General features: G+C 43.1%; 52 protein-coding genes, 4 tRNA genes and 1 riboswitch (2 of these 57 only partly in view). Of the genes, 12 read left to right on the top strand and 44 right to left on the bottom strand.

Going from position 1 to position 57,671, the window contains the following annotated elements; all coding sequences use genetic code 11:
• From P0G38_RS05625 to rpsA, 9 genes are all read right to left on the bottom strand, one after another.
• A protein-coding gene (locus P0G38_RS05625; protein ID WP_005229354.1) for a hypothetical protein crosses the window boundary here: on the bottom strand, nt 1–1,033 show its 5' portion. Its footprint begins 17 nt before the window's first position; 1,033 of the gene's 1,050 nt are visible here — the first part of the coding sequence; the start codon lies at nt 1,031–1,033; its stop codon lies beyond the left edge, outside the window.
• Between the two features lie 163 nt (nt 1,034–1,196).
• On the bottom strand, nt 1,197–2,450 hold the full coding sequence (ilvA, locus tag P0G38_RS05620; RefSeq protein WP_275854350.1) for a threonine ammonia-lyase IlvA: 1,254 nt from the start codon (nt 2,448–2,450) through the stop codon (nt 1,197–1,199).
• An 11-nt stretch (nt 2,451–2,461) separates the two neighbouring features.
• Nucleotides 2,462–3,451 (bottom strand): ketol-acid reductoisomerase, encoded by a 990-nt coding sequence (gene ilvC / locus P0G38_RS05615; RefSeq protein ID WP_275854348.1) that lies wholly within the window; start codon nt 3,449–3,451, stop codon nt 2,462–2,464.
• Nucleotides 3,452–3,501: 50 nt separating this feature from the next.
• Entirely contained in the window at nt 3,502–3,978 is a 477-nt protein-coding gene (ilvN, locus tag P0G38_RS05610; RefSeq protein ID WP_005229349.1) for an acetolactate synthase small subunit, read from the bottom strand.
• Between the two features lie 4 nt (nt 3,979–3,982).
• Entirely contained in the window at nt 3,983–5,683 is a 1,701-nt protein-coding gene (ilvB, locus tag P0G38_RS05605) for a biosynthetic-type acetolactate synthase large subunit (protein ID WP_275854344.1), read from the bottom strand.
• 2 nt (nt 5,684–5,685) lie between these two features.
• The gene (gene ilvD, locus P0G38_RS05600; protein WP_015510070.1) at nt 5,686–7,374 is read right to left on the bottom strand and encodes a dihydroxy-acid dehydratase; all 1,689 of its coding nucleotides are present in this window, start codon (nt 7,372–7,374) and stop codon (nt 5,686–5,688) included.
• A gap of 567 nt (nt 7,375–7,941) precedes the next feature.
• On the bottom strand, nt 7,942–8,217 hold the full coding sequence (locus tag P0G38_RS05595) for an HU family DNA-binding protein (protein WP_003126821.1): 276 nt from the start codon (nt 8,215–8,217) through the stop codon (nt 7,942–7,944).
• Between the two features lie 234 nt (nt 8,218–8,451).
• Complete coding sequence (gene der, locus P0G38_RS05590) at nt 8,452–9,762, bottom strand: ribosome biogenesis GTPase Der (protein WP_005231911.1); 1,311 nt, start codon at nt 9,760–9,762, stop codon at nt 8,452–8,454.
• Between the two features lie 163 nt (nt 9,763–9,925).
• The gene (gene rpsA, locus P0G38_RS05585) at nt 9,926–11,140 is read right to left on the bottom strand and encodes a 30S ribosomal protein S1 (RefSeq protein WP_087627771.1); all 1,215 of its coding nucleotides are present in this window, start codon (nt 11,138–11,140) and stop codon (nt 9,926–9,928) included.
• Between the two features lie 292 nt (nt 11,141–11,432).
• Here rpsA and P0G38_RS05580 point away from each other — a divergent pair, with 292 nt between their 5' ends.
• Nucleotides 11,433–12,869: an IS1182 family transposase gene (locus P0G38_RS05580; protein ID WP_275854126.1), complete on the top strand. Its 1,437-nt coding sequence runs from the start codon at nt 11,433–11,435 to the stop codon at nt 12,867–12,869.
• A gap of 44 nt (nt 12,870–12,913) precedes the next feature.
• Here the strand turns inward: P0G38_RS05580 and cmk are convergent, their stop codons facing one another.
• The 4 genes from cmk to P0G38_RS05560 form a co-directional block, all read right to left on the bottom strand.
• Nucleotides 12,914–13,585 (bottom strand): (d)CMP kinase, encoded by a 672-nt coding sequence (gene cmk / locus P0G38_RS05575; RefSeq protein WP_010749236.1) that lies wholly within the window; start codon nt 13,583–13,585, stop codon nt 12,914–12,916.
• Nucleotides 13,586–13,690: 105 nt separating this feature from the next.
• The gene (locus P0G38_RS05570; protein ID WP_275854329.1) at nt 13,691–14,308 is read right to left on the bottom strand and encodes a LysM peptidoglycan-binding domain-containing protein; all 618 of its coding nucleotides are present in this window, start codon (nt 14,306–14,308) and stop codon (nt 13,691–13,693) included.
• A gap of 72 nt (nt 14,309–14,380) precedes the next feature.
• Nucleotides 14,381–15,763, bottom strand: a complete 1,383-nt coding sequence (locus P0G38_RS05565; RefSeq protein WP_275854327.1) for a RecQ family ATP-dependent DNA helicase — start codon at nt 15,761–15,763, stop codon at nt 14,381–14,383.
• Nucleotides 15,757–16,752, bottom strand: coding sequence for a helix-turn-helix domain-containing protein (locus P0G38_RS05560; RefSeq protein ID WP_275854324.1), 996 nt, complete (start codon nt 16,750–16,752; stop codon nt 15,757–15,759). Before P0G38_RS05560 ends, P0G38_RS05565 begins: the two co-directional genes overlap by 7 nt.
• Before the next feature lie 26 nt (nt 16,753–16,778).
• On the opposite strand from P0G38_RS05560, the gene P0G38_RS05555 reads away from it, so the two are divergent.
• Nucleotides 16,779–16,994, top strand: coding sequence for a ferredoxin (locus tag P0G38_RS05555; protein ID WP_005237096.1), 216 nt, complete (start codon nt 16,779–16,781; stop codon nt 16,992–16,994).
• 57 nt (nt 16,995–17,051) lie between these two features.
• Here the strand turns inward: P0G38_RS05555 and P0G38_RS05550 are convergent, their stop codons facing one another.
• From P0G38_RS05550 to tuf, 14 genes are all read right to left on the bottom strand, one after another.
• Nucleotides 17,052–17,645 (bottom strand): ECF transporter S component, encoded by a 594-nt coding sequence (locus P0G38_RS05550; protein ID WP_016613081.1) that lies wholly within the window; start codon nt 17,643–17,645, stop codon nt 17,052–17,054.
• Nucleotides 17,646–17,795: 150 nt separating this feature from the next.
• A riboswitch (FMN riboswitch) is annotated at nt 17,796–17,920 on the bottom strand.
• Between the two features lie 79 nt (nt 17,921–17,999).
• A complete protein-coding gene (locus P0G38_RS05545; RefSeq protein ID WP_221692970.1) occupies nt 18,000–18,716 on the bottom strand; it encodes a pseudouridine synthase in 717 nt (238 codons plus the stop codon).
• A gap of 2 nt (nt 18,717–18,718) precedes the next feature.
• Complete coding sequence (gene scpB / locus P0G38_RS05540) at nt 18,719–19,303, bottom strand: SMC-Scp complex subunit ScpB (RefSeq protein WP_005229316.1); 585 nt, start codon at nt 19,301–19,303, stop codon at nt 18,719–18,721.
• Nucleotides 19,296–20,045, bottom strand: coding sequence for a segregation/condensation protein A (locus P0G38_RS05535; protein WP_005229314.1), 750 nt, complete (start codon nt 20,043–20,045; stop codon nt 19,296–19,298). Before P0G38_RS05535 ends, scpB begins: the two co-directional genes overlap by 8 nt.
• 14 nt (nt 20,046–20,059) lie before the next feature.
• On the bottom strand, nt 20,060–20,950 hold the full coding sequence (gene xerD / locus P0G38_RS05530; protein WP_015510075.1) for a site-specific tyrosine recombinase XerD: 891 nt from the start codon (nt 20,948–20,950) through the stop codon (nt 20,060–20,062).
• Nucleotides 20,951–21,183: 233 nt separating this feature from the next.
• A complete protein-coding gene (gene fur / locus P0G38_RS05525) occupies nt 21,184–21,633 on the bottom strand; it encodes a ferric iron uptake transcriptional regulator (protein WP_015510076.1) in 450 nt (149 codons plus the stop codon).
• Nucleotides 21,634–21,744: 111 nt separating this feature from the next.
• A complete protein-coding gene (locus tag P0G38_RS05520; protein WP_015510077.1) occupies nt 21,745–22,608 on the bottom strand; it encodes a CvfB family protein in 864 nt (287 codons plus the stop codon).
• A 34-nt stretch (nt 22,609–22,642) separates the two neighbouring features.
• Nucleotides 22,643–22,960, bottom strand: a complete 318-nt coding sequence (locus P0G38_RS05515) for an AzlD domain-containing protein (RefSeq protein WP_010749225.1) — start codon at nt 22,958–22,960, stop codon at nt 22,643–22,645.
• Entirely contained in the window at nt 22,953–23,660 is a 708-nt protein-coding gene (locus P0G38_RS05510; RefSeq protein ID WP_231435155.1) for an AzlC family ABC transporter permease, read from the bottom strand. Before P0G38_RS05510 ends, P0G38_RS05515 begins: the two co-directional genes overlap by 8 nt.
• A gap of 118 nt (nt 23,661–23,778) precedes the next feature.
• Nucleotides 23,779–25,674 carry a cell division site-positioning protein MapZ family protein gene (locus tag P0G38_RS05505; RefSeq protein WP_275854314.1) on the bottom strand — a complete coding sequence of 632 codons (1,896 nt, stop codon included), beginning with the start codon at nt 25,672–25,674 and terminating at the stop codon, nt 23,779–23,781.
• A gap of 308 nt (nt 25,675–25,982) precedes the next feature.
• Complete coding sequence (rpoD, locus tag P0G38_RS05500) at nt 25,983–27,089, bottom strand: RNA polymerase sigma factor RpoD (RefSeq protein WP_005229298.1); 1,107 nt, start codon at nt 27,087–27,089, stop codon at nt 25,983–25,985.
• Between the two features lie 23 nt (nt 27,090–27,112).
• Entirely contained in the window at nt 27,113–28,951 is a 1,839-nt protein-coding gene (gene dnaG / locus P0G38_RS05495) for a DNA primase (protein WP_015510081.1), read from the bottom strand.
• Nucleotides 28,952–29,109: 158 nt separating this feature from the next.
• Nucleotides 29,110–29,739 (bottom strand): lysozyme family protein, encoded by a 630-nt coding sequence (locus tag P0G38_RS05490; protein WP_005229291.1) that lies wholly within the window; start codon nt 29,737–29,739, stop codon nt 29,110–29,112.
• Between the two features lie 212 nt (nt 29,740–29,951).
• Entirely contained in the window at nt 29,952–31,139 is a 1,188-nt protein-coding gene (gene tuf, locus P0G38_RS05485; RefSeq protein ID WP_275854308.1) for an elongation factor Tu, read from the bottom strand.
• 246 nt (nt 31,140–31,385) lie between these two features.
• On the opposite strand from tuf, the gene P0G38_RS05480 reads away from it, so the two are divergent.
• Nucleotides 31,386–31,745 (top strand): YxeA family protein, encoded by a 360-nt coding sequence (locus tag P0G38_RS05480; RefSeq protein ID WP_060792344.1) that lies wholly within the window; start codon nt 31,386–31,388, stop codon nt 31,743–31,745.
• 195 nt (nt 31,746–31,940) lie between these two features.
• Here P0G38_RS05480 and P0G38_RS05475 read toward each other — a convergent pair whose 3' ends face one another.
• Entirely contained in the window at nt 31,941–32,945 is a 1,005-nt protein-coding gene (locus tag P0G38_RS05475; protein WP_005229284.1) for a nucleoid-associated protein, read from the bottom strand.
• Nucleotides 32,946–33,108: 163 nt separating this feature from the next.
• Here P0G38_RS05475 and P0G38_RS05470 point away from each other — a divergent pair, with 163 nt between their 5' ends.
• From P0G38_RS05470 to P0G38_RS05460, 3 genes are all read left to right on the top strand, one after another.
• Nucleotides 33,109–33,954, top strand: a complete 846-nt coding sequence (locus P0G38_RS05470; RefSeq protein ID WP_005229282.1) for an aldo/keto reductase — start codon at nt 33,109–33,111, stop codon at nt 33,952–33,954.
• Nucleotides 33,955–33,980: 26 nt separating this feature from the next.
• Nucleotides 33,981–34,262 carry a hypothetical protein gene (locus P0G38_RS05465; RefSeq protein WP_015510084.1) on the top strand — a complete coding sequence of 94 codons (282 nt, stop codon included), beginning with the start codon at nt 33,981–33,983 and terminating at the stop codon, nt 34,260–34,262.
• 114 nt (nt 34,263–34,376) lie between these two features.
• Nucleotides 34,377–35,096, top strand: a complete 720-nt coding sequence (locus P0G38_RS05460) for a hypothetical protein (RefSeq protein WP_010749217.1) — start codon at nt 34,377–34,379, stop codon at nt 35,094–35,096.
• A gap of 38 nt (nt 35,097–35,134) precedes the next feature.
• Here P0G38_RS05460 and P0G38_RS05455 read toward each other — a convergent pair whose 3' ends face one another.
• Nucleotides 35,135–37,609 carry a hydroxymethylglutaryl-CoA reductase, degradative gene (locus tag P0G38_RS05455; protein ID WP_275854301.1) on the bottom strand — a complete coding sequence of 825 codons (2,475 nt, stop codon included), beginning with the start codon at nt 37,607–37,609 and terminating at the stop codon, nt 35,135–35,137.
• A gap of 192 nt (nt 37,610–37,801) precedes the next feature.
• Between P0G38_RS05455 and P0G38_RS05450 the strand changes: the two genes are divergently transcribed.
• From P0G38_RS05450 to P0G38_RS05435, 4 genes are all read left to right on the top strand, one after another.
• Nucleotides 37,802–38,962: a hydroxymethylglutaryl-CoA synthase gene (locus tag P0G38_RS05450; protein WP_074536687.1), complete on the top strand. Its 1,161-nt coding sequence runs from the start codon at nt 37,802–37,804 to the stop codon at nt 38,960–38,962.
• Nucleotides 38,963–39,460: 498 nt separating this feature from the next.
• Nucleotides 39,461–40,438, top strand: a complete 978-nt coding sequence (locus P0G38_RS05445) for an ABC transporter substrate-binding protein (protein ID WP_010749214.1) — start codon at nt 39,461–39,463, stop codon at nt 40,436–40,438.
• A 29-nt stretch (nt 40,439–40,467) separates the two neighbouring features.
• Nucleotides 40,468–41,388 carry an ABC transporter permease gene (locus tag P0G38_RS05440; RefSeq protein WP_005229245.1) on the top strand — a complete coding sequence of 307 codons (921 nt, stop codon included), beginning with the start codon at nt 40,468–40,470 and terminating at the stop codon, nt 41,386–41,388.
• A complete protein-coding gene (locus tag P0G38_RS05435; RefSeq protein WP_015510090.1) occupies nt 41,388–42,194 on the top strand; it encodes an ABC transporter ATP-binding protein in 807 nt (268 codons plus the stop codon). The genes P0G38_RS05440 and P0G38_RS05435 overlap by 1 nt, the downstream gene beginning before the upstream one ends.
• A 74-nt stretch (nt 42,195–42,268) precedes the next feature.
• Here P0G38_RS05435 and P0G38_RS05430 read toward each other — a convergent pair whose 3' ends face one another.
• The 9 genes from P0G38_RS05430 to P0G38_RS05390 are packed head-to-tail and all read right to left on the bottom strand — an operon-like array spanning nt 42,269 to nt 50,798.
• Complete coding sequence (locus tag P0G38_RS05430; protein ID WP_005229243.1) at nt 42,269–42,913, bottom strand: V-type ATP synthase subunit D; 645 nt, start codon at nt 42,911–42,913, stop codon at nt 42,269–42,271.
• Complete coding sequence (locus P0G38_RS05425; RefSeq protein ID WP_005237151.1) at nt 42,913–44,301, bottom strand: V-type ATP synthase subunit B; 1,389 nt, start codon at nt 44,299–44,301, stop codon at nt 42,913–42,915. Before P0G38_RS05425 ends, P0G38_RS05430 begins: the two co-directional genes overlap by 1 nt.
• Nucleotides 44,301–46,076 (bottom strand): V-type ATP synthase subunit A, encoded by a 1,776-nt coding sequence (locus P0G38_RS05420; protein WP_275854290.1) that lies wholly within the window; start codon nt 46,074–46,076, stop codon nt 44,301–44,303. The genes P0G38_RS05425 and P0G38_RS05420 overlap by 1 nt, the downstream gene beginning before the upstream one ends.
• A 31-nt stretch (nt 46,077–46,107) precedes the next feature.
• Nucleotides 46,108–46,422: a V-type ATP synthase subunit F gene (locus P0G38_RS05415; RefSeq protein ID WP_016613063.1), complete on the bottom strand. Its 315-nt coding sequence runs from the start codon at nt 46,420–46,422 to the stop codon at nt 46,108–46,110.
• Nucleotides 46,415–47,416 carry a V-type ATP synthase subunit C gene (locus tag P0G38_RS05410; RefSeq protein WP_005229238.1) on the bottom strand — a complete coding sequence of 334 codons (1,002 nt, stop codon included), beginning with the start codon at nt 47,414–47,416 and terminating at the stop codon, nt 46,415–46,417. The genes P0G38_RS05415 and P0G38_RS05410 overlap by 8 nt, the downstream gene beginning before the upstream one ends.
• Before the next feature lie 14 nt (nt 47,417–47,430).
• Nucleotides 47,431–48,021: a V-type ATP synthase subunit E gene (locus P0G38_RS05405; RefSeq protein WP_275854286.1), complete on the bottom strand. Its 591-nt coding sequence runs from the start codon at nt 48,019–48,021 to the stop codon at nt 47,431–47,433.
• Nucleotides 48,022–48,037: 16 nt separating this feature from the next.
• A complete protein-coding gene (locus P0G38_RS05400) occupies nt 48,038–48,511 on the bottom strand; it encodes a V-type ATP synthase subunit K (protein ID WP_005229236.1) in 474 nt (157 codons plus the stop codon).
• A complete protein-coding gene (locus P0G38_RS05395) occupies nt 48,495–50,486 on the bottom strand; it encodes a V-type ATP synthase subunit I (protein WP_275854282.1) in 1,992 nt (663 codons plus the stop codon). Before P0G38_RS05395 ends, P0G38_RS05400 begins: the two co-directional genes overlap by 17 nt.
• Nucleotides 50,487–50,798 (bottom strand): hypothetical protein, encoded by a 312-nt coding sequence (locus P0G38_RS05390; RefSeq protein ID WP_015510092.1) that lies wholly within the window; start codon nt 50,796–50,798, stop codon nt 50,487–50,489.
• Between the two features lie 416 nt (nt 50,799–51,214).
• Here P0G38_RS05390 and P0G38_RS05385 point away from each other — a divergent pair, with 416 nt between their 5' ends.
• A complete protein-coding gene (locus P0G38_RS05385; protein ID WP_275854278.1) occupies nt 51,215–52,765 on the top strand; it encodes an IS1182 family transposase in 1,551 nt (516 codons plus the stop codon).
• A 191-nt stretch (nt 52,766–52,956) separates the two neighbouring features.
• Here P0G38_RS05385 and arcA read toward each other — a convergent pair whose 3' ends face one another.
• Nucleotides 52,957–54,174 (bottom strand): arginine deiminase, encoded by a 1,218-nt coding sequence (gene arcA / locus P0G38_RS05380; protein ID WP_010749205.1) that lies wholly within the window; start codon nt 54,172–54,174, stop codon nt 52,957–52,959.
• 432 nt (nt 54,175–54,606) lie between these two features.
• On the opposite strand from arcA, the gene P0G38_RS05375 reads away from it, so the two are divergent.
• Entirely contained in the window at nt 54,607–56,604 is a 1,998-nt protein-coding gene (locus tag P0G38_RS05375) for a beta-galactosidase (RefSeq protein WP_275854274.1), read from the top strand.
• 84 nt (nt 56,605–56,688) lie between these two features.
• Here P0G38_RS05375 and P0G38_RS05370 read toward each other — a convergent pair whose 3' ends face one another.
• The 5 genes from P0G38_RS05370 to P0G38_RS05350 all read right to left on the bottom strand — a co-directional run.
• On the bottom strand, nt 56,689–57,141 hold the full coding sequence (locus P0G38_RS05370) for an HIT family protein (protein WP_015510095.1): 453 nt from the start codon (nt 57,139–57,141) through the stop codon (nt 56,689–56,691).
• A gap of 186 nt (nt 57,142–57,327) precedes the next feature.
• Nucleotides 57,328–57,412 (bottom strand) — tRNA-Leu (locus tag P0G38_RS05365).
• 27 nt (nt 57,413–57,439) lie between these two features.
• A tRNA-Cys gene (locus P0G38_RS05360) sits at nt 57,440–57,510 on the bottom strand.
• A 41-nt stretch (nt 57,511–57,551) separates the two neighbouring features.
• Nucleotides 57,552–57,623 (bottom strand) — tRNA-Gln (locus tag P0G38_RS05355).
• Between the two features lie 10 nt (nt 57,624–57,633).
• Nucleotides 57,634–57,671 (bottom strand) — tRNA-His (locus P0G38_RS05350) (it continues 35 nt past the right edge of the window).

Here is a 57,671-nt window from a genome sequence, read left to right as displayed (position 1 = left end):
CATTGATTAATCGCTGATAAGTCTCCATCGTCTGGACGAGATCTTTTTCCTCGATTTTTGTTCTGCCCCCTATTGTACCAACTTTTGCCAAAAATAACAGTTTTTTTTCTTTTTGCTGCAATTCCAGTACATGACTGAAATATTCGCTTAATGAAAAAGACTCGGGCAATTCGATAGGAAAACCCAATCGGGCAAGCCATTGGCAGAACACGGGCAGATCGACAGTCAATTGCTGCTGCTGGACGGTCCACATAAAATGAAACAAAAAGCCAAAGAATAATTTCATCGCATCAGACAACAAGTGCCCATTTTCCGTTCGATAAGCAGCATCGGCAAAGAGTTGGCCAAACTCCTCCAATTCGCTGCCTGATTGCTGGTATAGTTGGATCAACCGATCGGTATACGCAGCCAACGAATGTCTCATCAACGCCTGATGACTGGGATAAGTTCGATAAAGCTCTTTTAAAAACTCACTATCGGCAAGCACGCCACAACGAATCAGAGTCAAAAAATCGACCAATTTCCCATCGATCTGTTTTTCTGCGATCGTCTGATCGTAAATAACAAATTCGGGTGTATTAGGATTTTCCAGCATCGGGATATCTGGCTTTTTCACAACGATCGCTGTTTCTTTCACACTTTTAGCTAAGGCCCGCAAGGAAACGGGAATCAGCCAAAGCTGTGTCGTCAGAACCGACGTCGCGTGGATAAAACTGCTCAATGCCAACACGCCTTCATTCCCAAAACCGACGATCAGCAGCGGCTCTTGTTTTGAAAAGCGGCCGAAGAAATCCATTGCAGCTTTAAACTCACTAAAGTTGTTGCAATACATTTGATTGGTACAAATATACCAATTGACCTCTCGTGGCAAAAACAGGCGGGTCAATTTTTCTGAAAAGCGGTCATAATAGCGCTGATTCGTCAAAATGATCACCTGCTGCGGCTCGATCGACTGTTCTCTCATGACCGATGCTAGTGTTTCACCATAAGAAATTTGGGTTTCTTGTTCATTTCGGAAAAAAACAGCTTCCATCGGCTCACTCCTTTGCTACTACTTTCTATTATAACAAGAAGCCGCTTAAACACCTACTAAATCGCTAATGATTAGGAAGTATTTTCCTGTGATTGGTTCAATGATCCGATAAAAAGCAAAAAACATGATTTCCTCTTCTTCCAAAGGAAAATCATGTTTTTTCTTAAACCAAAAGTGAGTAGAGTGATTGATTTTGCTGAAGGTTGATATAGTTTTGGTCAAACTGTTCAATTCGTGACAGTAATGCGGGGAGATCTTTTTTGTGTTTCAACAAGATTCCAAGCATTACTGGTCCTGTTCCACGATTGATTTTTTTTGTATATTCAAACCTAGTGATATCATCATCGGGACCTAATACATGGCTAACAAATTCCTTCAACGCACCGGGACGTTGTGGGAAATTGACGATAAAATAATGTTTCAATCCTTGATAGATCAGTGATTTCTCTTCGATCTCTGCCATACGGGAACTATCATTGTTACCACCACTCACAATACAGACGACTGTTTTGCCTTTGATTTGCTCTTTGATCAGATCCAAAGCTGCCACACTCAAGGCACCAGCTGGTTCAGCGACGATCGCTTGCTTGCTGTACAATTCCAGAATCGTTTGACAGATTGCGCCTTCTTCCACAGCTACCAATTGATCCACGTAGCGTTTGGCATGGGCATAGGTTTGAGCTCCGACTTGTTTGACCGCTGCACCATCCACAAAGGTTTCAATATGCTCCAGTGCCACTGGTCCTTGATGATCAAAGGCGGCTTGCATCGAGGCTGCCCCTACAGGTTCTGCTCCAACAACTTTTATCTTCGGTTGCTTTTCTTTCAAATAGGCTGCGGTTCCGCTGATCAAGCCGCCCCCGCCAATCGCTGCCACGACCAGATCGATCGTTACTTGTTTTTTTTCAGCATCCGCCAGCATCTCCACAGCAACGGTTCCTTGTCCTGCGATAATATTAGGATCGTCAAAGGGAGCAATGAAAGCCATTTGCTGTTCTTTTGCAAAGTGTTTAGCCGCTTGGGCTGCCGCATCAAACGTATCTCCCACCAATTCGATTTTGACATAATCTCCACCGAAAAAGAGGACTTGCGCGATTTTTTGCTGTGGCGTCGTTGTCGGCATGAAAATAACCGCTCGGATCTGCTGTTCTTGACAGGTATAAGCAACACCTTGCGCATGGTTCCCGGCACTGGCACAGACGACGCCACGACTAGTCAGTTCAGGATCTGCCTGGGTGATCGCATAGTAGGCACCGCGTAATTTGAAGGAGCGGACTTTTTGCAAGTCCTCTCGCTTCAACAAGACCGTCGCTTGATACTTCTCAGATAAAAAGCGATCATACTGCAGCGGCGTATGACTAACTGCTCCCCGCAGTCGCTCGTAGGCTTGTTCGATTGCAGAAACTGTCACCAACAAACGCGTCCCTCCTAATCTTTCGCAACAAACGGCATCATTTTCCGTAACTCGCTGCCGACTTTTTCAATTTGATGATTGCCGTTTTCCTCACGCATTTTATGGAATTCAGGGAAGCCGTTTTGATTGTCTTCAATGAATCCTTTCGCAAATTGGCCGTTTTGGATGTCTGTCAATACGGCTTTCATGTTTTCTTTGGCTTGTGCAGTGATCACCCGAGCACCAGAAACGTAGTCACCATACTCAGCCGTATTCGAGATCGAATGACGCATTTTTTTGAAGCCTCCTTCATAAATCAAGTCAACGATCAGTTTCAATTCATGACAAACTTCAAAATAAGCCAATTCCGGTTGGTACCCCGCTTCTACCAATGTTTCAAAGCCCGCTTCGATCATACTGGTCAAACCGCCACAAAGTACGGCTTGCTCACCGAAAAGATCGGTTTCGGTCTCTTCTTTAAAGGTCGTTTCCAAAACGCCGACCCGTGTGGCACCGATGCCTTTTGCATAGGATAAAGCCGTTGCTTGTGCGTTGCCAGTCGCATCTTGATAAACTGCAAACAAGGCTGGTACCGCAAACCCTTCGGTAAAGGTTCGACGCACCAAATGACCTGGTCCTTTTGGCGCAACTAGAAAAACATCCACCTCTTTTGGTGGCGCGATCACATCAAAATGAATATTGAAACCATGAGCAAATGCTAATGCATTGCCCGCAGAAAGATTCGGTTCGATCTCATTTTTATACAACGATCCTTGGATCTCATCGGGTGCCAAGATCATGACTACATCCGCTTTTTGAACGGCTTCGGCTACTGGGAAAACCTCAAATCCATCGTTTCTTGCGGCTTCCGCTGATTTTCCTTCACGAATGCCGATAAAGACTTTATGACCTGTGTCCCGTAAATTTTGCGCATGAGCGTGCCCTTGAGAGCCGTAGCCGACGATCGCAATCTTCTTGTCTCCTAAATTATCTGTAACTTCCTCGTTGTAATATACTTTTACCATACTTGTTTCCTCCGAATTCTTTCTTTATTTTAAGCAATTCAAAATTGCACTTACCCTCTTGTAAAACCCGTGACACCCGTCCGTGCCAATTGTTTGATGCCGTAGGGACGTAAAACTTCGATGCACGCTTCTACCTTTTTCGTATCGCCGGCAACTTGCACAACGATCGTTTTTAGTGCCACATCGACAATGTGCGCTCGAAATGGATCGATCACTGCTTGGATCTCCGAACGACTTGTGGTTGGTGCATTGACTTTGATCAGCACCAGCTCCCGTTCGATATGAGGAACTTCTGTAATATCAGAAACCTTCAAGACATCGATCTGCTTGTTCAGGTGCTTAGTCACTTGTTCTGTTTCTGCCAAATCGTTCACGTTGACAATGATCGTCATACGTGAAAATTCTGGTCGTTCTGTCGTACCGACAGAGATACTCTCGATATTGACTTGACGGCGGTTCAAGACACTCGTGATACGGCTTAAAACACCTGCTTCATTATGGACGATTGCTGCTAATACCCGTTTCATCCCCTTAGACCCCCATCATTTCATGATTGGCTTTCCCCGGTGGGATCATCGGCAGCACATGCTCTGATGGCGAGACCATTACTTCGATCAGCTGCGGCCCTGCTTGAGAAAAAGCTGCTGCCAATTGATCAGCCAGTTGCTCTGGGGCATCGATCCGACAGCCTTCAATGCCATAAGCCTGTGCCAGTTTGACAAAATCAGGCTGCTGCGCAAAAACGGAGGCAGAGCGCCGCTTGCCATGGAATGTTTCTTGCCATTGGCGAACCATTCCTAAAGAGCAGTTGTTCAATAACACAAATTTGACATTCAAGCCATACTCATTCAAAATCGCAAATTCTTGGTTCGTCATTTGAAATCCACCATCGCCAACGAACACCACGACCATTTTTTCTGGATGAGCAAATTGAACGCCGATTCCTGCAGGGATGCCATAGCCCATCGTCCCTAGTCCGCCACTGGTGATCAATTGTTTGGGAAAGCGAAAAGGATAATACTGCGCGACCCACATTTGATGCTGACCAACATCGGTGATGACGTAAGCCTCTCCTTTGGTCAAACGCCCTACTTCTTCGATGACTTTTTGTGGTTTGATCTCTTGTGTCTGAGTGCGATCATAGCGATAAGGTTTTTCCTTTTTCCGTTTTTGGCATAGATCCAACCAAGTCGTCCAGGTTCCTCTTGTTGGTGGGTACCGCAGCATTTGCTGCAAAGCAGCCTTGGCATCGCCGACGATTGGGATCTTTGTCGTTACGATCTTGCCGATCTCCACTGGGTCAATATCGATATGAGCAACGATCGCCTGCTTGCCGAACTGACTGCCGGCCGTTGCTAGGCGATCATCGAAGCGAGAGCCGATATTGATAATCAAATCGGCTTCTGATAAAGCCATGTTCGCCGCATAGGTGCCATGCATACCGCCCATGCCTAAGAAAAATTGATGATCATTTGGCAGTAAGCCTAAGCCAAGTAACGTTGTCACTGTCGGCAACTTGTACTTGGCAATAAATGCATTTAGTTCAGCCGCAGCTTCGGCAGCGATCACGCCTGCACCCGCCAGTACCACTGGTCGCTGAGCTTTTTCCAAGACTTGCATCAGTTTTTCGATTTGCAGACGGGATGGCTCTGCCGTCGGCTGATAACTTTTCCTTGTGATCGGCAATGAGCAAATTTCAGCGGTTTCTTGTAATGTAATATCTTTCGGAAGGTCGATGACAACCGGTCCTTTTCGCCCTGTGGAAGCGATATGGAAGGCTTCAGCGATCACTTTTGGCAGCTCATCGACACAGCGGACTTGGTAGTTGTGCTTCGTGATCGGCAACGTGATACCCAGAATATCCGCCTCTTGGAAGGCATCTTTGCCAATTCCTGGTACCGCCACTTGCCCTGTGATAACTACCAATGGTACGGAATCACTCATAGCATCGGCAATGCCCGTGACGACATTTGTAGCACCTGGTCCGCTCGTCACTAAAACGACCCCAACATTGCCAGTAGCTTTGGCATAGCCTTCAGCGGCGTGGATCGCGCCTTGCTCGTGACGCGTCAAAATATTCGGAATCGCTGCATCATATAATTGATCATATAACGGCAGGACGGCGCCGCCCGGATAGCCAAAGATCATTTCGACGCCTTGCTCTTGTAAGCTGTCCACTAATACTTGTGCGCCAGTCCTTAGATGCGATGCTTGATACTCGATATTTTCCATTGCTACTCCTCCTCATCAGGTACTCGCATAATCCCGCCCGTATTGGCAGAGGTCACTAAAGCGGTATAACGTGCAAGCCATCCTTTTTTCACTTTTGAACGAAACTTCGGTCGTTCTTGCGCACGCTGGGCAAGCTCTTCATCGGATACTTGCAGATTCAGCGTTCGATTTGGTAAATCAATAATGATTTCATCGCCATCGTTGACTAGTCCTAATGGACCACCGGCTGCAGCTTCTGGCGAAATATGGCCAACGGCGATTCCTCGGGTCGCTCCTGAAAAGCGACCATCGGTGATCAAGGCGACATCTTTGCCTAACCCACGTCCAACGATGCTTGAGGTAGGCGCCAACATTTCTGGCATACCTGGTCCTCCTTTTGGTCCCTCATAGCGGATCACTACAACATGTCCTTTTTGTACGGTATGATTGTCGATGGCAGCAACTGCTTCATCATGTGAATCAAAACAGATCGCTTTGCCTTTGAACACTTGGACACTTGGATCGACCCCACCGACCTTGATAACACTGCCTTCTGGGGCGATATTACCGTACAAGATCGATAGACCACCCACAGGACTATACGGGTTTTCTTTGGGATGAATAACTTCTTCGTTGTGGATCTTCGCTTCAGCGACATTTTCTCGTAACGTCTTGCCTGTGACAGTCGGTCGATCAGGATGAATCGCTCCCTCGATATCACAAAGCTCCCTTATGATTGCGGAAACGCCGCCAGCTTCATGAACATCGTGCATCGAATAGGCTGATGATGGCGCGATTTTTGAGAGATAAGGCACTCTTTTAGCGATTTCATTGACCCGTCTTAAGTCATAGTCGATCTCAGCTTCATTGGCGATCGCTAAGGTATGCAGCACTGTGTTGGTGGAACCCCCCATCGCCATGTCTAAAGCGAAGGCATCATCAATAGCTTCTTTGGTCACGATATCTCGAGGTTTCACTTGTTTTTCAACAAGATCCATCAACTTAAAGGCGGCTTGTCTAACTAGTTCTCGTCGTTCTTCAGATACGGCAAGAATCGTACCATTGCCTGGCATTGCCAATCCTAAGATCTCTAAAAGACAGTTCATTGAATTGGCAGTAAACATCCCTGCACAGGAACCGCAAGTCGGACAGGCATTTTGCTCCATAAATTCAAAGTCTTCTTTCGTCATGTTGCCAGTCTTGTAAGTCCCCACGGCTTCAAACATGGAAGACAAGGTTATCTGGTGGCCCCGTGGATCAATACCGGCTTTCATCGGACCCCCAGAACAAAAGATCCCCGGTACGTTCGTCCGCATCGCTGCTAAAATCATGCCAGGAGTGATCTTGTCGCAATTCGGGATATAAAATACACCGTCAAACCAGTGAGCATTGATCACGGTTTCTGCGGAATCAGCGATCAATTCTCGGCTGGGTAGCGAATAACGCATGCCAATATGGCCCATCGCAATGCCATCATCCACACCGATCGTATTGAACTCAAAAGGGATGCCGCCAGCTTCACGAATCGCTTCCTTAGCGATATCTGCTAACTCCCGTAAATGCACATGTCCAGGCACAATATCGATATAGGAATTACATATCGCAATAAATGGCTTGTTCATGTCATGGATATTTTTTACTTGTCCTGTGGCATAGAGCAGACTCCTAGCTGGCGCTGCATCGATCCCTTTTTTAATCTGATCACTTCTCACACTCATCATCTCCTGCATTTTGGAATAAAAAAAAGCATCCCGGTTATAAAAAACTGGGATGCTTTGCCAGAATCCCATTTTACTTACGCAAATAGGACTCAAACAAACGGATAATTTTTGCTTCCGTGTTCTAAGTCCTGGTATCAATAATAATGACTAATAAATATTGATTAAAATTGCGCATAGAAAATGGCTCCTTCATTAGAAATAGTAACGTTCTTGTAATTGTTTACCAATATACCCTTTGCAAAAACACTTGTCAACGAATTTTCTGAATTTTTTTTCAATAATGACAATTCCAAGGAACCCTTCCTCACATTAGATGTCATTTAATCGCTTGCTTCTTTTGATAAAAATGACTTTTAAATCACCTTTATTCTTGCTTGAGAATTAAGGTGTGCCCGCAACCCTTGTTTTTTTTAGCTCAAAAGAAAAACAAAAAATATTTTTGAATTTTCTGACAATAATAACCGTTTCTTTTCCCATTCGATCCGCCTGCATGGTGGCAGTCCCTAGTTAGACAAAAGAAAAAACCCTTGATTACTCAAGGGTTTCTACAAGACTCAATTATTTCACTGCGTCTTTAAGAGCTTTACCTGGTTTGAATGCAGGTACTTTGCTAGCAGGGATCTTGATTTCTTCACCAGTTTGTGGGTTGCGTCCTTTGCGTTCTGCACGAGAACGAACTTCAAAGTTACCAAAGCCGATCAATTGAACTTTTTCACCGTTAGCTAAAGCGTCTTGAATTGTTGAGAATACAGCGTCTACTGCTGCAGTTGCGTCTTTCTTAGTTAAGTCAGTAGCTGCTGCAACTTTTTCGATTAATTCTGCTTTATTTGCCATGGATGGTTTCACCTCCTGATATTTTTTTTGATGTCATGCATCAACAAAAATCTTGAGTGGTCCAAGGTTTTTGTCAAATATTGATTACCATCAATATTCTGATATAACGTTATCATAAGAACCTTGTAATATCAAGGATTTTAACGTTTTTAGGGGGTTTTTTTTTGGTTTTTTCCCATTTTTCTAGAAAAGGACAGATTTCTTTGTAAAAAGAAACAAAGTATGATAAAATCTCTATTTTCTTCTGCGAGGAATGATCCGAATCGGCGTTCCTTCAAAAGTGAATGCCTTGCGGATTTGATTTTCTAAGAAACGTGCATAAGAGAAATGCATCAGTTCTTCTTCGTTGACAAAAATAACAAAAGTTGGCGGTTTGACAGCTACTTGCGTCGCATAAAAAATCTTCAAACGTTTGCCTTTGTCTGTTGGGGTTGGGTTGATCGCCACAGCGTCCATAATGACGTCATTCAACAACGCAGATGGAATACGCATGTTTTGATTCATGCTGACTTCTTCAATCAATTGCGGCAGCTTATTCAAGCGCTGTTTCGTCACTGCGGAAACAAAAATGATTGGCGCGTAATCCAAATATTGGAATTCGTCTCTGATTTCTTCTTCAAAATCACGCATCGTATTCGTTTCTTTTTTCAATGTATCCCATTTATTGACAACAATAATGATTCCACGGCCTGCTTCATGGGCATAGCCAGCGATCCGTTTGTCTTGCTCGCGAATCCCTTCTTCAGCGTTCAAGACCATCAAGACGACGTCTGAGCGTTCAATGGCCCGCATCGCCCGCATGACACTGTATTTTTCAGTAGACTCGTAGACCTTCCCTTTTTTACGCATGCCGGCGGTATCAATCATGGTAAATTCTTGACCGCTTTCGCTGGTAAAATGGGTATCGATCGCATCACGAGTCGTTCCTTCGATATCAGAAACGATCACTCGCTCTTCCCCTAGAATTGCATTGATCAAAGAGGATTTACCGACATTTGGACGACCAATCAAACTAAACTTGATGATGGAATCATCTTCTTCTTCTGCTTCATTGGTGAAGTGTTTGACTGCTTCATCAAGAACATCCCCGATCCCTAATCCATGACTTCCTGAGATTGGGTATGGATCGCCTAGACCCAAACCATAAAATTCATAGATGTCGGTACGCATCTCGGGATTATCAACTTTGTTGACCGCTAAAATCACGGGTTTGTTGCTTTTGTACAGCAAACGAGCCACAAGCTCATCAGCATCGGTTACTCCTTCACGAGCACTCGTAATAAAAACAATGACATCTGCTTCATCGATGGCGATTTCTGCTTGATGCTTGATTTGATCCATAAACGGCTCATCACTTAAATCGATCCCACCTGTATCGATTACGCTAAACTCACGGCCTAGCCATTCACCGGTGGCATAAATACGATCTCTGGTCACTCCTGGAGTATCCTCAACGATCGAAATTCGTTCTCCAGCTATCCGGTTGAAAATGGTCGATTTCCCCACATTCGGACGTCCAACGATCGCTATTGTTGGATTTGACATTTTTTACCCTCCATTTAAAAAAGCAGTCCTTGTACGCTGCTTCTTGTATTCAATCTTACTTAGTTTACCTAAAGCCATGGAAAGTTGCAAGCTTTCCTGGCAAACAAAAAACCAGCTTATAACAAATTCAAACATCGAATCGTTATAAGCTGATGGCATACAATTACTCTTCGTCGCTGTCTTTTAAGGCATCACCTAAGATATCACCCATAGTAAAACCAGTTGATTCTTCTGGCAATTGATAGTCGTCCTCTGAAACCTCTTGTGTTTCATTGGTGTTTTCGGCTTTTTCTAATGCTTTGATACTTAATGCGATTCGGTGTTCTGAAGGGTTCACTTCAAGCACTTTCACTTGCACTTCATCACCTTCTTGTAAGACTTCATGTGGTGTCGCAATGTGTTTATGGGAGATTTGTGAGATATGGATCAGCCCTTCAACACCTGGGAAGACTTCCACAAACGCACCGAAGCTTGTCAAGCGTTTAACAGTCCCCGTCAAGACACTGCCAACAGCCGCTTGCTCTTCAATATTGGTCCAAGGTCCAGGCAATGTGTCTTTGATCGAAAGTGACACACGTTCTTTGTCTGCATCAACAGATAAGATACGCACATTGACGGTATCGCCAACAGATAAAACATCACTAGGTTTGCCAACATGTCCATGAGAAATTTCAGAGACATGGACAAGTCCATCGATGCCGCCAAGGTCTACGAAGGCACCAAAGTCGGTCAAACGCGCTACTTTTCCTTCTACTTCTTGTCCTTCATATAAATCAGCTAATAAAGCTTCTTTTTGTTTTGCTTTTTCTGCTTCGACAACTGCTTTATGAGAAAGGATCAAACGGTTTTCTGAAGGCTCGATCTCAACGATTTTGAAGGTCAATGTTTTCCCTTTGTAATCTTCGAAATCCGCAACAAAATGGTCTTCGACCATTGATGCTGGGACAAACCCACGAACACCTACATCAACCACTAACCCGCCCTTAACGACGTTGGTGACTGGTGCTTCAATGATTTTTCCTTCTTGGAAATCTTTTTCGATATCTTCCCAAACTTTTTTCGCGTCTAAGCGACGTTTAGAAAGGAGATAGCTGCCGTTTTCTTTGTCTTTACCAATTGCTGAAATCACAACCAATTCTAAGACATCCCCAATTTTGACTGCTTCGTTGATGTCTTCAACAGGTAAAGTTGATAATTCTTTTGCAGGAACAACGCCTTCAACGCCGGCGCCTTCGATCCCTACGATCGCTTGTTTATCCTCAATGGCCAATACCTCACCTTTAACGATATCTCCAACTTTTACTTCTTGGAAATTGTCTAAAGCGGCTTCCATTGATTCATTTCCACTCTCAACCTGATTATTTTCAAATTCTGTCATCTCTCATGTCCTCCTAACCAACAATTCTGCAATAATTGCACTACATCTTTTAGTTTAAAATAGAATGAAAAAAAAATAAAGCGATTTCTCTTATTTTCCTAAAAAACTACGGTTTTTTCGTTAAAAAAGTCTTTTCACCTCTGTTTTCTTACTCACTTTCATCTTTTGGTTTCGAAAAATAAAAAAACAATGGGGAACACCCATTGTTCAGACTGTAGACAAAGTACTAGTTTTTAGTGCTTTGTCTTTTTTTATCCGTTAAAATAAGAGTATCAATTGGAGGTGTATCCAGATGCTCTCAAAACAAGATATGAGTAAACGCGCACAAATCGGTTTCTTTTCTCTTGAAGACTTGGTCCCACAGGACCATTTATTTCGGCAAATAGATCAATGTATTGATTTCTCCTTTATTTATGAATTGGTTAAAGAGAAATACGATGAAATCCAAGGACGTCCTAGCTTGGATCCTATTCTTCTAATTAAATTACCAATGATTCAATATCTATTTGGTATTAAAAGTATGAGACAAACAATAAAAGAAATAGAAGTGAATATCGCTTATCGCTGGTTTTTAGGTTTGAGTTTAGAAGATCCTGTTCCTCATTTTTCAACATTTGGTAAAAACTATACGCGACGGTTCAAAGGAACAGATCTCTTTGAAAAAATTTTTTATGAAATTCTAGAACAATGTATCGCTGAAGGTATCGTAGATACTTCCGAAGTATTTATTGATAGTACGCATATTAAAGCACATGCGAATCGTAACAAAAAAGAATCTGTCGAAGTAATGGAACAAGCTGTTTTTTATACAGATAAGCTGACAAAAGAAATCACCAAGAATCGAGAAAAACATTTAAAAAAGCCCTTAAAAGAAACAAACGCAGAAAGTAAAACTTCCTTGAAAAAAAGAAGTACGACTGATCCTGAAAGTGGTTGGTTTCATAAAGGTGAACACAAAGAAGTTTTTGCCTATAGCTCACAAGTGGCGTGTGATAAACATGGATGGATATTAGGTTATACTACACACCCAGGGAACTTTCATGACAGTCGTACGTTTGTTTCTTTATTTAACAAGCTCAAAGGAGCTTTTCCCCTAGAAAAATTAATTATGGATGCTGGGTATAAGACACCAGCAATTGCACATTTACTACTCGAACATAAATTGACCCCAATTTTCCCATACAAACGTCCTATGACTAAAAAAGGCTATTTCAAGAAACATGAATATGTTTATGACGATTACTATAATTGTTATATCTGTCCCAATAATAAAATACTCTCTTATGCCACTACCAATCGCAAAGGATATATCGAATACAAAAGCAATCCAAAGGATTGTAAAAATTGTCCTTTCTTGTCTAAGTGTACCAACTCAAAAAATCATACCAAAGTAATCACTAGACACATTTGGGCTGAAGCTATAGAGACCTGTGAAGAGATACGCCATCAAAGTTGGTTCAAAGAACTTTATAAAAAGAGAAAAGAAACCATTGAACGAATTTTTGGGACAGCAAAAGAATTTCATGGGTTACGTTATACCAATCAAATAGGAATTGAAAAAATGCACATGAAAATTGGGCTTACTTTTGCGTGTCTTAATATGAAAAAGCTGGCAAAAATAAAAAGGATCAGAGCGCAAAAGAGACGTTTTCCTAAAGGAAAACTGCCTAATCTATCGATTATCCATAGAATATTACATAGAAAAAAGACAAACCTCATGTTTGTATAAGGTTTGTCTACAGTCTGAACAATGGGGAACACCCATTGTTTTTGTTAATCAATTTTTTCTTTGATGGTTTTTTTGATTGCTTCGACGACTTGCTCGATCGTTAAACCAGACGTATCGATTCGAACCGCATCCTCCGCTTGTTTCAAAGGGGAGACTTCTCTGTGAGAATCCAGATAATCTCTTTGCTGGATCTCTTCTTTCAACGTCTCATAATCGGTTTTGATCCCTTTTTGCTGATTTTCTTTAAAACGGCGCTGTGCGCGTTCTTCCACACTTGCTACCAGAAAAATCTTGACTTCTGCTTGTGGTAAAACCGCCGTACCAATATCGCGGCCATCCATCACGACACCGCCATCTTTAGCGATCATCTGCTGTTGTTGGACGAGTTTTTCGCGGATCGCAGGGTATGCCGACACCTTCGAAACTGCGTTGGTTACTTCTGGCTGACGGATCGCTTCTGTGACTTGCTCTCCTCCTGCAAAGACCTCTTGACCGTGTTCAGTCGGTTCAAAAGTGATGGGGTATTGATCGATCAAAGCAGCGATCGCCGCTTCATCTTCAAGTGAACAGCCCGTTTTTAAAGCTAAATACGTGATGCTTCGATACATGGCACCAGTATCCGTATAAATAAATCCCAGGTCATTCGCGATGATTTTTGCCACTGTGCTTTTCCCAGATGACGCAGGACCATCAATAGCGATGTTGATTTTTTTCATTTTTCTTACTCCTCGTTTCCCAACGATGTGTATTCCTTCATCGTTTCTGCTTATCGTCCACCTTGGCTTCTCTCTTTCAAGAAAAAAAACCGCCAAAGCGGTTTTTTATTTAACTCTTAACGTGTCGCCAGGGTAAAGCATGTAGTTGTTCGGATCAATCCCATTTAATTGATATAGGGTTTCAACTGAGATACCTGTACGAGCTGCCACTTGTTCAGGACCTTCACCTGCTTGCACAGTGGTATACTGTTCATTACCAGCAGCGCCTTGCCCTTGGTTATTTTGGGTAGTATCTTGTCCAGCATTGTTTTGTTCTTGTGCCGGCTCACTGCTTGAAGGTGTTGATGAAGCTGGCGCAGAAAAACTGCTAGAAGAACTTGATTCACTTGTTGACGAACTCGTTTCACTTGTCGATTCCGTAGTGGATGATTCCGTCGTTGATGATTCGGTTGTTGAAGACTCAGTCGTACTTTCTACAGTACTGCTCGAACTTGCTGCGATCGGGGCATCATTGTTGTGGTTCAATACCCAAATACCGGCACCAACCGGAATTGCCACGATCAAGAAAAGCAAAACTAACACGATCGTCAAAAAGAGTGAATTCCCACGCTTTTGTTTTCTTTGTTGGGATCTTGATGCAGAATCATCGTATTCTGTATCATAGATTGGTTGTTCCCACGGTTCTTGATTTTCTGAATTGTAGTCATTGTCTTTCTTGCTCACTCGTATTCCCTCCTAGTTTCCTTCCGATGTATTATACCATAGGTAAATAAAAACTGTCCTACAAAATACGATTCAATTTATATCTTTAAAAATTTTTATTAAACGTTCCTGCCAATGATGGGCTTCTTTTTTCTGGGGCAGCTGTTCTTCACCCGCTATTTCGATCCCGTCATTGTCGCAACAATAAGGATTCTCCTGGGCTTCCTCTCCGAAATGCGCCAGTAAAAATTGTCGGCGACAACCTGTAAAATGTATATAAGCCAACATTTTTTGTAATTGTTCTTGCTTTTGCTGTTCGTTTTGTTTTAACGTTTCCAGCCAAAAGGAAGCCCCCAACTCCTTCATTTTTTGCTGCCACTTTTCTTGCAACGGTGTCAAGGGTTCTTTCCTCTTCTCCTGAACCATTCGTTCTAAAGCACGGCGTTCTTCTTTGTTTTCTCGCTGAAAGAAGTAATGGATCTGCTCATCATGTTCCTGATAAAGCAAAATCGCATTGCTTTGTTTGCCGTCACGACCAGCTCGCCCGATTTCTTGACTGTAATTCTCTAACGAATCAGGTAGATCATAATGGATCACAAAGCGAATATCTTCCTTATTGATCCCCATCCCAAAGGCATTGGTAGCAACGAGTAATTTTAATTTATTCTGAGAAAACTGCTGCTGCAACGTTTTTCTTTGATCACTCGCGAGACCACCATGATAATAGCCTACCAAATAGCGCTGACGCAGTTTGTTATAGACTTCTTCGACTTTGCTTCTTGTGGAACAGTAGATGATCCCAGCCCCGCCTAAGCGGCTGAGATAGTCTGCTAATGCCGCATCTTTGTCTGTTGTTTGCTCTACGAACAAGCCGATATTGCTGCGGTTCATCGAATAACGGTAGACATTGGCGTTCTTTGCTAACAACACTTGCCGAATGTCTGCTTCAACTTGCGCTGTTGCAGTAGCCGTCAAGGCTAACGTGACGGGTGCCATCAAGCGTTTCTTAACTTCACCAAGCTGCAAGTACTCTGGTCGAAAATCAATGCCCCATTGCGAAACACAATGGGCTTCATCCACCACGAGCATGGCGATCTTAACCTGTTCCAATTGATGCAAAACAGCTTCTTGTACGATCATTTCTGGACTTAAAAACAAAAACTTGTACTTCTGCAAATGCTGCATCACATACTGGCGATCAGCAAGGTCCAATTGACTATTAAACGCAATCGCGCGTTTTTCCCCTTGCTTTTGTAAGCCGTAGACTTGATCTTCCATCAAAGAGACTAACGGCGAGATAATGATCACGATCCCGTCTACTAGGTACCCTGGCAGCTGATAGCACAGACTTTTGCCATTCCCAGTAGGCAGAATCGCTAACGTATCTTGCTGTGCTAAAACACTTTCGATGACTTCTTTTTGTCCTTGGCGGAATGTTTTGAAACCAAAATACTGATTCAGTGCATCTTCTAACATCGAATCCCCCGCTTCTGAGCAATCTGTAACAAACGAATCGTCAAAAAATCAGTCGTAAGAAGCGCCTGTAATTCTTGATAGCTATTTTTCCAAGAAGCTTCTGGCAGCTTTTTCAACAACGCTGTATCAAAGCGCTGAAAAGGAAACGTGGGATCAAGCAATGCCCACTCAATCAAATGATCATTAACAGTTCCTCGTTTAATCCTTCTTTTTTCCATAATCTGCTCGACAGAATCGCCTCGCAAAAACAATGCTCGGCTTTCCACCATGCTTTGGTTTAAACTTCTCTTTAGAAAAGGCGACAATCCTCGAAACAGGATCGTCTGGGGCGTTTTTTCGATCAAGGTTAAAAATTGATGGATCGAAGCTCCTACATAAAGAGTGTCCCAAGGCTTACTTTGAACATTTTCTGGTAAAAGCTGAAAAAACGCCTGCCCTAGAATATCTGGACCAGATAAGGTGCCCGCTAAAAAATCTGCCACTTCTGCGGGAAGCTGGTCAAAAATTGCTGTTAGCTCTTGATACAAGCACTTTTTGATGTCAGGATTGTGACGGATCAGCTGACGGACAGGTTCTGTATAGAGTGGCGTGTTTTCAACGGGAATATACTGATTGGTCACGCCTTGATACGCAGCTGCTTGAACCAGCAGCCGAACAAAACGCCAAGCCTCCTCCGTCGTTCGTCCATAACGAAAGTAATTCGCATAACGCAACAATCGTTCACCTGGCTGCTGGCTGTTTCTAGCAGTCGTTTTGAGCAGCAGACCATCTGAATCTCGACTTAGAGCCCCTCGTTGGATCAAGTCAGCGAGCGTCTGTTGATACGCTTTCTCATTCAACTGGGGCAACGATTGAAAGAGACCTAAGCGATCATAAAAAAAGGCATAACTCAAGACAGAGCTAGTACGCTTACCAATGAGAATTTGATAAAGTGTCGATGGACGCAACTTGTCAGTATCAGAAAACAGCGCTAAAATAAAAGAATCCATATCTTCCTCCCAGAAAGGACTAAAAAATGTCACAACGCTGTAAAATTGTTCCTGAGCGCTGCATTGCTTGTGGACTATGTGCGATCTATGCTCCCGAGATCTTCGATTATGATGAAGATGGGATCGTTTTATTTGCCCAAGAACCGAGTGCACGGCAACAGTTTATCATAGAAGAGCAACAAGAAAAAGTCAAAACTGCTTATCGCAAATGCCCCACCAGAGCGATCCTTATAGAAAAATAAAAAAGTCGACCTGCCATTAACAGACCTTTCGTCTGCCACAGCAAGTCGGCTCATTTTTTATTTTCCTATAGCAGAATGATGGGGCTGCTTACGAGCCAACCATGGGAGCAGTTTGGCATGTAGTGCTAAAAAGACGGCACTGACGATCGCTCCTTTAACCAAATTGAAGGGTAAAATCCCGATCGCCACATATTGCGGCAAAGACATCCCTAAAAATTGATCGGCTGTGACCCCGAAAAAGCGTAGATAAAGCGGTGTGATCACAAATAGGTTCGCCACACTCATAAAAATCGTTACCGACAAGATACCGCTGATGACACCAACCATTTTGTTTTTGGTGTGGATACCTTTGCGGAAAAAGTAGTACATTGGCAAAGTAAAGGCACATGATGCTAAAAAGCTTGCCGTATCTCCCACCATATCAGCAGGTGAAAAACCAGATAAGAACAAATGCAGGACCGAACGAATGAAGGCAGTCACTACCCCACTCCAAGGACCAAATAAAAACATCATGATCATCACGGGAATATCACTAAAATCGATCTTTAAAAAGCTGAATGCCGGAAAAATTGGAAAAGCGATAAATTGCAAAATTGTTCCCATAGCAGCACACATGGCGATCGTCACCATTTTTCTTGTTTTGTTGTTCATCAGTATAAATCCTCCTAAGTTCAGGATTCCTCTTCAAACGAACCTATTAAATTTCCTCGGCTTTCTTGTCGGCGCCAGACAAAAAATGCCCTCTTTTTTCCACAGGGAAAAAAGAGGGCATTCGAAATAGCCATAAGCAAATCAAATACGCTCTATCTTCTTTATCCAGACTGTACTGTCGGTATCGGAATTTCACCGATTCAGCTATTTCCGAAGAAATAGGTCGTGGACTATAACCACCGGTCGGGAATTGCACCCTGCCCCTGAAGACGAACCTTTATTCTATTTATTACATGTTCTATTATACACAAAATCTAAAAATTAACAATAGTTACGTTTTCAGATACTTTTCAACTATTTTGCACTGTTTTTCAGCTGGCTGACTTCTTTCTTCGACAACTCTCGGTATTCCCCTGGACGAAGACCTTTTAAATCTAACGGACCATAGTTTTCCCGTTTTAGTTTTTGCACAGGCAAACCAACTGCTTTTAGCATGTTTTTGACTTGATGATTGCGACCTTCGTGGATCGTCAATTGCACAATACTAGATTGTGCCGTTTGGTCTGTCGATAAGATTTCAAAGCGAGCAGGCGCGGTCTTACGCCCTTCGATCCGAATTCCTTTTGTCAATGGGAGCAGTTGCTTTTTATCCGCAATGCCTTTGACCTTGGCAACATACACTTTTTCGACTTCGTGTTTTGGATGCATCAGTGTCTGTGATAATTCCCCATCATTTGTCAGTAGCAGCAAACCGGAGGTATCATAGTCCAAGCGGCCGACTGGATACACCCGTTCAGGGACTTCAGCAAAATAATCCAAAACGACTTTGCGCTTTTTATCATCCGTTACAGCTGAGATCACACCACGAGGTTTGTAGAATAGATAATAGACGTGTTGTTCTTGTTCGATTGGTACACCATCGACTTCAACAACATCTTTTGAGCTAACTTGGACCCCTAATTCTTTGATCACTTGCCCGTTGACACGCACTCGGCCTTCAGTTATCAATCCTTCAGCTTTTCTTCTTGAGGTGATGCCAGCATGGGCAATCACTTTTTGCAAACGTTCCATCTTCATTCTCCTTCTGTTTCTGCTTGTTTGTAGCGGTCGTAAAAAAGATCAAACGGTGCATCTTCTTCAAGTTCATCTTCCATGGATTGGATATCGGGTAATTCAGCCAAACTTTTTAAGCCAAAATAATCCATAAAGTATTCCGTCGTACCATATAGGATCGCTCGTCCTGGTCCGTCAACGCGGCCTTTTTCTTCAATCAGTCGTTTTGCCACCAATTTTTGAACCGATCCGCTAGATTGGACGCCGCGGATCTCTTCTACTTCCATCCGAGTGATCGGCTGCTTGTAAGCAATGATCGACAACGTTTCTAAAGCGGCCTGAGACAACGAGCTGCCCATCGGTGATTCAGCATATTTCTTCAATAAAGGGGCAAATTGTTTCTTGGTGGTCAAAATGAAATGATTGCCCACTTCAAGAATATGCAACGCAGTATGTTCATTTTCTTCATATTGCTGATTTAGTTCCTGCAAATGCTGATAGACACTGGCAGTATTGCTTTTGACTAAGTAACTCAATTCTTCAAGTCCGATCCCCTCATCACCGACGACGAATAAGATCGCTTCTAATTCACTATATTTACTCATCTTCTTTACCTGTTGGATAGAGCAGAATCGACGCATAATTGTCTGTTTGCTCTACTCGAATCGTTCCTTTTTTCATTAATTCTAATAGTGCCATAAAAGTTACCACAACTTCTGTTTTATTGTAGGTCGTAAAAAACGAATCAAAGCTGCGGCCTTTTTTGGCACTGACATGTTGCATCTCCAGCTGAATCGCCGCCATCTTTTCATCGATGGTGCTTTCATCAGGAGAAATTTTGGTTTCTAGTACTTGGCGATTTTTCTTTTTCTCGATCATTTTTTGAAAAGCCAAAAAGAGATCGATCGTATTGAATTGATTGGCTCTTAACTGATCTTCTTCCTCTTTGTATTCATCGACATCCATCGGATCTTTCGTATAATACAAACTTCGCTCTTCCGCTTTTTCGGAAAGCTGCTCGGCTGCATACTTAAATTTGCGGTATTCTAGCAGCTGTGCCACCAGCATATCCCGTGGATCTTCTTCGTACTCTTCCACTTCAGCAATCAGCTCTTGTTTCGGTAACAGCATCTGGCTTTTGATCGCCATCAGAGTTGCCGCCATGACTAAATATTCACCAGCGACTTCTAATTCTAAAATTTTCATGGCATGGATATACTGCATGTATTGTTCGGTGATGGTTGCAACTGGAATGTCATAAACATCGATTTCCAGTTTTTTGATCAAATGAAGCAGCAAATCCAACGGTCCTTCAAAGACAGCTAATTTTATTTTGATTTCTTCCATTCCATCCTCGATTTCTAGGCGCGCGGAAAGTGCTGCTTGTACACTTCCGTCATCCGTTTCTTCGTTATATGCGTGTAAATCTGAGTGGTCGAGATATCTGCGTGTCCTAACAGCTCTTGAACCGTTCGCAGATCTGCGCCGTTTTCTAATAGATGAGTCGCAAAACTATGGCGCAACGTATGGGGAGTCACATTTTTGGTGATCCCAGCTTGTCGAACCAAGGCTTTTAAATTTTTCCAGATTCCTTGACGAGACAGCTGCGTGCCATGGTTGTTTACAAACAGGTGGCTTTCATCCGGTGTTTTTCTCGTCAAATACGGACGTGCATCGCTGAGATACGTTTCGATCCATTGAATCGCTAAATCCCCTAATGGGACGATCCGTTCTTTGTCGCCTTTCCCGGTTGTTTGCAACAAGCCCATACTTAAATGCAAATCATTCAATTTCAAACCGATCAACTCGCTGACGCGCAAACCTGTCGCATACATCACTTCCAAAATCGCTCGATCGCGAATGCCCAACACCGCTCGAGTATCTGGTGTTTCGATCAAGCGCTCCACTTCCTGCAAACTCAAAGTGTCAGGTAGCTTCTGCTGTTTTTTCGGCGAATCAATATGCTGCATCGGATCATGATCGGTCAACCGTTCTTGACGCAAATATTGATGGAATCTTCGCAAACTGGAAACCATCCGAATCACGGTTGCCGAGGATTTTCCCGCCTCTTGCAAACTTTGCAAAAAAGACAAAACGATCACTCGGTCAATCTGTTGCCACTGCGTCACTTGTTTTTTTTGTAAAAACGCAAGATACTGTTGCAGATCCCGCTGGTAGCTGGCACGGGTATTTTGGGATAGCCCGCGCTCAATGGTCAAATAATGAAGATAATCAATAATTTGTTCGTTCATGGGGCTTCCTCTACTTTCAGCTTTTTTATCATATCAAATTCTGGCTCGTTTAGATAGTAGCTTGCCAACAAAAAAGAGGCATTTACCCGTATCTTTTTCCCAAGGAAACACCCGAATCATAGCAGATTTTTTGGTTTCTTTCAAATCGGAAAAAAGGACACTCTTCCTATTGAAACCATCTGACTATCATTCGGGTGATAACAAAATCTTTTCAAATTGCCCAGCTACAGACACTAGGCTTTGTTTTGGCATTTTTGGCAGACACCATGAAATGTCAACCGATGATCCTTTACTAAAAAATGGTACTTTTGTTCGACGATCTCTTCGACTGTGCCCAACAGATCCTCTTCAACCTCTTCGATATTGCCGCATTCCAAACACAACAAGTGATGATGGAAATGTTTGGCGCCTTCTTTACGTAGGTCATAACGAGCGACACCGTCATTAAAACTGACTTTATCGACGATTTTCAAATCCGTCAAAATCTCCAATGTTCGATAGACGGTTGCTAAGCCAATCTCAGAATTTTTTTTGCGCACAAAGAAAAAAATCTCTTCGGCGGATAAATGATCTTTCTCATTTTCTAATAAGACCAACAACGTCGCTTCTCGCTGAGGAGTTAATTTGAACCCCGACTCGTGCAATTGTTTCTTGGTCTTTTTTAACGCTGCTGTTGTGTTCATAGTTGCCTCCGTGTATGCCGCTAATTTATAACGATTCTAATTTGAGTGAGAATCACCCAAGACAAACATTGTAATCATTATAAATTAGAACAGCAAAAGAAACAAGTATTCTCAATTAGGTTTTTTAACAAGAATCGTAAAGCCGTCTTTTTGCTCAATCAAACGCTGTTTCATCAAGGTTCCTAACGCCCGTTTAAATTGGCCTTTACTAATACCAAACGTTTGTAAAATCTCTTCTGGTGCTGATTTATCGGTAAAAGGAATTTTATTTTCTGGCGCTCGTTCTAAAAAGGTTAGGACCATGGCGGCATCATTTGAAATCGCCTCGTGGGCTCTTGGTTTCAATGAAAGGTTCAAGACGCCATCTGGACGAACCCCGATCACTCGTCCTTTGACAACTTCCCCAAGACGCGGCTCTTGATAGCGCTCTGATGGGTGGACGAAGCCAATATAAAAATCATCCGTCAATAAGTAGGTTCCCGCTAGTTTTAAGCGATACACGGTACCTGTAACATCTTGATTCTTCATCTGTTCCGTACCATTCTTACTCAGTGCCTTGAAGATTTTCTCATCTGCTAACGAAGCCCATATACGCTCTTTGTCGTCGACGCGCAAGCTGACCATCAAACGATCGCCTTTTTTGGGCCAAAGTTCCCGCATTGTTGGCAATTCATCTAATGAAACCACCATGTCCTTGTCTTTTAAACCGATATCGACGAAAACGCCTAAGTCGCGACGGCTTCCTGTGACTGTACCAAAGGCATAATGCCCTTTGCGGCTTTTCGGAATATTCGTAGTGAGTACATTTTCTTGCTTTTGGTTTTGATAGCCAAACCCTTCGACGGCTTCACCTAAATGATGTTCGCCTTCTTCCTTGGCTAGTCGGAAGGTAACCCCGCCTTTTTGAACAAAATAATTCTGTTCATTTTCATCAATGATCAATCCGCTAAATACGGATGCTAATAAGTCTTTCATCTATTCTCTCCTTCTTCATAAAAACTGCCCGTTGCTAGAAAAAGAAACGCAGCAGTGCCATAGCAATAACGCCTGTGATAACGATCTTCATCAAATCTTTTGTATAATACCCCACCAACAATGCTGGGATACAGGCAACAGTTTCTTTGACTTTCAAGATGGGAAATTGCCCTTCTCGAAAGATCAGCAAATTTTGAACCAACAATGCCGCCAAAATACACAACGGCAAGTAACTCAAAAAGATGGTGAAAGGTTTCGGGAATACGAGCTTTTTAGAAAATAAAAAAGGAACGATCCGCGGAATCCAAGTAACCAACCCACATGCTAGCATTAGTATAACAAAATTAGTCATGATGTGTCACCGTCCCAACCAAACATCCTGCCAAGGTCGCAGCAATTACCGCGATCTCAGCAGTAGAAAAACGCATAAATAAAATCAATGTCCCCACAACTGCCCCGAGTACGAAGAGCGTTTGCTGGGTTTTCTTCTTGAGGGGTCGCTCTACTTGAAATAAAAAAAGACCAACAAACATGGCTACCAAGGCAAAATCTAAGCCTAACGCTTCTGGATCTGGAATAAACGAGCCTAATAGTCCGCCCAAAAAGGTTGCGAAGATCCAACTCAAATACGCCATCACGTTCAACCCATGGGTCCATTTCGCTGTGACTGGTTTGTCTTGTTGCAGTGCCGTCGTCAAAACGCCATAGGACTCATCAGTCAAAAGCGTCCCAATCCCGATAGCAGAAAGCAAAGGAGTCTTTTTAAAATAGGAAGCCACTGATAAGCTCATTAAGAAATGTCGTAAATTCACTAAAAAGACGGTTGCGACGATCGTCATGAAAGGTGCTTGAATCGCGAGTAATGCACAAATAATAAATTGAGCACTGCCTGCATAGACAATAATAGACATTAAAATAATTTCAAGAATCGACAACCCAACACCTTTTCCCACGACCCCCATCGCAAAACCAATCCCTAAGTACCCAAGAATCGTTGGTACACAAGCAATGACCCCATCTTCAAAGCGATCATATCTTTCTATTTTCTGCACAAAAAACCCTCCCTGTTTGAACGATTATCTTTCATCATATCGAAAACAGGGAGGGGAAACAAGTATTTTTCACATGTGCATGTAATAACTCTGAAAGTTTTCTAGTGACTCAGGAGACTTAGCGAACGGTGTGATCGTTCCCATTGCCTCTGAAATAGCCAGTTTTGGCGTTTACCGTAAATAAGTATAGCGGGAACGCTGAATCATCCGTTCCTTTAAGCAAGCTGCCTTGGGCATTTGTCGCATAAAAATTGTAATAGCCTTCGCCATTGACGATCCGCACGCGTTCAAAAGTATAACCACCTTCAACCACGTAACCACGGGCAATCGCTGTGGCAATGATTTTTTCTTGGACACCATCTGCCCACACCCAAGCGCTATTGTTTACATCATTCAAATCACTTTGACGGGCTGGAATAATTGGCTGATTATTGGTATTTGTTGGCGTATTTGGCGAAAGCACATACTCTTCTTCAGACGTACTTTGTGCTGGCGTCGCAGCGCTTGTAGAACCGCCGCTCGAAGCGGAAGCGTTGTTCTCAGAAGCCGCCGCTTGTGCTGCTTCTTGGGTCGCTTGTTGTTGCGCCGCTGCTTGTTGGGTAGCTGTTTCACGCTTCGTCAACGCAGTATCGACTTTGCGCAGTTCAGCAGTGAGACTTTCCACTAGTGAATCGATCGGTAAAGCTTGGACTTTTTTCATTAAAGCATTGTAGTTCTCGCGGGTGACACTTGCAGGTGCTTCGTCGTCGCCACTTAAAGCCACCATGCTCTTCACCGCATTTTGAACTTCCTCGATCGCACTGAACTCTTTTTGCCCCATATCGATCGCTTGATTGATCAACTCATCAAAGGCATCCCCGTTCTCACGCTTCGCCATTGTAACGGCAGCCGCTTCTTTCAATGAGACTTCTTCCAACTGATCCTCCACAACGGCAGGACTGCTAAAATAGCTGTTGATCTCGGTCAAAGCTGCTAGTTTGTCAGCAATCGTCGCAGCTTCTTGTGACAAGGCATCGTACCGTTCATGGTCTTGAAACTCTGCCAACTGATTCGTCACAGCCGTCAGCTGTTCTGATGTTTTGTCGTTTTTAATGAACACTCGTTCATCATTTGTATAAAAATCATTCAGCTCATTTTCAATTTGATCGAGTGTACGGTTTTCTTGCGCCAGTTGCGTTTCTCGGGCTGTTTCTTGTTGCTGCTGTTGATAGTAATACGCCCAACCGCCACCAGCTGCCACTAATAAACAAGCCGCTGTAATATAGAGTGCTTTGCGAGGACTCTTCTTTTTTTCGCTAGGCGTCGACGTTTTTTCTTCAGTAGTCGCCTTTTTCGGTGCTTCATCCGCTGCGGTGATCGGCTCAGGAATTGGATCGATCACTGGTTCTGGCTGCTTCTTCGCTTCTTCAATGACTGGATCCGTCACTGGTTCATCTTCCCTTATCAGTAGAGGTTCCTCACTGGCTTGTTCCTGACTTTCTTCTTCAGTAGCAGACAAATCATCAGTGGCGGCTTCTGCTTCTAGAGCAGCGGCTTTTTCTTCCTCATCAAGTTTGTGTTGGCGGATATAAGCAGCCAAAATATCAGCGTCATGCTGTTCCTCCGTACTTAATGCATCGGTTTCACTTGCTTCCTCACTGGCTGATGTCGCATGCTCTTGCGTTGCGCTAGAACTTTCTACTTCCGTTTTTTCCTCAGCTTCTTTCTTAGAGGCTGATGTGGGGGTTACATGTTGCTCATCGGAAAAAGTCCCTTGCTGCGCGAGGTCGATCGTTTCTTCATTTGAGGATGGCCGATCACCTAAGTGCTCCTCCATTTTTCCGATCGGGACGTTTTTAAAGTCTGACCAGCGAATATCATCATTTTTATTCTGTGGCTCTTCTGGCGTAACGGAAGAGTCAGATGTTGGTTCCAGTTCATTCTCCTTTGCCTGGTTCCATTGGAACCCGCAATTGGGACAAACGGGTGTTTCTTCTATTGCTTGAAATCCACATTCAGGACATGTCTTCTTCATTGATTCAAACTGACTCCTTTTGTTTTTTGCATTTCCTTTTATGAAGCAGTCGCCTCTTTCATCAGACGCTTGCTGTACCTACTGCTTCGTTTTTTAGACCAGCAAATAATGGGTCTTTTTTGACACTTCGTTGTTTGTTACGTTTTGATGCAGATGCACAAAATTAAATTTATCACATTCTTGGCAATTAGCCAACACTTGCTTGGTTACGTTTTTATTAAGTTCTTTACCAATCTTGTGTCGAGAGGACAGAATCTGAATAAAAAAGACTTTCCAAAGGGTTCCTTTGGAAAGTCGATAAACCTTGATTATTCTAAGAAATCTTTCAATTGTTTTGAACGAGATGGATGGCGTAGTTTCCGTAATGCTTTTGCTTCGATCTGACGAATCCGTTCTCTCGTTACCCCAAAGACTTTGCCGACTTCTTCTAATGTCCGAGTACGACCATCATCGATTCCGAAACGCAAGCGCAGCACGTTTTCTTCACGGTCAGTCAACGTATCCAGTACATCTTCTAGCTGCTCTTTCAACAGCTCATAAGCCGCATGCTCTGCTGGACTTGTGGCATCTTGGTCTTCAATAAAATCACCTAGATGAGAATCGTCTTCTTCACCGATCGGTGTTTCTAATGAAACAGGTTCTTGAGCGATCTTCAAGATTTCACGAACTTTTTCCGTCGGCAGATCCATTTCTGCGCCGATTTCTTCTGGTGTCGGTTCGCGCCCTAAGTCTTGCAGCAATTGCCGTTGAATACGGATCAATTTGTTGATGGTTTCCACCATATGCACAGGAATACGAATGGTTCGCGCTTGGTCAGCGATCGCACGGGTGATCGCTTGACGGATCCACCAGGTCGCATACGTCGAAAATTTGAACCCTTTGCGGTAGTCGAATTTCTCAACGGCTTTCATCAAGCCCATGTTTCCTTCTTGGATCAAATCAAGGAATTGCATTCCTCGACCCACATAACGTTTGGCAATACTAACGACCAAACGTAGGTTGGCTTCTGCCAAACGCTGTTTTGCCTCTTGATCGCCTTCTTCGATTTTCAGTGCGAGCGCCACTTCTTCTTCTGCGGTCAATAACGGCACACGACCGATTTCTTTCAAGTACATCCGAACGGGGTCATTGATTTTCACACCAGTTGGTGCAGACAGATCTTCTTGAGGTTGTGTTTCTTGTCGTTTTTCATTGCTCTTTAGACTATGGACTGAAGGCTCTCCATTTTCATCCACGACACTGATGCCTGAATCCTCCAGTTTTTGAATTAATTTGTCCATTGCATCAGCATCCAAAGTATACGGCGTTGCTAAACGATTCGTAATGTCATCGTAAACAACTTGCCCCTTTGTTTTGTTTTCTCGGATGTATTCGGCAACTGCTTTGTCATACGTTTTTTTTGTTTCTTCTGCCATGAAAGAAAGCCCCTTTCAGTTCGCTATTTAGCTTGTTTCAACCGTTTGGTCAAATCAATGATTTCGATCGCAAGTTCAAGTTCTAATTGCTGGTTTCCTTTTTGTCTTGCTTCTTGCTGCTGGATTCGTTTTTGATTGATTTCTTCAGCAATGCCCGACTTTTGAAATACCTGCAGAATGTCCTGAAATTCTTGTTCAGTCCCTTCCTCAGAAGCTTTAAGATCTGCAATATCGATCACCATTTTTTTCATTGAATCTTCTTTTAAAAAATCTAAGAACTTTGCTAAAACAAAGTGTTCTTCTGTTTCCATATACGCATCAAACAGCAGATAAAGCTGTTGGTAACGATCATGGATAAAGGATATGCCACTCGCTCGAAAGCGATGGTTTAACGTACTGTCATGAAACAAACGGTACAATAATAATTCTTGTGCTTTTTCTACCTGTGTTTTGGGCTGCTGCCGCGTTGGCGGCGTAAAGACCATAGGATTATTGGTTGTTGGCGCTGGCGGCGGTGCATCTTGCCGCGGCTGCTGCTCTTGCCGGTTTTGCTTGAGCTGCTGCTGCAAGGTCTCACGGCTCAAGTTGAACTCTGTGGACAACTGAGTCAAATAACGGTCTTGCTCCAGCAAAGAATCCACCCGCTGTAATTCCTTTAAAACGACTTGGACATAATCTAGCTGCTCTTTCTCATTGGCCAAATTTCGATTTGCTCGATGGTAATCCATTTTGAAAGCAAAGACGGTTTCTTTCCCATGTACAGCTAATTTATAAAAAGCTTCTGTCCCATATTTGCGCAAATAGTCATCTGGGTCCATCCGTTCCGGCACTCGAACCACAGATAATTTCAAGCGGCTATTGTTTTGCAAAAGATCGATCCCACGGTTCGTGGCTTCAACCCCTGCACTATCTCCATCGTAACAAAGAATCACTTCTTGTGCCACTCGCTCGATGTGAGCGATCTGCTGATTGGTCAGGCTGGTCCCCATCGAGGCGATCCCATTTTCGATCCCTGCTTGCCAAGCGGCGATCACGTCCATAAATCCTTCAAATAAATACACTTGACCATCTTTACGCATCGCTCGTCGCGCTTTGTCAAAGTTGAAAAGAACCTCGCGTTTATTGAAAAGAATCGTTTCAGGACTATTTAAATATTTTGGTTGGTCTTGATCACCGACTTTTTCGCTTGCTAACCACCGACCAGAAAAACCAATCGTTTTCCCCTGAGGATTGCGGATCGGAAACATGATTCTCTGGTAAAAGCGATCCGCCAGTGAGCCATCGTTGCGCTGAACAAAGAGTCCTGTATCAGGAAAAAACTCTGCTTTGGCTTTTTCATTCAAAAAAACTTTCTCCAAAAACGAGCGTTCATTCGGTGCAAAGCCAATATTGAACTCTTCGATCAGTGCCATCGTCAATCCACGATCTAATAAATAATCAAGCGCTTCTTGTCCAGCAGCTGTATTCACCAACATGTGATGATAGACTTCGGCGGCTTTTTCATGTAACGCAATCAATTGACTCGTTTGTGAGGTCGCTTCATTGATGCCTTCAGACTGCTGATATTGCGGATCAAGAGGAATATCGTTCATTTCTGCTACTTTGACGACTGCTTCTGGAAAACTGATGCCTTCAAGCTCCTGTAAGAAACCATACACATTTCCACCACGACCACAACCAAAGCAATGAAAAATTTGTTTGTCCTCTGCAACGGAAAAAGAAGGTGATTTTTCATTATGGAACGGACACAAACCAAAATAATTTTTTCCAGACTTCTTTAACTGGACATACTGTCCCACGATATCGACGATATTGCTACGTTCGCGAATGTCGTCAATGACCGTTTGAGGAATTCGTGCCATCCACTCACCTCCATTTGGTAAGTATTCATCGGTTTACTAGGTAAAAAAACGCACTAATAGATATCAGTGCGAAGAATAATTAGACAGAATCACTCATAATGATTTTACCATATTTTATTTGTATTTCAAGCTTTTTTGTTTCAGTTATTTTACAACGCTTATGAAAAGAAACGCGCCGTAACATTGATCTTCCATTGATTCATTTTTATTAAATCAGCGTAGAATAAATTGCCGCCGTTATGATACAGGTGACCACCATTATAAAAAACGGATTGGATGCCCCAGTAACGATAGGTTTGTTCCGTATCATTGCCTAACAATGGAGATAAAACCTCTCTGGAATATGTTTCTGCTAACTCTAAGGTGTTCACTCCCCCTCGGGCAGCGACATAATCAATATAATCTGTACCAAAATTATATGCCTGTACGGCGGTCCAAAGATCACAGTTCATTTGCTCGGCTTTTTCAATCAACTCTGCTAAATAGGAAACACCTTGTTCGATGCTTTGTTCTGGCGTATCGAACTGATTTTGTTTTCCATAAACACTTTCAGAACTTTGCATCGGGTCGTTGCCTTGTCCTTTTGACTCCGTCAGCATGATGCTCATGGCTAATGACTGATATTCAGAGATGTCGTGGGCTTGCGTCTGTTGCGCGATTGCTTCTTCATACGCATAGACAGCTTTCAATGCCGTGTAGTTTCGATAGACCCAAACCCCTGCCCCGATCAGCAGCAACACGAGGGCCAGCTTCAGTATAAATCCTAGGAAACGTCGAATTTTTCTCATCAAATACATCCCATCTTTTCTAAGTCAGAATCTATCGTACTATGAAATGAACGGGCTGACTAGAATTTTTTCTCTCCTAAAAAATCCTTAATAAAATCACAAGATTATTTAGAAAAAAACAAGCAATCCTAAGCTGACTGAGGGATTGGCGATCTTTTGACAAGAAAAAGGAAACAGCGCTTCTTCAAAAGGAAGCACTGTTTCACTCATCATTATTTTTCGATCGTGGTGACAATACCAGAACCGACTGTTCGTCCACCTTCACGAATCGAGAAGGTCGTTCCATTTTCTACAGCGATCGGATGGATCAATTCCACATCGATCGTTACGTTGTCACCAGGCATCACCATTTCCGTTCCTTCTGGTAAAACGATATTCCCAGTTACGTCCGTTGTACGGAAGTAAAATTGTGGGCGATAGTTATTAAAGAATGGGGTATGGCGACCGCCTTCTTCTTTTGTCAACACATAGACTTCCGCTTGGAATTTCGTATGCGGTGTGATAGAACCTGGTTTTGCTAACACTTGGCCACGTTCAATTTCATCACGGGTGATGCCCCGTAACAATACCCCTACGTTATCGCCAGCTTCTCCGAAGTCCATCGTTTTGCGGAACATTTCTACCCCTGTCACGACTGCTTTTTGTGTTTCAGGTTTGATTCCGACGATTTCTACTTCATCCCCGACTTTTACCATGCCGCGATCAATCCGACCAGAAGCAACGGTTCCCCGTCCTGTGATCGAAAAGACATCTTCGATCGGTAACAACAATGGTTTGTCAGTATCACGTTCTGGCGTTGGGATATATTCATCTACCGTATCCATCAGCGTTAAGATCGCTGCTTCTGCTTCTGGATCACCTTCCAAGGCTTTTAAAGCAGAGCCTTTGATCACAGGAATGTCATCCCCTGGAAAATCATATTCAGTCAGCAATTCTCTGACTTCCATTTCCACTAAATCAATCAACTCATCATCATCGACAAGGTCCGTTTTATTCAAAAAGACGATCAAATGTTTCACACCTACTTGACGAGAAAGCAAAATATGTTCCCGTGTTTGCGGCATTGGGCCATCTGTCGCTGATACGACCAAGATTGCGCCGTCCATTTGGGCAGCCCCTGTAATCATATTTTTCACATAGTCCGCATGTCCTGGTGCATCGATATGGGCATAGTGCCGTTTTTCTGTTTCATATTCTACATGGGCAGTATTGATAGTGATACCACGTTCGCGTTCCTCAGGAGCCGCGTCGATACTTGCGTAATCTTGCGGATTGGCAAGCCCTTTTTTCCCAAGAACTGTGGTAATAGCAGCAGTCAAGGTTGTTTTCCCATGGTCAACGTGTCCAATTGTTCCGATGTTGACATGGGGTTTGCTACGATCATAATGTTGTTTTGCCATATTGTTTCCCTCCTAGAGAAAGTTGAGTCGTTGGTTGACTCGAATCATATTTTTGCGATTTACGCTTCCAAAGAGATAAGGATTAACTTATTTTTTGTAAGTTTAAATCTACCCTTATTATAGGTCAAAATTAGTCAAAGTCAAGCAAGAGGTCTCGGCAGCTAATCCCTAAGAATTTCTTTGCTTTTTGTGATCCATTGGACGCAAGCCTAGTTTTTATGAATAATAGAAGATGAGGTGAGAAATGTGAAGAAAATCATTGCAGCGCTGGTTTTTACAGCAATTTTCCTTGGCGGCTGCTTCCTTACTTATGACTATTACTATGGTGGAAGTGACTACTATACAGTTATCAACGGTGAAGGCGAACACGATACCGAAGTCAGTGACGAGGGGGTCGTTGAAAACATCTATCGTTATACACAAACAGCCTACAGCGCCTCTGGTGACGTCAAAACGGTCAAAATGAATGAACACCGTTCCGCTCCTTTGAAAGAAGGTGCCTATTTGAAACTATTGGTCAATCCAAACAAAGGCGTTATAAGCTGGGAAGAAGTTTCTGAAGAAGACGTTCCTCAAGCGGCTCTTGAAAAGTTGACCCCTCAATAATTGCTGCTGTCGATCAAGCAAGCGTCTGTAAAAAAGCAGGGCGTCCTCTTTCTAAATGAGGACGCCCTGCTTTTTGTGCTCTATAATTTATGGGCCTGATGAATCAGAATTGATTCTTCAGCTCCATTTTCATTATTGACAAAGAGCCGCTTTTTTGTACTTGTTCTGCCATCGTCTGCTTAGAAACAGCTCTTGTTACATCCGATTAATCACTTCTTCTACATTTTTGATCGTTACGGAAATCGTGCCATCGGGATTATTGATAAATTCGATCAAATTCGGATCTCGGTAAACATCCAAAGGAACGATCAATTCGATTCCATTCGATAATTTTAGTTTTTGCTTACCAAATTTTTTCTCCGAGATCTCACGAACATCCCGCATCATCGGTGCTTGATTGACGAATCCTTTTTCAACCACTTCTTCTTGAAATGAAAGCTGAGCAGTAATATTGTCTTTAAAGACTTTTTGCGCCACTTCACTCACATCGATATGACCAGACTCTTCGATCGTATCGTAGACCGCTTCTTTCAAATCGGCAACAACGTTATAGGTGGGTGTTTCAAATTTCTGACCAATTTTTTCGGCTACTTTTTTGATGACTTTGACATTTTCTTCTAAAGATGGGATCGGTTCGGCATCAATGACTTTTGTTGAAAAGTAGGCGTATTTTTCACCTGAAAAGCTATATTTCTTTTCAATCAGTTCAAAGTCTAAGCTCTCCACATCGATCGTGATCCCTTCATCTGCCTTTTGGGTTTTACCTGCTAGTAAGGCACGATGCAAAATCAAATTATTTTCGATCCCAGCCTCCCCATTATCAATAAAATGCGTATAGCCATCTTGATAATTGACCTTCAAAAAAGCCAGCTGCATTCTTGTATCTAATTCATATAAGACGACAAACGCATCCGCACTTGGCGCATCTTCACTTTCCTTGTACGCTTCATACCAGCGTTGCACGATCGCTTCACTGGCTGCGATAAAGTCGTCTGGTGCTTGTTTGACCAATTGAGCGATCGTTGAAGTTTCGAGTAAACGACCTGTTTTGGTTTGCGGTGTAGCAAGTTTCTGTATTTTCTTCGTCAAATAATCACGAATGTATTCCGTTGTTAAATCAAGTTCAACTTGAGAAAAAACTGGATCGCCTGTTTGACGGTCCACAATGTGTAAAATCGCATGTTTCAAATAAATATCCATTGGTTACGCTCCTTATCCATTTGTCTAGTGTACAAAATAAATAGGCGAACTGACAAGAGCGAATCGGCATTTTCCTTCAACATTCGCTTTCTTTTTAAAAGGTGCAATCATTGGAAATTCCTGCCTCGTCTGCTAAACTAGAAGTATCACAGAAAACGGAGGAATGAACATGAACAGCTATACGTTATCAAACAATGTGACCATCCCTGAGCTAGGCTTTGGCACATGGCAAACACCAGACGGCGACGTTGCCGTAGCATCAGTCAAAAAAGCACTAGAAGTAGGTTACCGCCATATTGATACAGCACAAGGCTATAAAAATGAAGCCAGTGTTGGTCAAGCGATCAAAGAAAGCGGCATTCCCCGCGAAGAGCTTTTCTTAACTACAAAATTATGGAATGCGAACCATTCTTATGATCTTGTGATGTCCTCTTTTGAAGAATCTTTAGAAAAATTACAAACAGACTATATCGATCTTTTCTTGATCCATTGGCCAAATCCAGTGGCTTTTCGCGACAATTGGCAAACAGCGAACGCAGAAACATGGCGTGCTTTTGAAGAGTTGTATCAAGCAGGCAAAATCAAAGCGATCGGCGTCAGCAACTTCTTACCACATCATTTTGAAGAATTGAAAAAAACAGCTACTATCTTCCCAATGGTCAATCAAATTTTCCTTGCACCTGGCGAGTTACAAGAAGAAGTCGTGACTTATTGCCAAGAACACGATGTATTGCTTGAAGCATACAGCCCATTAGGTACTGGGAAGATCTTTGATGTACCAGAAATGAAAGCATTAGCTGAAAAGCATCAAAAATCAATCGCTCAAGTTGCATTACGCTGGTCTTTACAACATGGTTTCTTGCCATTACCAAAATCAGTCACACCAAGTCGGATCGAAGAAAACATTCACGTCTTTGATTTTGAGCTATCTGAAGAGGACATGAAAACGATCGATCAATTAGATGGTGTGGTTGGGAAAGCGACCAATCCAGATACGACAGGGTTTTAATTTCACTCTCTATAAAGGAGAAGCCTATGAAAAAAACTGATTTGAATCATCTCTCCCCTGCTGTTCAAAAAGCCTTACATGCTGATTTTGTTTTTCTCGTTTGGCCAGACAAAGTCCAACACTTTCCAGCACGTCAATGGACGACCAGCGACTATCAGCAGATGCTGACCGAGAAACTTACTGGGGAACCACGCTTTTTTCTTTGGGAAAACTACTTAGTCGCAACTGGAGAAAATGACCTTTTGGTCCTGATGCCCAAGTACCATCAAATCAATGATCTAGTAGAAACACCAGCGCCGCTTTTTTAGCAGCGTTGGTGTTTTTTCAGGAAGTATATAAATTTTTTTGTATTTTTTCATGAGAATCACTGTTCTTTTCTGCAAATTTTCCTTATAATCGATAGTGATCGAGAGGAGAAGATTATGAAAAAGAAACAATTAGCAAAATTGAAACAACAATTCCGCCCGTCTTATGAAACAGCTCGACAACAGTTGTTTACAGCGATCGAGCGCAAAACAGCAGATAAGTTTGACCTTCCGACGACTGTGTATATCAATCCTAAAAACCAAGAGGAATTATTGATTGAATTGTTGAAGGAAACGCCAAAAGAACAAAAAATCGCTGTTCCTTTAGATGAGAACTTCAAGATCGTCGTGAAACGAATCCAACGCTTAGAAGCTGGTTTGCTTGATCGTTTCAGCGATAACTTAGTCGATGAGATCGCTGCTTACTGGTTGCCGACCAATCCGCAAGAAAGTACGGCACCCGCTCCTGCAAAAGAACCAGCGAAAGTGAAGGAAGAATCAGCACCAGCTGAAGCGGCTGCACCGACTACCTCTGCATCAACTAAAGAAGTAGAAAAAGCAACTGAAACAATGGCTGATACTGCTGACAACACAATGACTTTTTCAGCATTTGCTGAAAAAATCGCAGCATTCCCTAAATTTTCTGCCAAACAATCTTCAGGAGAAACGATCGTGATCGAAGCTTCCCCGAAAGAAGATCGTGTTCTAGCAACGATTTCTGAAACAGAAAGTGATACTTTTACCATTGAAACTGCGCTAGAACGCAAATACAAAGTAAAATTAGAAGTCATTCCATTGATCGAGGCGTATGCCCACACGGCGATTTCGAAACGATAAACAAAAGGTTCTCTAGACAAATGCCTAGAGAACCTTTTTTAATTGCGTATTTCGGTTAAAAATTTACGGGCTTGCTCTTGGTTCATTTGAGTCGCAGCTCGCAGCTTAGCTGCCAGCTGTTCAATCTCGGATCCTTTTGCTCCTACTGAAATGGCTAATGAACGGGCTTGCATGCTCATATGGCCTTGCTGGATACCTTCTGAAACCAATGCCCGCAACGCTGCCAGATTCTGAACCAACCCGACACTTGCCGCCAGCGAAGCCAACTCACTCGCCGTTTCAACACCAGTCAATGCCAACGCCGCTTGGGCTTTTGGCAATACTTTCGTGGCACCCCCGACTGTGGCGATCGCCAACGGTAATGTGATACTACCAATCAAACGGTCTTCTATGATGGTCCAGGAAGTCAACCCTTGCATGCGGCCATTACGGGCAGCATAGCCATGACAAGCGGCAGAAACGGCGCGAGTGTCGTTTCCGGTAGCCAAAATCAGCGCTTCAACGCCATTCATGATCCCTTTGTTATGGGTAGCGGCACGATATGGATCGATCTTGGCAAAATCAGCTGCATGAACAATTTTTTCGGCAACTTGTCTGCCATTTCCGTTCTTGCTCAATTTGTCAAAAGGCACCGAGCAAGTGGCTGTTACTAACGATTCCGTAGCGAGATTGCTTAAAATACTAAAGAGAATTTCTTCTTCTGGGAACCATTTGCGAAAAAGCTCTGCCACTCCTTCTAAAATCGAATTGATGATATTGGCGCCCATCGCATCTTTGACATCAACCATTAAATCGATCGACACATAAGCGGTTGCTAAGTCAGATTCTGCTGGCGAGAAGTTCCGACCGATCACTCTTCGCAATCCACCGCCGCGTTTCACGATGGAAGGATACGTCTCATTCGCCACTGCAAAGATCGTTGCTTGCTCGGATTCAACTTTTGCCAAAATCGCTTCCGGATCCTGAACATCCATAAAGACGATCTGGCCCCGAAGCAAACGTTCTTGACTGGTCGTCGTAATGGGCCCAGCCATTTTTGCTCCATTGCTCATCGCTGCGATCACCGAGGGTTCTTCTGTGGCTAACGGGACATTGTATGCTTTGCCATTCACTTGCAGGTTCAGCCCTACGCCTAACGGGATCTCTACTTCACTGATTTGGTTTTCGATCAAATGATTAGCAGTTTCCTTGTTTAGCGTCATTTCTTGAAAAACCAAGGATTCTGCTGCTGTGATCGCTCCTTGTGCTTCAAGAAAGGCTAATCGTTCATTAGGCGCGAGGGCGTAGAACTTTTTTTTTTCTGTTTTTTCTGATGCCGACTCTTCATCAAAATTCGTTTGACTTGCTGTCGCCGAAGGATTTTCTAACAGCATCGCTAGCCCTAATCCGCCACCGACACACAAAGAGGCGATTCCATAGCGCTCTTGGGTGTCTTTTAGCTGATAAGCGACGGTCGTTGCGATCCGCGCGCCAGTCGCTCCAATGGCATGTCCCAGTGAAATGCCCCCGCCGTAACGGTTGACTTTCTTCGGATCCAAACCAAGTTCACGTTCTACTACGATCGAAGAAGCTGCAAAGGCTTCATTGATCTCAAAAATACCGATATCTTCAATCGTCAGTGCTTGCTTTTTCAGTAACGTATCGATTGCTTTGATTGGTGAGATTCCCATGATCTCTGGGGCGAAACCGACTTCGACGATCTCTTTGATCACTGCCAGATAAGGAATCTGATGTTCTTCACAATAGCTTTTTGACGCGATCAAGACCATGGCCGCCCCATCATTGATGGTTGAGGCGTTCCCAGCAGTCACCGTACCGTCTTTTTTGAAAACTGTTTTTAATTCAGCTAATTTTTCGACTGTCGTAGCGGCGCGAATGCCTTCGTCCTGTAAAACGGTTCTTGATTTTTCAGTCAACGGCACGATCTCTTGATCAAATTTCTTTGCTGCTTGCGCTTTGGCAGCTTTCATTTGTGAGTGGTAGGCAAACTCATCTTGCTCTTTGCGAGTGATCCCGTATCTTTCTGCTACCGTCTCAGCCGTCAGTCCCATTGGCTTGCTGCTGAATGCATCTGTCAATCCGTCATGCATCATTGTTGACACCGGGGCTGAATACTGATCTTCCGCCTTGTTATAATAACTAAAGAGCGGCGCATTCGTCATACTTTCAATCCCACCAGTCAATACGACGGATGCCTTGTTCAATTGAATTTGCTCCATCCCCATTAGAATCGCTTTCATTCCCGAACCACATACTTCGTTGATCGTTGAGGCTGGAATATCTGAGGAAAGCCCGCTTTGCAAGGAAACTTGGCGTCCTGGATTTTGACCACTGCCTGCTTGTAGCACATTTCCGATAATCACTTGTGCGATATGTTCTTTTGCTTGTTGGTTTCTTGTCAACAAGGCTTTTGCAGCAACTGTTCCTAATTCTACTGCTGAATATTCTTTTAATGACCCATGGTATTTGCCAATTGGCGTTCTTAGTGCGTCGATAATGACAACTTCTTCCACGTACGTCACCTCCTCTTGAAATATATCATTAAATCCTCCAAAAAAGAATACCCCACATTCGGTTGTCGCACCCTTTTCTACTTTCTTTAATAAAGTTTAAATTCTAATCAATTCTTTTTCATTTTTTTCAAAAAATATGATACCTTAGAACGTGTAGCCTACTAAGTATGTAGAACATAAAGGAGCGACGGAATGAACGTTGGTATTGATAAAATAAATTTCTTTGTCCCCCCCTATTTTATAGATATGGTTGATCTAGCTCACGCCCGAGAGGTAGACCCGAATAAATTTACGATCGGGATCGGTCAAGATCAAATGGCGGTCAATAAAAAAACACAAGATATCGTCACCTTTGCCATGCACGCGGCAAAAGATATCCTTACGAAAGAAGATTTACAAGCAATTGATATGGTGATCGTCGGAACAGAATCTGGCATCGATGAATCAAAAGCTTCGGCAGTGGTTTTGCATCGCCTATTAGGTATCCAGCCATTTGCACGGTCCTTTGAAATCAAAGAGGCGTGTTACGGCGCAACGGCGGGCTTACAATTTGCCAAAGCCCATGTACAAGCCAATCCACAAAGCAAAGTTTTGGTCGTGGCTTCAGATATCGCCCGTTATGGCTTAGCTTCTGGTGGCGAGCCCACTCAAGGTGTGGGAGCTGTTGCTATGTTGATCTCGGCGGATCCAGCAATTTTGCAGCTTGAAAATGATAATTTGATGTTGACGCAAGATATTTATGATTTTTGGCGTCCAGTAGGACATCAATATCCAATGGTAGATGGTCATTTGTCAAATGCCGTTTATATCGATTCTTTCAAACAAGTTTGGCAAGCCCATTGCGAAAAAAATCAGCGGACAGCAAAAGATTATGCGGCTTTGAGCTTCCATATCCCTTATACAAAAATGGGTAAAAAAGCCTTGTTGGCTGTTTTTGCCGAAGAAGATGAAACAGAACAAAAACGCCTGATGGCTCGCTATGAAGAATCGATCGTTTACAGCCGTCGTACCGGTAACTTGTATACTGGTTCACTGTATCTGGGCTTGATCTCTTTATTGGAAAATTCCTCTAGCCTGCAAGCAAATGATCGAATCGGATTATTTAGCTACGGATCAGGAGCGGTTGCTGAATTTTTCAGCGGCTTGTTGGTACCCGGCTATGAAAAACAGTTGGCGCAAGCGGCACACCAAGCGTTGCTCGATGACCGTCAAAAGCTAACGATCGCTGAATACGAAGCGATGTTCAATGAGACGATCGATATCGATCAAGATCAATCCTTCGAAGATGATCTGCTTTATAGTATTCGTGAAATCAAAAATACCATTCGTTATTATAAAGAAGAAAACGAATGACCCTGAAAAAAACTTTGCTTCTTTTTTAGCTAAAAAGCCTGAAGGAACAAAGTTTTTTTCTTTCTTTGAAAATGATTGAAACGAAACTTGTTTTCCAAACATTTTCTGCATGTTATTCAAAAATTTTCAGATAATTCAGGAAAAACATTTGACAGTCCGCTTTTTTTTGTCTATACTAAAATCAATTCAAGTTTGGAGGAACTTTTTATGTTAAACACGACCGTATCCCCACAACTGAATACCTTTTACTTTAGCTACTTTAGATAGTTTGTATTCATATCACATTATGGATGCAAACCAAAAACGAGTTTTGTTTGTATCTATGATGGCTAAAGCATTTTAACTTGAACTTGCAGCCATGTAGAAAATCTTCTAAATGGTTGCCAATATACGTTTACGCTTGGTATAGGATCGAATCCATTTAGACGATTGTCTGAATGGATTTTTTTGTTCAGGTAAACCCCCATAAAAAAAGAGACGATCATAGGAGGAATTACAATGAAAATGAAAAAATGGATCACGACTGGGTTACTGACAGCTTCCCTACTGGCATTGGCAGCTTGCGGAGAATCAAGCAACACTTCGGAAGAAAACGACGGAACAAAAACAGTCGGTGTCTTACAATTGGTCGAACATGGCTCCTTGAATGCAGCCTACGAAGGGTTCAAAGAAGGCTTAGCAGAAGCGGGCTACACGGAAGGTGAAAACCTAACGATTGAATACCAAAATGCGCAAAACAGTCAAGACAATTTAAAAAGTATGAGCGAACGCCTAGTGAATGCCTCACCAGATCTTTTATTAGGCATTGCCACTCCTGCTGCTGTATCTTTAGCAAATGAAACCACCGACACCCCAATCGTAGTTACCGCAGTCACTGACTTAGTTGGAGCGAAATTGGCCGATTCAAATGAAGAACCTGGTCGCAACATCACCGGTACTTCAGACATGGTACCGATTGAGCAACAGATCAACTTGCTGTTAAGCATCGTGCCTGATGCCAAAACGATCGGCATTATGTATAACGCAGGTGAAGCCAATTCAAAAATCCAAGCTGACTTGGCAGAAGAAGCCTTAAAAGCTGCGGGCGTTGATGTAAAAGTATTGACCGCCAATACAACCAATGATGTGCAACAAGTAACCACCAGCCTTGCAAAAGATGTTGACGGCATTTATGTTCCAACAGATAATACCTTTGCCTCTGCTGCTGCAATCGTCGGCGAAGTTGCCAAAGAAACCAAAACACCGATCGTCGCTGGTTCCGTAGAACAAGTCGATGATGGTGCCCTAGCAACTTACGGTATTGATTATAAATCCCTTGGCATTCAAACAGGGAAACTAGCAGCGAAAATTTTGGATGGCGATGCAGAGCCAGCAACGACACCCGTTGAAACAGCGGATAATTTAGAGTTAGTCGTCAATGAAGAGATGGCTGCTGCTTTAGGGATTGACCCTGCCAGCATCACTGCACCAGAATAACCATACTAACTTAGATTTGAGGAAATCATATGAATTTAGTCGACACATTCTTGCTCTTACTACAATCTGCCACCTCTCAAGGGATCCTCTGGGCATTGCTGGCGATTGGTGTATTTTTAACCTTCCGTATTTTAGATATCGCTGATTTAACTGCAGAAGGGAGTTTCCCCTTAGGCGCTGGGATCGCAGCAATCAGTATTACGAATGGTCTCTCGCCTATTTTAGCGAGTCTGATGGGCTTTGGCGGCGGCATGGTAGCCGGCTTAGTATCTGGTCTGCTGCACACAAAACTAAAAATCCCTGCCTTATTGGCGGGGATCATCACGATGACTGGACTGTATTCCATCACAAATCGTGTGATGGGTGCTCCCAACATCGCCTTGCTGGGGCAAGACACGGTCTTCACCCAATTTCAAGCCATGGGACTGACCAAAAACAATGCCGTGATTCTTGCAGGCTTTCTCTTCGCGGCAATCGTCATTTTGTGCTTGTTCCTCTTTTTCCGTACAGAGATCGGCTTAGCATTGCGAGCGACGGGCGACAATTTAGCTATGAGCGAGGCCAACGGCATCAACACTGATAACATGAAGATTATCGGCTATATGATCTCTAATGGCTGTATCGCCCTCTCTGGTGCCCTCTTAGCCCAAAACAATGGCTTTGCTGATTTGAACTCAGGAATCGGTACGATCGTGATCGGTTTAGCATCGATCATTATTGCTGAAGTTTTATTTGCCAATAAATCTTTGCTTTTGCGATTGATCACCATCGTGATCGGGGCAATCGTTTATCGCTTTATCTTGGCCGTCGTATTCGAATTCAATGTCGAGGCCAACGATATCAAATTGGCATCTGCAATCGTCTTAGTCATCTGCCTCTCCTTACCGCAGCTTCGTTCAAAACTAGGACTTAAAAAGATGCTGCCAAAAACCAAAGGAGGCCAATCCTAATGACTTCAGTCTTAACAATCGAGAATCTACACCAAACCTTTGAAAAAGGAACGATCAATGAAAACCATGTCTTACGAGGCATTGACCTGACGATGAATACCGGTGATTTTATTACGATCATCGGTGGGAATGGTGCTGGAAAATCGACCCTCTTAAACAGTATCGCAGGAACGATCCCAACAGAACAAGGAAAAATCACCTTAGATGGGAAAGACATTACCCGTTTATCCGTGACCAAACGGTCAAAAGATATTAGTCGGGTCTTTCAAGATCCACGTATGGGGACCGCGGTTCGTTTGACCGTTGAAGAAAATTTAGCATTGGCTTACAAACGCGGCCAAGTCCGCGGATTTGCGACAGGCGTCAAAGCGAAAAACCGCGCGTTTTTCCAAGAGAAGTTAGCCAGCTTAAACTTAGGCTTAGAAAATCGCCTTTCTGCTGAGATTGGTTTGCTATCAGGCGGACAGCGGCAAGCCATCACCCTCTTGATGGCAACGTTGCAGCAGCCTAAATTGATTTTATTAGATGAACATACCGCGGCCCTTGATCCTAAAACCTCATTGACGGTCATGGCATTGACCGATCAGTTGATTCGGTCCCAACAGTTGACGGCTTTCATGGTCACTCATGACATGGAAGATGCCATTCGTTACGGCAATCGCCTGATCATGCTTCATCAAGGCAAGATCGTCGTAGACATTGCCGGTGAGCAAAAGCAGCATTTGACGGTCCCTGAATTGATGGAAATGTTCCATCAAAATAGTGGTGCTGAGTTGAAAGATGACCAATTGCTCTTACGCTCTTAACAAGCAAAAAAGGCACGTAGAAAGAATCTCCTTTCTACGTGCCTTTTGCTGTAATCACACTGCTTGCAAAAGCCTTACTTCGCTTCGTTTTCTGCAATGATGTCCGTTACCTTCATCAAGCGAGTCAATGTTGCTCGTTCGTCTTCTGCCAGATTGCTTTCGATGTATTGAATGGTTTCTGTCAGCTTGGGAATCGTCATATACTCTAACGCATTGACTCTTCGCCTCGTCCGTTCGATCTCATTGGCCATCAGTTGACAGGTTTTCTCGATCTCGGCCAACTGCAGCATCACTGGCAGCATTTGATCCAGATGGGACAACGAGAGATCCAGCTCACTGGTGGTACTCACAAAACCGTAGGAAAAATCATCATCCGAGCTTTCTTCTTCGTAAACAGGGTTCAACACTGGCACATCCATATTCATGATGGTTCGGCTTTGCACATCTAAGGTCACTTTATTCAAAGGGATCATAAAGGCTTCTTGCAAAACGACATCGGGAATACTACTAGAAGCTAGCACATACTCTTCCATTCCTGCTTGCAATGCGGTCTCCATCTTTTTACGAAGTTCCTGATTTTTCTTTACTAGCTGAATGAACTGGCGCACCAGCTCATCTTGCTTGTCTTTCAATAATTTGTGACCACGGGTTGCCGTCGTCAGCCGTTTTTTCAAACGACTTAGTTCCATCCGCGTCGGATTGACATTTAAGATCGCCATTAAGAACTCACATCCTCGTCCGTTGGGTAATAGGCGTCGATAAATTCTTCTTTGATACGGCTCAACTCTTGTTTTGGCAAGGTAGCTAATAGCTTCCAGCCTAAATCTAACGTTTCTTCAATCGTCCGATTGGTTTCAAATCCTTGATTGACGTACTCTTTTTCGAAAAGATCAGCAAAGCGCGCGTACTTTTTATCAAGATCAGATAAGGCAGACTCCCCTAAAACGATCGATAGCTCTTTGGCAGCTTTCCCATCGGAATAGGCGGCATAGATTTGATTCATCGTTGCCGCATGATCGGCACGGGTCTTACCTTCTCCCGTTCCTTTGTCCTTCAACCGTGAAAGACTTGGTAAAATATCCACTGGCGGGTTGATATTGCGCTTGTAAAGGTCCCGCGACAAAATAATTTGTCCTTCCGTGATATAGCCGGTCAAATCAGGGATCGGGTGGGTTTTATCGCCATCTGGCATCGTTAAGATCGGTATTTGTGTGACCGATCCTTCTTTGCCCATCAAACGTCCTGCCCGCTCATACAGCGTCGCTAAATTGGTGTATAGATACCCTGGATAGCCGCGACGTCCTGGAACTTCTCGGCGGGCAGCGGAGATTTCTCGCAATGCCTCGCAATAGTTCGTCATATCGGTCATGATCACTAAAACGTGCATGCCTTTTTCAAAAGCCAAATATTCTGCTGCGGTCAATGCCATCTTAGGGGTTGCGATCCGTTCGATTGCTGGATCATTGGCAAGGTTCATAAACAAAACAGAACGATCTAACGCACCGGTTTTGCGGAATTCATCCACGAAAAATTCAGCTTCTTCAAAAGGGATCCCAATTGCTGCGAAGACGATCGCGAAATTGCCTTCTTGGCTAGGTACTGTTGCTTGTCGTGCGATTTGAGCAGCGATCTCTTTATGCGGCAAACCAGACGCAGAAAAGATTGGTAGTTTTTGTCCACGAACTAATGTATTTAAATGATCGATGGTTGAGATCCCCGTTTGGATAAATTCATCTGGGAAGTCTCGTGCCATCGGATTGATGGCTTCACCGTTTACATCGATGCGTTTTTCTGGCAAGATTCTCGGGCCATTATCTTTTGGTTTTCCTAAACCGTCAAACACCCGACCCATCATATCTAGAGAAACTCCTAGAGTCAAACCAGTCCCTAGAAACCTTGCTTTGCTTTCTTCTGCACTCAAATTACTGGTACCTTCGAAGACTTGGACAACAGCATTGTCATCACTGACTTCCAGTACTTGTCCTTGACGGATCTCGCCTGTGTCCATGCGGACCTCAACGAGTTCGTCGAATTTCACGCCTCGAACATTTTCGACCACCATTAAGGGGCCAGCAATTTCGGAAACTGTACGATATTCTTTTAACATCAATGAACACCTCCAGTTTCAATGATTCGTTGTAACATTTCTTTGATGTCATGCTTGATCGTATCCAAGCGAGTCAATTCTTCTTCAGGAATGTATTTGCTGCGGGCGATGCGCTCACGCAGATCAACCGTTCCTTTGGTGATCTCATCTAAGTAAGCACCTAGCTGCAATGCACGCTGTGCTTGTTCATTAAAGTAGAGAATGTTTTCCAGCATTTTGAACTGCTTGTTGCGGGAAGTGTACGTATCAACGTCATCGAAGGCGTTTTGCTGCAAGTAGTCTTGTCTTAAAGAACGAGCAGTCATCATCGTCAAGCGGTCTTTCTGGGAAAGAGAGTCCATCCCTACCAGCTGAACGATTTCTTCTAATCGGCTTTCCTCTTGGAGAATCGCCATGGATTCATTGACTAGCTCCGACCAGCGATCACCTAATAATTGATCCAAATAAGAATTGATTTGATCCTCATAAAGGGAATAGGAATTCATCCAGTTGATGGATGGAAAATGCCGCTTTTGCGCCAACATACTATCCAATGCCCAAAAGACTTTCACGATTCGCAAGGTATTTTGAGTGACCGGTTCTGAGATGTCTCCTCCAGCAGGTGAAACCGCACCAATTGCGGTAATGCTTCCTTCCCGAGGTTGCGTGCCTAATGAATGGAAACGCCCTGCTCGCTCATAGTATTCCGCAATTCGACTTCCAAGGTAAGCCGGATAGCCTTCATCTCCTGGGATCTCTTGCAAGCGCCCACTCATTTCTCGCAGCGCTTCTGCCCAACGAGAAGTTGAATCTGCCATGATGGCAACACTATAGCCCATGTCACGGTAATATTCCGCGATCGTGATTCCTGTATAGATCGAGGCTTCCCGAGCAGCAACTGGCATATTCGACGTATTGGCGATCAATACCGTTCGTTCCATGATCGACTTGCCGGTATTCGGATCGATCAACTCAGGAAATTCGTTCATGACATCCCGCATTTCGTTGCCCCGCTCACCGCAACCGACATAGACCACGATATCCACATCTGACCATTTAGCGATCTGATGCTGAACGACTGTTTTTCCAGCACCAAAAGGTCCAGGAACAGCAGCTGAGCCGCCTTTTGCCACTGCAAAATAGGTGTCGATGACTCGCTGTCCAGTGACTAGCGGTTCGCCTGGATTTAATTTAGCAGTAACTGGCCGCGGTTGACGAACCGGCCATTTCTGTACCATTGTCAAGGATTTTTCACCCTCGATGGTTTCTAGAACACAGATGACTTCAGTAATCGCAAAATTTCCCACCATGATTTCTTTGACGGTTCCTTCATAGTTTGGTGGCACCATGATCTTATGCTCGATCACCGAAGTTTCTTGTACTGAACCTAAAATATCACCGGCTTGTACAGTATCGCCGACTTGTACTTGTGGGACGAAGGTCCATTTCTTTTGGCGATTCAGTGGATCGATGGTGACCCCCCGCTCCAAAAAATCACTCTCTGTTTGCGACATAAATGTATCTAATGGTCGTTGGATCCCATCAAACATCTGAGTCAACAAACCTGGTGCTAGTTCGACAGACAATGGTGCGCCTGTCGTTTCTACGGGCTCGCCTGGTCCGATCCCCGCTGTTTCTTCGTATACTTGGATCGAAACCAGCCCTTTTTTGATCTCAATGATCTCACCGATAAGGCCCTTGTCACTGACTTTGCAGATTTCGTGGATTTTTGCGCCACTTAATCCTGAGGCGGTGACCAGTGGTCCCGATACTTTTTCAATTGTGCCAAATGCCACATTTATTCCTCCTAGCTGGCTGACTTGTCTGTTATGAATCTAATATATTCATTCCTACCGCTTTTTCCACATTTTGCTGAATGCGTGCCATGCCGATCCCTAAACTACCCGTACTACTTGGAATCGGAATGATCGCTGGTGTCGGTACTTCTTCGTAACGACGAACGATCGGTTCTAATTGTTCGATCAACCGCTCGGTCAAAAAGATCACACCATACGCTTCAGCTATCTCTTCTAATTGTTGGGCGGCTTCATCCAAATCGCTGACTGGAAAGATATCGATCCCCAGCCCTTTGAAAGGCAAGATCGAGTTCTTACCACCCATCATTGCTATTTTTTTATGCATAACTATCACGCACCCGACTTCTTAAAATCTCTTCTGGCACCTTATTGATTTTACCAATCAAGAGAATACGCAAATTCTTGCTTTCAATTTCCTTGGCATACAGATACCCTGCCAATGCTGACGGCCCAAAAGGCACGATTTTTTGTTCTTTGAGCTTCGCCATTAGAAAATTGTCTTTACGTATATCAAAGGTATTCAAGGTCTTCTTTTCTACCAATTCTTCATAACTATGATTGATCAGCTCTTTATAAGGGGTTCCTTGCAAGTATCCCACAAACGCCTCAAGAGAAGTCGTGATTTCTGCTAACAACTCACTTGCAGGTAAATTCCCATGGTCGGCTAAAACTGCGCTGATAAAGCCGCGCTTGCGTTTCATCGCGTAACTGCGCAACGTTGTTGAAATATTGAAGATATCGATTTGACGGCGAATCAAGCTTTGCAGCAACTCGTCTTGGTATTCTTTACCGATCGTCCATAATTGCTCCCAATAATGGTTGTCAAAGATGATATCGATGGACTGGACTTCATGATAGTTCTCAATATAAGAAAAGACTTCTTCCACACAGGCAACCATCTCTTGCGCGACCTGAGTACTTTTTCTGGTCTTGACCAGATCTTTAAGGACGGAAAGTGGCTGGGTGCCGATTGGGACGAGATACGCCGAAAAATCTTCTTGCATATACGCCGCTTTTACTAAAACTTTCAGATTTTGATAGTCATATTTCAAAGCAAAGAAATCAACGATCGCTTTTTCTGGTGTCAACTGATACATCGTTTCGTATACCCGTTTCAACTCAGCCATCAGGACTTGTTCAAAATCGTGTACACGATCATCTTCATTGATGAAGTCACCATAAACCGTTTCTTGCAGCATCCCATAGATTTCCTCTGCGCTGGCAGCTGAGAGCATTCGCTCATAGCGACTACGATCGAATAATTGCGATTCATACGTCCGAATTCTCGTATTCAACGTATTATATTTGATGTCATTCATCTGTTTGCACCTGCTTACTGTTCAAAAATCAATTGCAGTAACGTATTGCTTAACTCTTCTTTGTTGGCTTCTAGTAGCGCATCAAAGGTAAAATTCAACTCAAATGCTTCTTGTCGCAACAAAAAGCCACCCTTGCGAGGGATCGTTTTATTTACCAGTTTCAGCTGAACTTCTGGGACCGATGCTTGCAACTTAGTAAGGAATTCCTCATCAACGAAATGACGGGACTTCTCGCCTAAAAGCAACTCGACCTCACCAGTTAACCGTGCATTCGCCAAGCCTTTCGCGATAAACGTATAAAATGCTGCCTGATCCATCGTGTTCAAACGGGTCAGAGCCTCAGAAAACAGCTCATCTAAGACGGACTGCTTTGCTGCCAAGACCTTGTTTCTTGATTGGATATGCACATCTGAGATTTCCAAATACATCGCAGCACGTTTTTCTTTTTCATAAAAAGCTAACCGTTCATTAAGCTCTTTTTCTAACTGTGCTCGTTTTAAATTTTCTTGGTTTTCACTTTCTTTTTGTGCTTCTTTGATTTGAAGCTGGTATTTCTTTTCCGCATCAGCGGTTATTTTGTCAGTTAAACGTGTAATATCAGACATTCACTTTTCCCTCCTCTTAATTCAAGACAAGCAAGAAGGAAATAACGAACCCTAAAATACAATACGTTTCCATCATCGCTACCAAGATAATTCCTTTGGTCACATGTTCTGGTTTTTTTGCTAAAATCTGCATCGCAGCACTTGCGGCACGTCCTTGCCATTTACCGGCGATAATTGCTGTTAACGCGATCGGTAATGAAGCGATAAACAAATACAACCCGCGATCGAATGAGATCGAACCACTGATCTGACCAAAAATCATAAAGGAGATTACAAAGCCGTATAGCCCCTGGGTACTAGAAAGCAATTCCAAAATCAACGCTTGCCCGAATTTCTCTGGCTGCTCTGAGATCAAGCCTGATGCTGCTTCACTGGTCATCCCAACACCGATCGTTGATCCGATACCACCACAAATCGTTGCGGTCGCTACACCTAAAGCTGCAAAAACAATTCCACCATTTTCGTAAAAGAAACTAATCCAATTTTCCATTATTATCCTCCTGTAACTTTTCTTCTGAGATGATCTCTACATAATTTTCATTTGATTTGAACGGGTCAAAGGCACGTCCGCCCCCCGTAAAGAATTTTCCAAAATACTCCAAATACTGCAAGCGAATACCATGAACATACGCACTAAGGTAACTTAAGAAAATATTCAGGCCATGTAGCGCCACAAATAATAAGATACCGACGGTAAACCGGGCTGCTGGCGGCAAGTAGCTAATGATCAAGTTGAAGGCTGAGGCGATACTTCCGCCGGCCACCCCTAACGCCATCAGACGGGTGTAACTGATCAAGTCACCAACATAATTGGTCACATCCATCAATCCGTACAATCCAGAACCGATTTTTCCTGCCAACGTTTTTCCTTCTAAACTGCCTCCGATTGCCACTGCTAAAAGACTGGCAGCGATCATTACGATCCCAATCGTTTGTAACGGGGTGTCAGGGAAAAGCAGCATTCCTGCGGCGACAAAAACGACACTGATCAAAAAGACGATCCACGAACCGGCTTGGAACATCGCAGCCAGTTTCTGATCTTTTTTCTTCCATAAAATATAGAATTTCAGCGCCAATCCAAACATGATCTGAATGTACCCAAAGATCACGGATAAGACTAAGATCTGATTGACATCATCCTGGGCAGACAACAGTTGGAATGAGAATTCAAATCCAAAGAAGTTGCCATAGATCAAGCCCCAAATAATCGTAGGGATCGAGCACAACTGAAAGAGGGTCAAATTTTGTTCCAGCCCTTTGCTGAGGTGGAACAGCTTTTTCCCCAGGAATGTCGCCAGAAACAAGAGCAACCCATAGCCAAAATCGGCAACCATCATCCCGAATGCCACCATGTAAAAAGGCGCCATAAATGGTGTCGGATCTAACTCGTCATATTGCGGCAAGCTGTACATCCGAACAAGTCCTTCAAAAGGTTTGATCCAACGTGCGTTTTCTAATAAAATCGGCACATCAGCCAGCTCTTTTTCCGTCACTTCTTGGTATTCGAGGTAATAGTTATCCGTGGTCCCTTTTTTGATACGTTTTTCTAATTCGGCCGCCCCATCAACAGGAACCCAGCCAGAAATTGATACCGCATGAGTCGAACGCAAAAGCATTTTACTGCTTTTTAAGCGGGTGATCGTTCCATCTAAATACTCGGCAACGATCCGCAAGGTTTCTTGCTCTTTTGTCATCGCACCAAGAGAAGCTTTGATTTCTTTTTCTTCATCAATTAGACGTTGGGATTTTTCTTTCATCGTTTGCAGATCTTCTTCTGGAATCCCCTCATAAGGGTAGATGTATTGCTCGAAGGCTGCTTTCTTTAGAAGAGTAGTTACTTTTTCTTTTACATCTTTATGGAAAAGTACCAATAAGTAAGTTGTCGTTTGTGATTGATAAATGGTTTCGACATAGACAAGCGGCAGCTTTTCACTGTTGGTCGTAAAGTCAGCCATTTCAGAAGTAGGAATCGATCCTAACAAGCCACCTGATTTTTTTAATTCTTTTAAAACAGCTGGTCGTTCTTTGAAATACTTCCAGATCGACAGTTCTGCTTCTTGTGCTAATACATCGCGTTTTTCTTGATCAATCAAGCGAAGACGTTTGTCTTGTTTACGAAGGGTTTGGCATAATTCTTGCCAAGGATAGGTGTGGGCTGTTTCAGCTAATTCTTGAAGGGTATATTTTTTGATTGGTTGCCGCAGTTGTGCCAGCATTCCTTTTTTGGGTACATATTCTTCTAAAAAATTTAAGCTCCAGTTGACTTGACCAAACTGGTTCTCCATTTCTTCTTCAGACTGTTCCTCGCGAACCGGTGTCAAAACACCCGTCGTTTCTTCAGAATCATAATATTTTTCCGAAGAAAGCAGTTCTACGCCTTGAAAGTCTTGCAGCTGCTCTAAAACAGCTTCTTTCTGATCGTAAAAGGTCAACAGACTGAACTTTTGCATTTTTGCAATTGCCATTTATGTCACAACCTTATTTATTATTATTGCTAATGCTTCTTCTTTCAATTCATTAGGGATCGTTCGCAGTGTTTCCACTTCTGCTTGGGTCTTAGCCAAGAGTGGTTCCTTAGACTGTACCAACTCAGCTGCGATTTTTTGGTTGATTGCTTCTTTTTGTTGGGCTTCTTTTTCTGCCAACTCTTTTTTAAACGCCTTCAACCGTTCTTCTCTTGCTTGTGCCAATTGTTTTTTTTCTGCTTCTGCTTCTTTATTTTTATTTTCTGCAAATTGCTCTGCTTCTTGTAATAATCGAATGGCATCTACTGTCATTTTCTCACCTGCTTTCACTTTTTTTCCGCAAAAAAAACCACTACAAATCAAGCATATGGCATTCGCTGATCGTAGGGTGTCAAAAATCAATAAGTGGCAAATACCTTCACCTATTTCCGTTTTCTAATATAACCGTAACATAAATTTTGCGATAGAACAAGGTTCCTAGCGTTTTTTTATAGTCTTTACATATAAAAGTCACAAAAATTACACATTTTCACAAAAAGAAATCCTTTTCATTTTATTGGGGGTTAAATGATGACAAAAAAGAAAGGGGACTGTGACATAAGTCCATAGAAGAAAACCGCAAGAAATGACGAGAAATCGTTCATTTCTTGCGGTTTTTTGGGTAAAATAAAAAGGAGCACCGGTTGCCGCCAATGCCCCATCATTTAATCCTGAAAGGACTAAACAAAATGTATACTAATTATAACATGAATCAACTCACTTTGGATCTATCTACTTCATTTTTTCCAAAAGAAAATCATGTCGCCGTTTTTATCCATGAACTGGTCGAAGCGCTTCAGATTAATGACCCCTATCTTTTTGGTCGACCAAGAGAATATGATTTAGGTGCCATGTTGAAGTTGGTTCTTTTTGCGTATACGCGAGAAACCTTTACAAGTCGCAAGATTGAACGCTTAGCTGAAGAAAACCTATATGCTCGCTGGTTGACGCAAGAACGGGTTCCAACTTATCGAACGATCGCCCGTTTTTGTGTATCTAACGATGTGCAGGAGTTGACCAATAAAGGCTTAGATCAGTTGACAGAGTATCTGCGTGCACGGAATCTGATTGATGATGCGTTGTTTATTGACGGTACAAAAATCTTGGCAGATGCGAATAAGTACAGCTTTGTCTGGAAGAAAAACACGATCCGATTCGATCAAATGAATCGCGAAAAACTGCTTACTATGATGACGGAACTAAGAGAAGCGTATGCCCTGAAACAGATTCCCGAAGGGACGACCTTGACAGTATACATGATAGATGAACTGTTAACACGGATGGAACTACGTCTGGAAGAACTAGAAAAAGAAGTTGAGGCAACGAAACGTCTTTCGCCAAATCCAGCGAAACAACAACGGCGAACGTTGAAAAGCCAAGTACGCAAATTAAATACAAAACGAGAAAAACTTCTGGAACATCAAACGCAGTTTTCTACTTATGGGACAAGAAACAGTTATTCAAAAACTGATCATGATGCGACATTCATGCGCGTAAAAGAAGACCCTATGAAAAATGGCCAACTTAAGCCTGCGTATAACCTGCAGATCGCTACTTGTAATCAATTTGTACTCGGCTACGATGTCTTTCAAAACCCAACAGACACTAAGACGCTGAAACCATTACTGGAAAAGATGAAGATTGCACAAAAGTCCCCTCATTATTTGGTCGCCGATGCAGGCTATGGTTCAGAAAGCAATTACCGCTATATAGAAGATGAACTTCCCCAGCATACTGCACTGATTCCTTATGGAACGATGTTTAAAGAACAAAGCAAGAAATGGCAGACAGATGATCGGAAAGTAATGAATTGGGATTATGAGCCTAAGGAGGACTTTTACATCGACCCCAAAGGGGTACGATTCAATTTTCATGCTTACCGTCAACGAACAGATGCGGATGGCTTTGTCCGAGATTTTAAAGAATACCAAGCAGAAAAAACGGATGCGAACCAAGCGCTCATTCCTGAAGCCTTAACCCCAAAGGGGAATCGCAGAAAGATCACTGTAAATCCGTCTTGGGAATACCATAAAGAAAAACAAAAAGAGCGCTTATCAACGCCTGAAATTCAAAAAATATATGGTCGGAGAAAGATCGACGTGGAAACAGTCTTCGGATTTATGAAGGCTTGTTTGGGTTTCACTCAATACACGGTTCGGGGCTTAGAAAAAGTCAGAAAACAGACGGGTTTACTCATTACGGCAATCAATATGATGAAATTGACAAAAATAGGTACTTGAACTACCCAAAATGAATAAAAAAAACAAGGAGCACTCGAAAAATCACATGATTTTCGAGTGCTCCTTATATTTTGGAGAGCGTAACTAGTTAACTTATGTCACGCCCCCTTTCTTTTAGTTTTTTCTCGTCTTTTTCTTAACTTAAATGCTTCTAAAGAAAAGACAAGTATTTAAAATAACAAAGCATCGACCTACTCACGTATAAACGGCATACTCATACAGCGGGGGCCCCCGCGTCCGCGAACCAATTCGCTGCCCGAGATTTCATTCAAAATGACTCCTGCCTCTTTTAACAGCCCATTGGTAATGGTGTTGCGGTCATAGACCACGACTTCTCCAGGTGCAATCGCCAAGGTATTAGACCCATCATTCCATTGCTCTCTAGCTGCCGCTGCTAAATCGTCGCCACCACAGCGGATCAAGTGGACTTCAGGCAAATCTAAATAACGGCAAAGAATGTTTTCCAACGTATCTTTTTCCTCATATACTCGCACGCCGTCCTTGTGTTTAGTGATTGAATACAGCGAAAGTTCTCCCTCGATTTCTGGATGGATCGTGAACTTATCATGATCCACCATCGTGAAGACCGTATCTAAATGCATAAATTTTCGTTCTTCGCCGATATTAAATGCCAAGATATGTTCGAAACTCGGTTCTGTGGCAAAAATCGTTTCGGCAATTTTTTCAATTGAGGCAACTTCTGTTCGTTGAGAGATCCCGATCGCCACGATTTTATCAGATAAAATCAGCTGATCGCCGCCTTCCATCCGCGTCGTTTCGTCCCGATGATACAAAAAGTTCGTCTCATTGCGGGCAAACATCGGATGGTGCGTAAAAATTTGTTTTCCGTAGAGGGTTTCCCGTCTTCTCGTTGCAGAATACATTCGATTCAAGGAAACACTGTGACCAATCGTCGCAAACGGATCTCGCGTGAAATATAGGTTTGGCATTGGATCGATCAAGAAAGGATATTCTGTTTCAACGATTGCCGTTAAGTTACTGGCTTTTGAAATTTCTACCTCACTTTTTTTCAAGCCCGCCATCGTATGATCGATAAAGGCGCGATTGTCTTTAATCGACAGGAAAAAGTTGCGCACTTCGTTGCGAATCTCTTCATCAAGGATCGTTGTTTCATTTAAATAGTCTTCTAAAAAGGCCTCTTTGGCACCAGTTGTTGTCAATGTTTCAGCAGCTAGATCCTCCAAATAAAGGACTTCCACCCCTTTGCTTCTTAACGTATCCGCAAAAAAATCATGTTCTTTTTGCGCTTGGGTTAAAAAAGGAATATCATCAAACAACAATCGATCAAGATAATCCGGCATCAAGTTTTCTAATTCTGCGCCTGGACGATGCAGCAGCACCCGTTTTAAAGGGGCAATCTCAGAAAAAATCTGTATTGGCTGGTTCATGAACTTGTCTCTCCTTCTTGGCAATTTTGTTGAATAACTTATGTCATTCATTTTTTTGATTCCTCATCACATAATTATTCATTTCTCTGACTCATCGTGTTTTTTCTACTCGTAATTCAAAGTTTTTTTGGATCCTATAGTTATAAACATGCATTTCAGCAAAAAGAAACCTCCGATAAAAAAACAACTTTCTAAGAATGTAAATTCTAGATACTTTAATTTACCGCCTTTTTCAATTGTATATTTTTGTTAAAAAAACAGCAAGGCAAAAGAACTGATGGAAGATAGTCCTAGCTGCGAAACCAGATTGAATTATTTTTGTTTTTTTGGATCATTTCATGATTTTCAAATGATACCGCTATCAAACAGATAAATATTTGCTATGATTCAAGTATCTTAATGCTAAAGAAACGTCTATAAAGGAGCGATTTGATGAAAACGCAACGTCAACTTTACTATGGTGCCGACTACAATCCTGAACAATGGTCTAAAGAAGTCATTCTTGAAGATATGCGCTTAATGAAAGAAGCAGGTGTGAACTATGTAAGTATCAATATTTTTGGCTGGGTCAATCTGCAGCCAGATGAATCCACCTATGATTTTGATTTTCTGGACTGGTTGATGGATCTTTTATATGAAAACAATATCATGATCGACCTAGCCAACGGAACGGCTTCGCCTCCCGCTTGGCTTGTTCAAAAACATCCTGAGATGCTGCCTGTGACCATTCATGGCAATCGACTGGTTCATGGGGCGCGCCAGCACTACTGTCCGACTTCCCCTATCTATCGTCAATATGCCACCGATTTGTCGGAAGCAGTCGCAAACCGTTATGCCAATCATCCAGGGCTAGTCATGTGGCATATCAATAACGAATATACCTGTCACATCCACGAGTGTTATTGCGATCATTGTCGGAAAAGATTTCAGACATGGTTAGCAGAGAAATATCAGACCATCGCTGGATTGAATGATGCGTGGTCAACCAAGTTTTGGAGTCAATCCTATGGCAGCTGGGAGGAAATTTTTCTACCTGAAGCGATGCCGACCTTCAAAAATCCTGCGCAGCAGTTAGACTATCGCCGTTTTCTTTCCGACATGAATCTGGAGCTCTATCAACTCGAAAAGGCGGCGATCGCAAAATATTCACAAGGCATCCCTTACATGACCAATCTGATGGGCTTGCACAAATACGTGGATGGGTTTAAATGGGCACCCGAAATGGATGTAGTCAGCTGGAATTCGTACCCGAATCCCTTTGAAAAGATCCCTTACCCGCAATTTCTTGCTAACGATCTAACTCGTAGTTTAAAGAAAAAACCTTTTTTGATCATGGAACAAGCCACCAGCGCCGTTAATTGGCGGCAAATCAATGGTGCCAAGACACCCAACCAGCTGCGTCTTTGGAGTTATGAAGCGCTCGCTCATGGCGCTGATGGCATCATGTTCTTCCAATGGCGGCAGTCTCGTGGCGGTGCGGAAAAATTTCATAGTGCGATGGTGCCTCACGGAGATCCTCATTCAAGCCGTATCTTTCGTGAATGTGCGCAACTAGGTAACGAATTTTCGCAACTGTCGGAAATTGTTGGGACGCGCTTCTTGGCTGATGTCGCGGTTGTCTTTGACTGGGAAAATTGGTGGGCGCTGGAATTGGATGCCAAACCAAGCACCTTAAAGTACATTCATCAGTTACGCAGCCTGTATGGCGCGCTAAGGGCGTTAAATCTGAGCGTAGACTTTGTCCATCCTTCCGAATCCCTAGACGGCTATCCTTTAGTGATCGCCCCAAATCTCTATTCAGCACCAGAAGCCTTCGGTAAGAAAATCAATGATTACGTGCGACAAGGTGGCATCTTCTTGACGAATTTCTTTAGTGGGATCGTCAATGAATATGACCAAGTCTATCTTGGGGGCTATCCAGGACTGTTTAGGGACACCTTAGGGATCATTGTAGAAGAGTTTTACCCAATGAAATCAGCTATCCATCACCAAATTGACTTCCAAGGTCGTCGGTACGACAATTCTCTATGGGAGGAAGTCATTCATCTAAATGGTGCGAAAGCTTTGGCAACCTTCCAATCCGGTTATTTGTCCGATAAGCCAGCCATTACTATGAATCAGATCGACGATGGGTATGCGTATTACGTGGGAACAGAATTGTCTCTTGAAGGGCTAACTACATTTTTAGCGACCATTCTGGAAAATCATAAATTAGCGACTCATGCCCAGCACTTCTTGGCTGCTCCTACTGAAGTCTCCGTTACCTGTCGCAAAGGTGCTGGCTATACACTCGTCTTTCTCTTAAACCATACGGAGCAGACAACCAAAGTGAAGCTGAAAGCCCCTGGAGCAGACCTTCTAACCAAAGAAACCAGACAGTTGGTAGTTCTGAAACCAAAAGAAGTCGCAGTTCTTAAGTATGTTGATTGATCTAAGGAAAAAGAACCTCCATGAAGCGATCGCTTCATGGAGGTTCTTTTATAGACGTTACTAGATTCAGGGAGATTCTTTAGACTAGCGATAGGCATTTTCTAAATAAGAGGCTATCTTTTGTCTTCGCTCTCCATCTCTTTTTTCTGAATAGTGATACTCTGGATTAGTCCAATGGGATTTGTCGTACAACCAAACAGGCATTTTTTTCGCTTCGTCGGTTTCCCATTCATAACGGGGAAACAAATGTGCATGAAGAAAGTTATCGGTATTTCCCAATAGTTCATAATTGATTCTCAATGGAGAACAAGCTTGTATTATAGCATCTCCTAAAAGAGTCATATCAGTTAAGAAAATCTGTCGCTCGCTTAAATCTAGATCATTTAAAGAAGCCACCTCTCTTTTAGGTAATAATACACAATATCCGGGAAGAAATTGGACATCGCCATAAACAGCAAAACTGCCAGACAATTCTTTGATCACCATTGGATTTGTCCCATCTATCGCTGATTTGATTCTATTCTCATACCATTTCAATTTGATCCCCCTCTTTCCTGTTCCTTGCAGCTATTCATGTAAAAACTATACAAGATTAAAGAAAGGCTTTCAATAGTAACAAAACAAAAAAATCTTTGCTATACGAGTGGTCCTTCAAAATCGTATTTGTAGACTTTTATAAACAAAAAAATGTATCAATCTTATAAAAGACTGATACATCAATGATACCGGCGGCCGGGGTCGAACCGGCACGCCCTCAACGGGCACTGGATTTTGAGTCCAGCGCGTCTGCCAATTCCGCCACGCCGGCATGTTGAAAGGTTAGTATTTAGTACTAAGGCGGTAACCGGATTTGAACCGGTGATGAAGGTTTTGCAGACCTCTGCCTTACCACTTGGCTATACCGCCATTATACTATTGTTGCAATCTACAATCAAGTGAAGATTGTACTGGGGTAGCTGGATTCGAACCAACGCATGACGGAGTCAAAGTCCGTTGCCTTACCGCTTGGCTATACCCCAAAAATGAAAGGGCGAATGATGGGAATCGAACCCACGAATGCCGGAGCC

The organism is Enterococcus casseliflavus, assembly GCF_029215545.1.
In the GTDB taxonomy this organism is placed as follows: Bacteria; Bacillota; Bacilli; order Lactobacillales; family Enterococcaceae; genus Enterococcus_D; species Enterococcus_D casseliflavus.
Note: the sequence above shows the minus strand (reverse complement) of the source record. Positions and strands in the feature narration are given on the sequence as shown.

Coding starts and splice junctions, on each gene's coding strand:
- P0G38_RS05580 (WP_275854126.1), top strand. CDS start 11,433: ATGCTCTCAAAACAAGATATGAGTAAACGCGCACAAATCGGTTTCTTT.
- rpoD (WP_005229298.1), bottom strand. CDS start 27,089: ATGGCAGAAGAAACAAAAAAAACGTATGACAAAGCAGTTGCCGAATAC.
- P0G38_RS05385 (WP_275854278.1), top strand. CDS start 51,215: ATGTATACTAATTATAACATGAATCAACTCACTTTGGATCTATCTACT.
- P0G38_RS05520 (WP_015510077.1), bottom strand. CDS start 22,608: ATGAAAGACTTATTAGCATCCGTATTTAGCGGATTGATCATTGATGAA.
- P0G38_RS05400 (WP_005229236.1), bottom strand. CDS start 48,511: ATGGAAAATTGGATTAGTTTCTTTTACGAAAATGGTGGAATTGTTTTT.
- P0G38_RS05475 (WP_005229284.1), bottom strand. CDS start 32,945: ATGGATATTTATTTGAAACATGCGATTTTACACATTGTGGACCGTCAA.
- P0G38_RS05450 (WP_074536687.1), top strand. CDS start 37,802: ATGAACGTTGGTATTGATAAAATAAATTTCTTTGTCCCCCCCTATTTT.
- dnaG (WP_015510081.1), bottom strand. CDS start 28,951: ATGGCACGAATTCCTCAAACGGTCATTGACGACATTCGCGAACGTAGC.
- ilvN (WP_005229349.1), bottom strand. CDS start 3,978: ATGAAACGGGTATTAGCAGCAATCGTCCATAATGAAGCAGGTGTTTTA.
- scpB (WP_005229316.1), bottom strand. CDS start 19,303: ATGAGTAAATATAGTGAATTAGAAGCGATCTTATTCGTCGTCGGTGAT.
- P0G38_RS05505 (WP_275854314.1), bottom strand. CDS start 25,674: ATGAAGAAGACATGTCCTGAATGTGGATTTCAAGCAATAGAAGAAACA.
- ilvB (WP_275854344.1), bottom strand. CDS start 5,683: ATGGAAAATATCGAGTATCAAGCATCGCATCTAAGGACTGGCGCACAA.
- fur (WP_015510076.1), bottom strand. CDS start 21,633: ATGAACACAACAGCAGCGTTAAAAAAGACCAAGAAACAATTGCACGAG.
- P0G38_RS05545 (WP_221692970.1), bottom strand. CDS start 18,716: ATGGAACGTTTGCAAAAAGTGATTGCCCATGCTGGCATCACCTCAAGA.
- P0G38_RS05460 (WP_010749217.1), top strand. CDS start 34,377: ATGAAAAAGAAACAATTAGCAAAATTGAAACAACAATTCCGCCCGTCT.
- P0G38_RS05490 (WP_005229291.1), bottom strand. CDS start 29,739: ATGAGAAAAATTCGACGTTTCCTAGGATTTATACTGAAGCTGGCCCTC.
- rpsA (WP_087627771.1), bottom strand. CDS start 11,140: ATGACAGAATTTGAAAATAATCAGGTTGAGAGTGGAAATGAATCAATG.
- arcA (WP_010749205.1), bottom strand. CDS start 54,174: ATGAACCAGCCAATACAGATTTTTTCTGAGATTGCCCCTTTAAAACGG.
- P0G38_RS05425 (WP_005237151.1), bottom strand. CDS start 44,301: ATGTTAAAAGAATATCGTACAGTTTCCGAAATTGCTGGCCCCTTAATG.
- P0G38_RS05390 (WP_015510092.1), bottom strand. CDS start 50,798: ATGACAGTAGATGCCATTCGATTATTACAAGAAGCAGAGCAATTTGCA.
- P0G38_RS05560 (WP_275854324.1), bottom strand. CDS start 16,752: ATGGATTCTTTTATTTTAGCGCTGTTTTCTGATACTGACAAGTTGCGT.
- P0G38_RS05565 (WP_275854327.1), bottom strand. CDS start 15,763: ATGTTAGAAGATGCACTGAATCAGTATTTTGGTTTCAAAACATTCCGC.
- P0G38_RS05410 (WP_005229238.1), bottom strand. CDS start 47,416: ATGAATGACATCAAATATAATACGTTGAATACGAGAATTCGGACGTAT.
- P0G38_RS05430 (WP_005229243.1), bottom strand. CDS start 42,913: ATGGCGATCTTAAATGTCAATCCGACGCGGATGGAACTAAGTCGTTTG.
- P0G38_RS05535 (WP_005229314.1), bottom strand. CDS start 20,045: ATGGAAGAAATCAAAATAAAATTAGCTGTCTTTGAAGGACCGTTGGAT.
- xerD (WP_015510075.1), bottom strand. CDS start 20,950: ATGAACGAACAAATTATTGATTATCTTCATTATTTGACCATTGAGCGC.
- der (WP_005231911.1), bottom strand. CDS start 9,762: ATGTCAAATCCAACAATAGCGATCGTTGGACGTCCGAATGTGGGGAAA.
- P0G38_RS05470 (WP_005229282.1), top strand. CDS start 33,109: ATGAACATGAACAGCTATACGTTATCAAACAATGTGACCATCCCTGAG.
- P0G38_RS05515 (WP_010749225.1), bottom strand. CDS start 22,960: ATGACTAATTTTGTTATACTAATGCTAGCATGTGGGTTGGTTACTTGG.
- P0G38_RS05465 (WP_015510084.1), top strand. CDS start 33,981: ATGAAAAAAACTGATTTGAATCATCTCTCCCCTGCTGTTCAAAAAGCC.
- P0G38_RS05595 (WP_003126821.1), bottom strand. CDS start 8,217: ATGGCAAATAAAGCAGAATTAATCGAAAAAGTTGCAGCAGCTACTGAC.
- P0G38_RS05405 (WP_275854286.1), bottom strand. CDS start 48,021: ATGTCTGATATTACACGTTTAACTGACAAAATAACCGCTGATGCGGAA.
- tuf (WP_275854308.1), bottom strand. CDS start 31,139: ATGGCAAAACAACATTATGATCGTAGCAAACCCCATGTCAACATCGGA.
- P0G38_RS05435 (WP_015510090.1), top strand. CDS start 41,388: ATGACTTCAGTCTTAACAATCGAGAATCTACACCAAACCTTTGAAAAA.
- cmk (WP_010749236.1), bottom strand. CDS start 13,585: ATGAAAAAAATCAACATCGCTATTGATGGTCCTGCGTCATCTGGGAAA.
- P0G38_RS05440 (WP_005229245.1), top strand. CDS start 40,468: ATGAATTTAGTCGACACATTCTTGCTCTTACTACAATCTGCCACCTCT.
- P0G38_RS05445 (WP_010749214.1), top strand. CDS start 39,461: ATGAAAATGAAAAAATGGATCACGACTGGGTTACTGACAGCTTCCCTA.
- ilvC (WP_275854348.1), bottom strand. CDS start 3,451: ATGGTAAAAGTATATTACAACGAGGAAGTTACAGATAATTTAGGAGAC.
- P0G38_RS05415 (WP_016613063.1), bottom strand. CDS start 46,422: ATGCATAAAAAAATAGCAATGATGGGTGGTAAGAACTCGATCTTGCCT.
- P0G38_RS05550 (WP_016613081.1), bottom strand. CDS start 17,645: ATGAACAACAAAACAAGAAAAATGGTGACGATCGCCATGTGTGCTGCT.
- P0G38_RS05375 (WP_275854274.1), top strand. CDS start 54,607: ATGAAAACGCAACGTCAACTTTACTATGGTGCCGACTACAATCCTGAA.
- P0G38_RS05395 (WP_275854282.1), bottom strand. CDS start 50,486: ATGGCAATTGCAAAAATGCAAAAGTTCAGTCTGTTGACCTTTTACGAT.
- P0G38_RS05555 (WP_005237096.1), top strand. CDS start 16,779: ATGTCACAACGCTGTAAAATTGTTCCTGAGCGCTGCATTGCTTGTGGA.